Genomic DNA, 56,417 nt, shown 5'->3' on the forward strand with positions numbered 1-56,417 from the left:
CCGGCTCGGCCTCGGCGAGGATTTGGTATTGCGCCAGGCAGTGCGCGTTACTGATGTTCCAGACATCGGCGCGGGTGGCGGGGCTGTTCACGGCTTCAAGGTGCGGCATGGCGAGTCTCCAGAGGTACTGGAGAAATTTTTACATTCGGCGCGGGGTATTTCTTGGCTATGATCGGCCCTTGACGGGATTTATTGAAATCTACAATTCGTTAAAACTGATCTTTGAGGATTTTTTATGCACAGCGAGCTGGATGGCTACGATCGCAAGATCCTCGCCTTGCTGCAGCAAGACGCCTCGCTGTCTAGCGCGCAGATCGCCGAGCAGGTGGGCCTGTCGCAATCGCCGTGCTGGCGGCGGATCCAGCGGATGAAGGAGGAGGGCATCATTCGCGGGCAGGTGACCTTGCTGGATCGCAAGAAGATCGGCCTGAACACGCAAATCTTCGCCGAGATCAAACTCAACGCCCACGGCCGGTCGAACTTCACCGAATTCACCGAGGCGATTCGCGGCTTTCCGGAAGTGCTGGAGTGTTATGTGCTGATGGGTGCCGTGGACTTCATGTTGCGCATCGTTGCGGCGGACATCGAGGCGTACGAGCGGTTCTTCTTCGAGAAGCTGTCGCTGGTGCCGGGGATACAGGAAGTGAATTCGATCGTGGCGCTGTCGGAGATCAAGTCCACCACCAGCCTCCCGGTCTGATAGCAATTGTGGCGAGGGAGCTTGCTCCCGCTGGAGGCCGGAGGACTCCCTGTTCCTGCGGACGCAGGTTTCGGGGCCGCTTCGCAGCCCAGCGGGAGCAAGCTCCCTCGCCACAACGGGCTACATGCGCAGGAGGATCTTCCAGGCGCGGTTCTGGTACACCGCAATCGCCTGATGCTTACGCGCATCGAGCAGTTCGTCGGTGATGGTCGGCTCGTTGGCCAGTTGCGCCAGTTTGTTCAGTTCACCGTAGAGGCGATCCATTTCCGGAATGTCCAGCACGTTGCGCGCGTGGTGCAGCCAGACCTGAATGCGCTCGATGCGCGGCAGTTGCTCGGCGAGATCTTCCGGCTGCTGCTGGTAGCGCTGCAACTGCAGAGCGGTGGCTTCTTCGCCCAGCAGACGCGGCAACCAGCTGTGCAGTTGCGCGTCCCCCTGACGGTTGCCGCGAGTGTTGCGGTCGGCGGTCCAGGTACGGGCCAGCAGCCAGCGCGAGGCGTTCAGCGAGAACTGACCCCAGCGTGGGTCTTCCAGCTCTTCGAGGAACTGCTCAGGCGCGGCTTTGCGCACGTCTTCGTCTTCGATGCCGACCTGCACCAGCGGGCGCCAGTCTTCCAGCAAGGCATCAAGGGCGACGCGCAGGTCGTGGGTCGACTGACGCGGTGCCGCTTGACCGAGGCTGCTGAGCAGGGCGCGCATTTCCGCGAGGTTCTCGACCCAGTCCTGCAGCAGGCGCCAGTGGCCGTTGAAGCGATATTGTTCGGCCAGACGCTGGCTGCTGCCGAGCAGGTGCCAGCTCAGCGCGGCGAAGCCGTCGTCGAGACGGGTTTCGGTGGTCAGCTGCGGCGCTGGCAGGCTCAGCGAGTAGCTGTTGGCGTCGTGCAGGCGATAACCGCGTTCGGCCTTGCTGATATCGCACGGCATCAGTGCCAGGGTCTCGGCCAGTTCAGCAGCCAGTTCCAACAGCGCGGCGGGCTCGCCTTCGCGCAGCTCCAGTTCCAGTTCGCAGATCTCTTCCTTCTGCTTGCCGACCACCACGTGACCGAGATCCAGTGCGGCCTCGATGACCACTTTGGTCTTGCCACGACCCCAGGCGATTTCAGCGCGCTCGCGGACGAAATCAGTGGTAAAGATCGGCTTGAGGGTTTTCTTGTCCAGCTCGGCCAGCGCCTCGGGCCAGCATTCGCCGTCGAGTTTCTTCACGTCGAGCTTGGCTTTCGGGAGCTTCCAGTCGTACTCGTTACGCTCGGACAGACCGGCGACGCTCTGGCCACGGGTCTTGAGGGTCTGAATCACTTCGTCACCGTCCTTGCGCAGGCGCAGGGCGACTTTGGCCTGGGCCAGATCGCGCTCGGGGGTGTCGAAATACTGGTTCATCAACTCACGGCGTTCCCAGCCACTTTTGTTGCGTTTCTTCAGCAGCGGGTGCTCGCGCAGGGCAGCGAGGGTTTCGCGGCTGACGCGGAGTTTGATTTCGGTTTCTTTTTGCATGGCCGGAACATCCAGAATCGGGAGCGCAGCCGGGGGAATGTGTGGCTGCCAAGGCCGTGCAGTGTACAGGAGTCAAACTTCCTACGCCCTGCGGCGGTTTATTCCGCGCGCCGGATGGTTCTATAGTGGGCCTCAATCCGGGACCTGGAGTCAGTGATGCCATTGCCGTCCATGCAAGACCAGTTCGCCGCGCTGATTGCCGCGCCATCGGTCAGTTGTACCCAACCGAGCCTCGATCAATCCAACCGCGCCGTCATCGATCTGCTGGCGGGTTGGCTGGGTGACCTGGGTTTCAGCTGCGATATCCAGCAGGTCAGCCCCGGCAAATTCAATCTGCTCGCCAGTTTTGGCAGTGGTCCCGGCGGCCTGGTGCTGGCCGGGCACAGCGACACGGTGCCCTACGACGACGCGTTGTGGCAGACCGACCCGCTGAAGCTCACCGAAGTCGATGGCCGCTGGGTAGGGCTGGGCAGTTGTGACATGAAGGGCTTCTTCGCGCTGATCATCGAAGCCGTGCAGCCGCTGCTCGAGCAACCGTTCAAACAACCGCTGCTGATTCTCGCCACCTGCGACGAAGAAAGCTCGATGTCCGGCGCCCGCGCGCTGGCCGAGGCCGGGCAACCGCTGGGCCGCGCGGCGGTGATCGGCGAGCCGACCGGGCTCAAGCCGATCCGCATGCACAAAGGCATCATGATGGAGCGCATCGACATCCTCGGGCAGAGCGGTCACTCCTCGGATCCGCGCCTGGGCCACAGTGCCCTTGAAGCGATGCACGATGCCATCGGCGAACTGCGCGGCCTGCGCCTGTTGTGGCAGCGCGAATTCAGCAATCCACAATTCAGCGTGCCGCAACCGACGATGAACTTCGGCTGCATTCATGGCGGCGACAACCCCAATCGCATCTGCGGCCAGTGTTCGCTGGAATTCGACCTGCGGCCGCTGCCGGGCATGGACCCGAACGTGCTGCGCGCGGAAATCCTGCGCAAGCTCAACCCGGTGGCCGAGCGGCACAAGGTGAAAATCGATTACAAACCGCTGTTCCCGGAAGTGCCGCCGTTCGAGCAGGCCGAGGATGCCGAACTGGTGCGCATCGCCGAAAAGCTCACCGGTCATCGTGCCGAAGCAGTAGCGTTCGGCACCGAAGCGCCTTATCTTCAGCGCCTCGGCTGCGAAACCATTGTGCTTGGCCCCGGCGACATCGCCTGCGCGCATCAACCGGGCGAGTACCTTGAAATGTCACGTTTGCAGCCTACCGTGCATCTGATTCGGCAGTTGATTGAACATTACTGCCTGAGCCCGGACAAACTTGTGTGAGTGAATGCTGTACCTGTAGGAGTGAGCCTGCTCGCGATAGCGGTGAGTCAGTCACCGAAGATATTGACTGAAATTCCCCTATCGCGAGCAGGCTCACTCCTACAGGGGAGTTGTGTTTTGTCTGACCGAACCCGGTAAATTGCCTGCACCCCAACCCGTATTCATGAGGAGAGCGCGCGTGTCGCCAAGCCTGTTCCGACGATAACCATCAGCCCGCTGTGCGTTTTTCGTTTCGCCCCTTTTTTCGGCTGCTCTTTATTACAGGCCCAGGTTCATGCCCGAATACGTCAATTGGCTCCGCCACGCGTCTCCCTACATCAATGCCCACCGCGATTGCACCTTCGTCGTCATGCTTCCCGGCGACGGCGTCGAGCATCCGAATTTCGGCAATATCGTCCACGACCTGGTCTTGCTGCACAGCCTCGGCGTGCGTCTGGTGCTGGTGCACGGTTCGCGCCCGCAGATCGAAACCCGCCTCGCCGCCCGTGGCCTGACCCCGCATTACCATCACGGCATGCGCATCACCGATGCCGCGACTCTGGAATGTGTGATCGATGCGGTCGGCCATTTGCGTATCGCCATCGAAGCGCGGCTGTCGATGGACATGGCCTCTTCGCCGATGCAGGGCTCACGCTTGCGCGTGGCCAGCGGCAACCTCGTCACGGCGCGGCCGATCGGCGTGCTGGAAGGCGTCGACTATCACCACACCGGCGAAGTGCGTCGGGTTGACCGCAAGGGCATCAACCGCCTGCTCGACGAGCGTTCGATCGTGCTGCTGTCGCCGTTGGGCTACTCGCCGACCGGTGAAATCTTCAACCTTGCTTGCGAAGACGTCGCCACCCGCGCCGCGATTGATCTGGGCGCGGACAAGCTGCTGTTGTTCGGCGCCGAGCTCGGCCTGATCGACGAGGACGGCAAACTGGTGCGCGAACTGCGCCCGCAACAGGTGCCGGCGCATCTGCAGCGCCTGGGCATGAGCAACTATCAAGCGGAGTTGCTCGATGCCGCCGCCGAGGCCTGCCGTGGCGGCGTGGCGCGCAGCCATATCGTCAGTTACGCCGAAGACGGCGCGCTGCTGACCGAACTGTTCACCCGTGACGGTGGCGGTACGCTGGTCGCGCAAGAGCAATTCGAGCTGGCGCGCGAGGCGGCGATTGAAGACGTCGGTGGCCTGCTCGACCTGATCAGTCCGCTGGAAGAGCAGGGCATTCTGGTGCGCCGTTCGCGTGAAGTGCTGGAACGCGAGATCGAGCAGTTCAGCGTGGTCGAGCGTGAAGGGATGATCATTGCTTGTGCGGCGCTGTATCAGATTGCCGATTCCGATGCGGGCGAGCTGGCGTGTCTGGCGGTGAATCCGGAATACCGCCATGGCGGCCGCGGCGACGAATTGCTTGAGCGCATCGAAACCCGGGCGCGGGCGCAGGGTTTGAAAACCCTGTTCGTGCTCACCACCCGCACCGCGCACTGGTTCCGTGAGCGCGGGTTCGAGCCGAGCAGCGTCGAACGCCTGCCAGCGGCGCGGGCGTCGCTGTACAACTATCAGCGCAATTCGAAGATTTTCGAAAAAACTCTGTAAAACCGTGTCGCTCCATTCGCGAGCAGGTCGAATCGTCGCACCGTCGCTCCCACAGGAAAGCGCATTCCAGTGTGGGAGCGAGCTTGCTCGCGAAGCTTTTTACTGGGTGATGAATTTCGCGCTGACGTAAGGCGAGTAATCCGGCAGCACCGTCTCGACCTTGCCCTGTTCTTTCAGGAATTTCGCCGTTTCAGCAATGGCCTTCGCGGTGCCGCCGTCCAGCAGCGCCGTGGTTTGCTGCGCCTTGGCATCCGGAAATGCCGAACCGGCCAGCAGTTCCGGCACATCCGCCGCGTTGGCACCAGTCAGTTTGGCGATTTTCTGCACAGGCACCGAGTCGGCTGTCCAGCTGTCCTTGTGCGCGGCGTAATCAGCGAAGGAGTCCAGGGTGACCTTGGCGAATTTCGCCACGACCTCGGGATGCTTCTCGGCAAAATCCTTGCGCGCGACCCACACCTCGAAGGTCGGCGCACCCCACTGGCCGACTTGTGCGGCGTCGGTCAGGGTCTTGCCGGTCTTGCGAATCTCGCCCAGCGCCGGAGACCAGACAAACGCCCCGTCAATGTCGCCACGCTTCCACGCGGCGGCGATTTCCGCCGGTTGCAGATTGACCACTTTGACTTGCGAAGTATTCAGGCCCCAGTGCTTCAGCGCCCCGAGGAGACTGTAGTGCGAGGTCGATACGAACGGCGTGGCGATGGTCTTGCCGACCAGATCCTGCGGCTTGTCGATGCCGCTGCCGTTGCGCACCACCAAAGCTTCGGCGGCGTTGATCTGCGCCGAAACGATGAACGCCACAATCGGCAGATTACGTGAGGCCGCCGCAGCCAAAGGGCTCGAGCCGAGGTTGCCGATCTGCACGTCGCCGGAGGCGATGGCTGTCACTACTTCCGGGCCGCTGTTAAAGCGGCGCCAGTCGATCTTCTCGCCAATGGTTTTCTCATAGACGCCGTCGGCCTGCGGCACCTTGCTCGGGTCGATGCCGGTTTGGTAGCCGACAGTCAGACCGGCGGCCTGTGCGGAAAAACAAAACAGTGCCGACACACAAACTGTAACAAATTGACTTGATAGTGCGCGTTTCGCCATGATGCGTCGCCTTTTCGATGGGATTTGCCGTGTTGGGAGTACGGCAAAGCTAATCGATCTAAAAAAAGGTCAACAAATACCATTTAGGAATGAGCTTAGGCGCCGATACGCTGTTTCCCAGCGCGGATGGCCATTAATGGGCCATATACCTGAATGGTATGAAAAAGAATGAATAAATTCTTTTTGGGATTATCAGGAAGTCTTTACGCTGCAGGGACCAAATCACTTGCGATTAGACGATGGTCGTAGACATACAAGGTTACGATTGACTTGGCAGTCACGGTCTGGCGCTAATCGCGAATCTTAGGATTCAGGGCAAATCGACCCCGAACCAGGAACACAAGAATTAGAACGAGAGGAGCGATACATGAACAAGTCCACCTTGGCCCTGGCTGTGGCCGTTGGGGTTATGGCGCAGCAGGCAGGCGCCGCCGGTTTCATCGAAGACAGCAAGGCTACTCTGGGTCTGCGCAACTTCTACATCAACACTGACAACCGTGACGGCGCTGGCGCCAACAAGAACGAAGAATGGGGCCAGGGCTTCGATCTGCGTTTCATCTCCGGTTACACCCAAGGCACCGTAGGTTTCGGTCTCGACGCCATCGGCCTGCTGGGCATCCGTCTTGATTCGGGCGGCGGCACCAACGGCAACAGCGGCACCGCTTACGGCGGCACCGTGTTCCCGAGCGAGTCCAACGGCAAGGCCGTGGACAACTTCTCCAGCCTGGGCCTGACTGCCAAAGCCAAGATCTCCCAGACTGAACTGAAGCTCGGTACCCTGCAGCCAAAACTGCCGGTGATCGTGACCAACGATGGTCGTCTGCTGCCACAAACCTGGCAGGGTGGCCAGATCACTTCCGGCGAGATCAAGGACCTGACCCTGGTCGGCGGTCAGATCGAAGCGGTAAAAGGTCGTAACTCCAGCAACAACGAAAACCTCTCGATCGGTGGTGCCAACTCCCGTGGCACGGCTTTCCGTGACAGCAACAAGTTCATCTACGCCGGCGGTGACTACAAGATCACCAAAGACCTGACTGCCCAGTACTACTACGGCAACCTGGAAGATTTCTACAAGCAGCACTTCCTCGGTCTGGTGCACAACTGGTCGATCGGCCCGGGCGTGTTGAAATCCGATCTGCGTTACTTCAACAGTTCCGATGACGGCAAGAACGGTACTGACTCGGCTTACTACAGCTCGGGTAACTACACCGGTTTCCGTAACGGCCGTGGTGAAGTCGACAACAACCTGTACAGCGGCCTGTTCCTGTACACCGTTGCCGGTCACACCTTCGGTGGCGGTTACCAGGTTTCCAACGGCAGCAGCGACTTCCCTTGGCTGAACCAGGGTGACGGTTCGTCGAACTACACCATCACCGACATGCAGATCCAGAAGTTCGGCCGCGCCGGTGAGAAAACCTGGCAGGCTCGCTACTCCTATGACTTCGCCAAGGTCGGCGTACCTGGCCTGACGGCGGGTGTGGTCTACCTCAAAGGCGACAGCATCGACACCGTTGGTACCAACGGCCGTGAAAACGCTTCGAACCGCTCCGAGTGGGAACGCGACTTCACCATCGGTTACGTAGTACCGGAAGGCCCGTTCAAGAACGTCGGCCTGATGTGGAAAAACGCTGTATGGCGCACCGACCTGCCGAACACCCGTTCGCAGGACGAAAACCGCCTGATCGTCAGCTACTCGATCCCGCTGCTGTAATCACACGGCTCGATTCGCAGACAAAAAAAGCCCCGTCCGGCATCGCGCCGGACGGGGCTTTTGCGTTTCGAGTCAGGCTCACCCCCGTAAGCCCTTCTCGATTCCCTCTTTGCTGCAACTCAAGGCCTTCTCGAACCTTGCGTGCGATGTTCGTCGCGATGCGGGCCAGTGTCCAATGAACAGATGTTTAATATTCATTAATGATCTAGATATCTAGTTATTTATTCTTTTTCACACTGATCGATCCCGAGCTACAGTTGTTGTCTCCCATCCCTCATCAGGAGCAGCACCATGAGCCTCAGACTCGGCGACATCGCCCCCGATTTCGAACAGGATTCCAGCGCCGGCAAGATTCGTTTCCACGAATGGCTGGGCGATAGCTGGGGCGTGCTGTTTTCCCATCCGGCGGATTTCACCCCGGTGTGCACCACCGAGCTGGGTTTCACCGCCAAGCTCAAGGATGAATTCAGCCAGCGCGGCGTAAAAGCCATCGCGCTGTCGGTCGACCCGGTGGACTCGCACCACAAGTGGATCGAAGACATCAACGAAACCCAGAACACTATCGTCAATTTCCCGATCCTCGCCGATGCCGATCGCAAGGTCTCCGATCTCTACGATCTGATCCACCCGAATGCCAACGACACCCTGACCGTGCGTTCACTGTTCGTGATCGACCCGAACAAGAAGATCCGCCTGACCATCACCTATCCGGCAAGCACCGGGCGCAACTTCCACGAGATCCTGCGGGTGATCGACTCGCTGCAGCTCACCGACAACTACAAGGTGGCCACCCCGGCCAACTGGCAGGACGGTGAAGAAGTGGTGATTGTGCCGTCGCTCAAGGACGAAGACGAGATCAAGCAGCGCTTCCCGAAAGGCTATCGCGCGGTGAAGCCTTACCTGCGCCTGACGCCGCAACCGAACAAATGAGATTTGCTGTGTAGCCGCCACCGCCTTCGCGAGCAGGCTCGCTCCCACATTTGCAATGCGATCCTCTGTGGGAGCGAGCCTGCTCGCGAAGGCGCCAGCTTAGGTAACTAAGAATCCGGAACCACAAAGCAGGGGATTTCCGGCCGTTTCGACGGCCTTTTTTTTCGCCTGGATTCTGCTTGGCGCTATATCTCTTAAATGCATAACCAAATGAATAAATATGATTTATGGATATATAAATCAGCTGGTAAGGTCACTGCCATTGAAGCGAGATCGCAGCCTGCGAATCGCCTGTAACGCTTAAAGGAATCTGCAATGCTGGTCGTCTCACTCGGTGGCAGCCCCAGCCTGCGCTCCCGTTCCGGAGTGCTGCTGGAGCGTTCGCAACGCTGGTTGCAACAGCAAGGGGTGGAAGTGGTGAGTTATCAGGTACGGGACTTCCCGGCCGAGGATCTGCTCCATGCCCGCTTCGACAGCCCGAAGGTCCTCGACCTGCTGCAACAGATTGAAAACGCCGATGGCCTGCTGATCGCCACCCCGGTGTACAAGGCCTCGTTTTCCGGAGCGCTGAAGACCCTGCTGGATCTGCTCCCCGAGCGTGCCCTGAACCACAAGATCGTCTTGCCGATGGCCACCGGCGGCAGCATCGCCCACATGCTGGTGGTCGATTACGCCCTCAAGCCTGTGCTGTCGGCACTCAAAGCCCAGGAAATGCTCCAGGGCATTTTCGCCGAGGACAGCCAGATCGCTTACGGCGAAGGCAGTGCCGCCGCGCAACTGGCGCCGGCCCTGGAGCAACGCTTGCACGAGGCGCTGGACCAGTTCATTGGCGCCATGGCGCGTCGGCCGAAACCGCTGGAGCCGGGCCTGTTGAACGAACGTTTGTTGAGTGCTCGCTGGAGCATTTAAGCCTCACCGGAATTTGAAGTACTGGCCTTACTCGCCCGCCAACGGGCAAGCAGGTGCAGCCAAAACCCAACAGCAAAAAGGAGAGCGCTATGCGCACTGTATTTTTGCGTCGTGGTCTGGTCGCTCTGTTTGCTGCGGCTGTGTCCTTCGGCGCCATCACTCAAGCTCAAGCCGAGACATTGCGGATCGGTTATCAGAAGTACGGCACGCTGGTGCTGCTCAAAGCCAAAGGCACCCTGGAAAAACGTCTGGCGGCGCAAGGCGTCGACGTGCAATGGACCGAATTCCCCGGCGGCCCACAACTGCTGGAAGGCCTCAACGTCGGCTCGATCGACTTTGGCGTGACCGGCGAAACCCCACCGGTTTTCGCTCAGGCTGCCGGCGCTGATCTGCTCTACGTCGCCTACGAACCGCCAGCGCCGAACAGCGAAGCGATCCTCGTGCCGAAGGACTCGCCGATCAAATCGGTGGCCGATCTCAAGGGCAAGAAAGTCGCCCTGAACAAAGGCTCCAACGTCCACTACCTGCTGGTGCGTGCGCTGCAAGACGCCGGCCTCAAGTACAGCGACATTCAGACGGTGTTCCTGCCACCGGCCGATGCCCGCGCTGCGTTCGAGCGTGGCAGTGTCGACGCCTGGGTCATCTGGGACCCGTACCAGGCCGCTGCCGAGAAACAACTGCAAGCGCACACCCTGCGCGACGGCAAAGGCATCGTCGACAACCACCAGTTCTATCTGGCGACCAAACCCTACGCGCAGAAAAATCCCGAGGTGATCAAGACCCTCGTCGAAGAAGTGCGCGCGGTTGGTGAATGGTCCAAAGCCAATCCCGAAGACGTGACCCAGCAGGTCGCGCCGCTGCTCGGCCTGCCGGCGGACATCACCCTGACCTCGGTGAAACGCCAGGGCTACGGGGCGCTGTTCCTGACCCCGGAAGTGGTCGCCGCGCAACAGAAAATCGCCGACACGTTCTTCCAGCTCAAGCTGATTCCCAAGCCGTTGAGCATCAAGGATGTGATCTGGACCCCGCCGGCCGCTGTGGCCCAAAGCTCACAAGCCGAGTAATTCGAATCTACAAGGAGACCACTCCATGAGCCTCAATATCTTCTGGTTCCTGCCTACCCACGGCGACGGCCATTACCTTGGCACCGCCGAAGGCGCCCGCGCGGTTGATCACGGTTACCTGCAACAGGTCGCGCAAGCGGCGGATCGTCTGGGTTTCGGCGGGGTGCTGATTCCCACCGGGCGTTCCTGCGAAGACTCATGGCTGGTCGCGGCCTCGCTGATTCCGGTGACTCAGCGTCTGAAATTCCTCGTCGCCCTGCGCCCCGGGATCATTTCCCCGACGGTCGCGGCGCGCCAGGCCGCCACGCTTGATCGTCTGTCCGGCGGGCGTGCGCTGTTCAATCTGGTCACCGGTGGTGACCCGGAAGAACTGGCCGGTGACGGGCTGTTCCTCAACCATGAAGAACGCTATCAGGCCTCGGTGGAATTCACCCGCATCTGGCGCCGCGTGCTGGAAGGCGAAACCGTCGATTATGACGGCGAGCACATCAGCGTGAAGGGCGCCAAGCTGCTCTATCCGCCGATCCAGCAACCGCGTCCGCCGCTGTATTTCGGCGGTTCCTCGGAAGCGGCGCAGGATCTGGCCGCCGAGCAAGTGGAGATGGTTCTGACCTGGGGCGAGCCGCCAGCAGCGGTGGCCGAGAAGATTGCCCAGGTTCGCGCCAAGGCCGCCAAGCTCGGGCGCACCGTGCGCTTCGGCATTCGTCTGCATGTGATCGTCCGTGAAACCAACGCCGAAGCCTGGCAAGCGGCGGATCGCCTGATCTCGCATCTGGACGACGACACCATCCAGCGTGCTCAGGCCTCGCTGGCGCGCTTCGATTCGGTCGGCCAGCAACGCATGGCCGCGCTGCACGGTGGCAGCCGCGACAACCTCGAAGTCAGCCCGAACCTCTGGGCCGGCGTCGGTCTGGTGCGCGGCGGTGCCGGAACCGCGCTGGTCGGTGACGGCCCGACCGTGGCGGCGCGGGTCAAGGAATACGCGGATCTGGGCATCGACACCTTCATCTTCTCCGGTTATCCACACCTCGAAGAATCGTATCGGGTGGCCGAGCTGCTGTTCCCACACCTCGACGTCGAGCGCCCGGAACTGCCGAAAAGCGCCGGTTATGTCAGCCCGTTCGGTGAGATGGTCGCCAACGACATCCTGCCCAAAGCCGCGTCGCAGAGCTGAGGCGCGGCCATGAAGAAATTTATCCACAGCCTCGCGCCTTGGGCGTTGCCGGTGTTGCTGCTGGCGGTGTGGCAGTTGTCGGTGTCGGCGGGCTGGTTGTCGACGCGGATTCTGCCGGCACCGGTGGCGGTGATCGAGGCCGGCGTCAGTCTGGTACGCAGCGGCGAGATCTGGACACACCTGGCGATCAGCGGCTGGCGCGCGGCGCTCGGTTTCACCATTGGCGGCAGCATCGGCCTGGTATTGGGCTTCATCACCGGCCTGTCGAAGTGGGGCGAACGCCTGCTCGACAGTTCGGTGCAGATGATCCGCAACGTGCCGCATCTGGCGCTGATTCCGCTGGTGATCTTGTGGTTCGGCATCGATGAGTCGGCGAAGATTTTTCTGGTGGCGCTGGGCACGTTGTTCCCGATCTACCTCAACACGTATCACGGCATCCGTAACGTCGACCCGGCGCTGGTGGAGATGGCGCGCAGTTATGGTCTGAGCGGTTTCAGCCTGTTCTGGCAGGTGATTCTGCCGGGGGCGCTGCCGTCGATTCTGGTTGGCGTGCGCTTCGCTTTGGGCTTTATGTGGCTGACGCTGATCGTCGCCGAAACCATCTCGGCCAGCTCCGGCATTGGCTACCTGGCGATGAATGCCCGTGAGTTTTTGCAGACCGACGTGGTGGTGCTGGCGATCCTGCTTTACGCGGTGCTCGGCAAACTTGCCGACCTTGCCGCTCGTGGACTTGAACGCGTGTGGCTGCGCTGGCACCCGGCCTATCAGGTTGCCAAGGGAGGTGCGGCATGACTGCTCAACAACCTCCACGCCTGTTGCGCGGGATTCCACTGGCGGTGCGCAACCTGCAAAAAACCTTCGGCGCGCGCCAGGTGCTGCGCGACATCGATCTGCACATTCCGGCGGGGCAATTCGTCGCCGTGGTCGGGCGTAGCGGTTGTGGCAAGAGCACGTTTTTGCGCTTGCTCGCCGGCCTCGACCAGCCGACTGGCGGCGAGCTGCTCGCCGGCTCCGCGCCGCTCAGCCAGGCACGCGACGACACGCGATTGATGTTCCAGGAAGCGCGACTGCTGCCGTGGAAAAGGATCATCGACAACGTCGGACTCGGGCTTAAAGGCAACTGGCGTCCGAAGGCTCTTGAAGCATTGGACGCGGTTGGCCTGGCAGATCGCGCCAATGAATGGCCGGCGGCGTTGTCGGGTGGGCAGAAGCAGCGGGTTGCACTGGCCCGCGCACTGATCCATCAGCCGCGTCTGCTGCTGCTCGACGAACCGCTCGGTGCACTGGATGCGCTGACCCGCATTGAGATGCAGCAATTGATCGAGCGTCTCTGGCAGCAACACGGTTTCACCGTGCTGCTAGTGACCCACGACGTCAGCGAAGCGGTGGCGATTGCCGACCGGGTGATTCTGATCGAGGACGGCGAAGTCGGCCTCGACCTGCACGTCGAGCTGCCGCGCCCTCGGGTGCGTGGCTCGCATCGCCTCGCCGCGCTGGAAACCGAAGTGCTCAACCGTGTTCTGTCCCTGCCCGGTGAACCGCCGGCGCCGGAACCCGTTTCACCCCTGCCTACGCAACTGCGTTGGGCGCAATGAAGCAGCTGCGAGCTTCAAGCTACAAGCTACAAGTAGAAGCGCTGAGCTTTTGCTTGCCGCTTGAAGCTTGCCGCTTGCCGCTCATTTCGATCCTAGGAGAAATGCTATGACTATCAAAGCCATCAACGTGCGCAACCAGTTCAAAGGCTCGATCAAGGAAATCGTCCTCGGCGACGTGCTGTCGGAAATCGACGTGCAGACCGCTTCGGGCATCGTCACTTCGGTGATCACCACCCGTTCGGTCAAGGAGCTGGAACTGGTGGTCGGCAGCGAGGTGATCGCCTTTGTGAAATCCACCGAGGTGTCGATCGCCAAGTTGTAAGCCGGTGAACAAAAAACAACCCCGGAGGGTGTGAGCCCTTCGGGGTTTTTTGTGCCTGGCTTGAAATCCGCGGCGCGACTTTCGCGAGCAGGCTCGCTCCCACAGGGGAGCGCATTTCAAATGTGGGAGCGAGCCTGCTCGCGAAGGGGTCGGTGCATGCGCTAGGGATTTCTCTTCGGCAGGTACGTCGGTAGATACAGGCCGATATAGGCATCAAACACGCGCATCCCTTCCTCGGCCATGCGCGGGGTGATCTGCCCGTGCTGCTGCACCGAGCGAGCATACACCCGGTCGCCCAGTTCCATGGCCAGGGCAAACACATCGACATCGTCCGGCAGTCTCGGCAACTCGAAATGCTGGTCGAACAATTTGTGCATCAGGTCGCCCAGTTCCAGATCGTGCTGGCGGTCAGCCTGGGTCACTTCGGTCAGGCCATGTTGCGCCAGAATCAATTGCCGTGCGGCGGCATCCTGATCGTAGATCTCGAGCATGCGCTGTTCGACCAGTCGCGACAGATCTCGCCAGTCGCGCAAAGCATCATGATCGATCGGCGCTTGCAGGCAGGCGCGGAAGGCCGCGTGGACATCGGCGGTCAGCGCTTCGAGCAGCGCCGGGACGCTGGCGAAAAAGTGATACACGGAAGAGGGCGGAATCTGCGCGCGCTCGGCGACGCTGTAGATCGACAGGCTGGCCACGCCCTCGGCGGCGAGCAGCGTGCGCGCGGCGTCGAGTATCGAATCGATCCGCGCCTGACTGCGGGCACGGGGTTTGCGAACGGTGGCGGGACGCGTCATGGAAGTCTCCTGCGGGGCAGCGGGCATTGTACGCGGAGCGCCCATCCCGAATGCAATACGATCCCTGTGGCAAGCTCCCTCGCCACAAAGGGAAAGCAATCAGGCATAAAAAAGCGCTGCCGGCTGAAATAGCCGGCAGCGCTTTTTATTACCGCAAACCGTTTAAACGGTATGCAGATACCAGTTGTACTCAAGGTCGGAGATGGAGTGTTCAAACTCCTCCAGCTCGCTTTCCTTGCAGGCGACGAAGATATCGATGTACTTCGGATCGATGTACTTGGCCATCACCTCACTGTCGTCCAGCTCGCGCAGGGCATCGCGCAAGTTGTTCGGCAGGCTCTGTTCGTTCTGCTCGTAGCTGTTGCCTTCGACAGGTGCGCCCGGCTCGATCTGGTTGACCAGACCGTGGTGCACGCCGGCCAGTACCGAAGCCATCAGCAGGTACGGGTTGGCGTCGGCGCCGGCCACGCGGTGTTCGATACGCACGGCATCGGCCGAGCCGGTCGGTACGCGAATCGCCACAGTGCGGTTGTCCAGGCCCCAGCACGGCGAGTTCGGTACGTAGAACTGCGCGCCGAAGCGACGATACGAGTTGACGTTCGGGCAGAGGAAAGCCATCTGCGCCGGCAGGGTCTCGAGCACACCGCCGATCGCGTGACGCAGCGCGGCGTTCTGCTCGGGATCCTCGCTGGCAAAAATGTTTTTGCCGGCTTTGTCCAGAATCGAAATGTGTACGTGCAGACCGTTGCCCGCCTGGCCCGGATACGGCTTGGCCATGAAAGTGGTGTCCATTTCATGGTCGTAGGCGATGTTCTTGATCAGACGCTTGAGCAGCACTGCGTAGTCGCAGGCCTTGATCGGGTCGGCGACGTGGTGCAGGTTCACTTCGAACTGCGCCGGGGCACTTTCCTTGACGATCGCATCGGCCGGGATGCCTTGCTCTTTGGCGCCTTCGAGAATGTCCTGGAGGCAGTCGACGTATTCGTCGAGGTCGTCGATCAGGTAGACCTGAGTCGAGTGCGGACGTTTGCCGGAGATCGGCGAGCGTGGCGGCTGTGGACGGCCGTTCACGTTTTCCTGATCGATCAGGTAGAACTCGAGTTCGAAGGCGGCGCAGATGGTCAGGCCGAGCTCGTCGAACTTGGTCACCACCTGACGCAACACTTCACGGGGATCGGCGAAGAACGGGTCGCCTTCGAGTTCGTGCATGGTCATCAACAGTTGCGCGGTAGGGCGCTTCTGCCATGGCTCGTTGCACAGGGTATCGGGGATCGGATAGCAGATGCGATCGGCGTCGCCGATGTCCAGGCCCAGACCGGTGCTTTCCACCGTGGAGCCGTTGATATCCAGAGCAAATAGAGAGGCCGGCAGGTTGATGCCTTTCTCGTAAACCTTGTGGAGGCTGGTGCGTTCGATGCGCTTGCCGCGCACCACACCATTCATATCCGCAATCAGAAGGTCAACGTACAGAACCTCAGGATGTTCCTTAAGGAACGCGTTCGCTTCGTTAAGCTGAACGGCACGCGGGGGTACCGACATGATGCAACACCTTTGTTGTTAAAAATATCAATCATTGATCTTTTCTGGTTTCAGTCAACCCGAACGGCCTGCCGAAGTCAAGCGAGGCCTTTTTTGCCCCGAAAAAGCGCTTGAAGGGCATTTATGGGGCACTTTGGGGCGTTTTTTCAAACCTTGAACGTTGCTCAGCTGCGGGCTTGAGCAGGCCGTGTTGTATTTTTTACGGGGGTGTTGTGTAAAAAAATGAACAAGGCTAAGCTCCGGTCAAACCCATAACAGCAATAATACCGGGGTGCTTCATGTCTCGCCTGCCGTTAATCGGCATCACCGACTGCTCGCAACAGTCCGGTCTGCATGCTCATCACATCAGTGGCGATCAATCCGTCCGTAGCGCAGCCAGCAAGGCGCGCAGCCTGTCGACGAGACTCTCGTCAACAGTCGGCAAAACGGCAGCGTCCGATATTCTGGACGTCGGACACAGCATCCGCTTTATGGCGTCCCCCTCCACTATAGAACTCTTTCCCTCTCAAAGCCCACGCCGCGCTCAGCGTCGTGCTGTCGATTCTGCACGTTTGCAAAGTGCACGGGAAATGCAACACCAGCGCAAAGGGCAGGTAAGCTCCTCTTTCATTGTCTATGCGCGGTGCCAGGCGTAAGCCGGCACTGCGCGAGCAAGCCCCCTTAACGCGACGCCCCAAGCGTCAAAATTGCCTGACATCGCGTCAGGAGACTCAGCCCAGAGGCATTTATGAGTAACAACCTCGACCAGCTCACCGATTGGTTGAAAGACCGCAAGATCACAGAAGTCGAATGCATGATCGCTGACTTGACCGGGATCACCCGGGGCAAGATTTCGCCGACCAACAAGTTCATCGCCGAAAAAGGCATGCGGCTGCCGGAGAGCGTACTGTTGCAGACCGTGACCGGCGACTACGTCGAAGACGACATCTATTACGAACTGCTCGACCCGGCCGACATCGACATGATCTGCCGCCCCGACCAGAACGCGGTGTACCTGGTGCCGTGGGCCATCGAGCCGACCGCGCAGGTGATCCACGACACCTACGACAAGCAAGGCAACCCGATCGAGCTGTCGCCGCGCAACGTGCTCAAGAAAGTCCTGAAGCTGTATGCCGACAAGGGCTGGCAGCCGATCGTGGCGCCGGAAATGGAGTTCTACCTGACCAAGCGCAGCGACGACCCCGACTATCCGTTGCAGCCGCCGATCGGCCGCTCGGGCCGTCCGGAAATCGGTCGGCAGTCGTTCTCCATTGAGGCGGCCAACGAATTCGACCCGCTGTTCGAAGACGTCTACGACTGGTGCGAACTGCAGGAGCTGGACCTCGATACGCTGATCCACGAGGACGGCACGGCGCAGATGGAAATCAACTTCCGTCACGGCGACGCCCTGTCGCTGGCCGACCAGATTCTGGTGTTCAAGCGCACCATGCGTGAAGCCGCGCTCAAGCACGACGTGGCCGCGACATTCATGGCCAAGCCAATGACCGGCGAGCCGGGCAGCGCCATGCACCTGCACCAGAGCATCATCGACATTCAGACTGGCAAGAACGTTTTCTCCAACGAAGACGGGACCATGAGCCAACTGTTCCTGCATCACATTGGTGGCCTGCAGAAACTGATCCCCGAGCTGTTGCCGTTGTTCGCGCCGAACGTCAACTCGTTCCGCCGCTTCCTCCCGGACACCTCGGCACCGGTGAACGTCGAGTGGGGCGAGGAGAACCGCACCGTCGGCCTGCGCGTACCGGATGCCGGCCCGCAGAACCGCCGCGTGGAAAACCGTCTGCCGGGCGCCGATGCCAACCCGTATCTGGCGATCGCCGCGAGCCTGCTCTGCGGCTACATCGGCATGGTCGAGGGCCTCAACCCGAGCGCGCCGGTGGTCGGTCGTGGTTACGAGCGCCGCAACCTGCGCCTGCCGCTGACCATCGAAGATGCGCTGGAGCGCATGGAGAACAGCAAGACCGTCGAAAAATACCTCGGCAAGACCTTCATCACCGGCTACGTCGCGGTCAAGCGGGCCGAGCATGAAAACTTCAAGCGCGTGATCAGTTCCTGGGAGCGTGAGTACCTGCTCTTCGCCGTCTGATACGCCAGGCGCGGCGGCCAGCCGTCGCGCCTTCACCGATAACAAGGAGAATTGGCATGACCAGCAACAACCCGCAAACCCGTGAGTGGCAAACGCTGAGCAGCGATCACCACCTGGCCCCGTTCAGTGATTTCAAGCAACTGAAAGAGAAGGGCCCGCGGATCATCACCAACGCCAAGGGCGTTTACCTGTGGGACAGCGAAGGCAACAAGATCCTCGACGGCATGGCCGGCCTGTGGTGCGTGGCGATCGGTTACGGCCGCGATGAACTGGCCGATGCCGCCGCCAAACAGATGCGCGAACTGCCGTACTACAACCTGTTCTTCCAGACCGCCCACCCGCCAGCGCTGGAACTCGCCAAGTCGATCGCCGACGTCGCGCCTGAAGGCATGAACCATGTGTTCTTCACCGGTTCCGGCTCCGAAGGCAACGACACCATGCTGCGTATGGTTCGCCACTACTGGGCGATCAAGGGCCAGCCGAACAAGAAAGTCATCATCAGCCGCAAAAACGGTTATCACGGTTCCACCGTGGCCGGCGCGAGCCTCGGCGGCATGACCTATATGCACGAGCAGGGCGACCTGCCGATTCCGGGCATCTTCCACATCGCGCAGCCGTACTGGTTCGCTGAAGGCGGCGACATGTCGCCGGAAGAGTTCGGCATCTGGGCGGCCAATCAGCTGGAAGAGAAGATTCTCGAAGTCGGCGTCGACAACGTCGGTGCCTTCATTGCCGAGCCGATCCAGGGTGCCGGTGGCGTGATCATTCCGCCCGATACCTACTGGCCGCGCATCAAGGAAATCCTTGCCAAGTACGACATCCTTTTCGTCGCCGATGAAGTGATCTGCGGTTTCGGCCGTACCGGTGAGTGGTTCGGTAGCGATTTCTACGACCTTGCGCCTGACATGATGACCATCGCCAAGGGCCTGACTTCCGGCTACATCCCGATGGGTGGGCTGATCGTGCGTGATTCGGTGGTGGCCGTGCTCAATGAAGGCGGCGATTTCAACCACGGTTTCACTTACTCCGGGCACCCGGTGGCAGCAGCGGTGGGCCTGGAAAACATCCGCATCCTGCGCGAAGAAAAAATTATCGAGAACGCCCACAACGAAACGGCACCGTATTTGCAGAAACGTCTGCGCGAGCTGAACGATCACCCATTGGTGGGTGAAGTTCGCGGCGTCGGTCTGCTGGGGGCGATCGAGCTCGTGCAGGACAAGGCCACGCGCAAGCGTTATGAAGGCAAGGGCGTCGGCATGATCTGCCGGCAGTTCTGCTTCGACAACGGCCTGATCATGCGCGCAGTCGGCGACACCATGATCATCGCGCCGCCGCTGGTGATCAGCAAAGCCGAGATCGATGAGCTGGTTACAAAAGCACGCAAGTGTCTGGACCTGACCCTCAATGCGCTGCAGGCCTAGGTGCTAGGCTTTGAGCGGGGGAGCTGCGGTGCACTCGCTCAAAGCTGTCAGAAAGGCTGGTCTTTTGTTGAAAGACCGCCTCGGATCTTGCCAGACTAGCCGCGGTTCCGGTTGTCCGGGTTCGGCCGCTGAACAAAGTGGTTCAAAAAAGAAAAATTTGGAGCATGACGCATGAAGGCATTAGGTAAAAAGCTAGCTGGCAAGACTCTGCTCGCGCTGTCCATGGCGGGCATGATGGCGGGTGCGGTGCACGCGGACGACAAGGTACTGCACGTCTACAACTGGTCCGACTACATCGCGCCGGACACCGTGGCCAACTTCGAGAAAGCCACCGGGATCAAAGTCGTCTACGACGTCTTCGACAGTAACGAAACCCTGGAAGCCAAGCTGCTGGCCGGCAAATCCGGTTACGACATCGTGGTGCCTTCCAACAACTTCCTCGCCAAGCAGATCAAGGCCGGCGTCTACCAGGAGCTGGACAAGTCCAGACTGCCGAACTGGAAAAACCTCGACGAAGACCTGCTCAAGGCTGTTGGCGACGCCAGCGACCAGGGCAACAAGCACGCCTTTCCGTATATGTGGGGCTCGATCGGCATTGGCTACAACCCGGCCAAGGTCAAGGCTGCGCTGGGCATCGACAAGATCGATTCGTGGGATGTGGTATTCAAACCGGAAAACATCGAGAAACTCAAAAGCTGCGGCGTGAGCTTCCTGGATGCACCGACCGAAATGATTCCGGCGGCATTGCACTACCTGGGCAAACCGACCAACAGCAAGGACAAGGCTGACCTCAAAGCCGCCGAAGACCTGTTCCTGAAGATCCGTCCTTCGGTTGCCTACTTCCACTCGTCCAAGTACATCTCGGACCTGGCCAACGGCAACATCTGCGTCGCCGTCGGTTACTCGGGTGACCTGGAGCAATCCAAGACCCGCGCTCAGGAAGCCGGTGACAAGGTCAAACTGGCCTACACCATTCCGAAAGAAGGCGCTGGTACTTTCTACGACATGGTCGCCATTCCCAAGGATGCCGAAAACGTCGAAGCCGCCTACAAGTTCATGAACTACCTGCTGGAGCCGCAAGTGATGGCCGGCATCACCAACGCCGTGCGTTTCCCGAACGGCAACAAGGCCGCGACGCCTCTGGTGGACAAGGACATCACCAGCGACCCGAGCATCTATCCGTCGGCTGAAGTGAAGAAGCAGCTCTATGCGATCAGCGATCTGGACGCCGCGACACTGCGTCTGATCACTCGCAGCTGGACCAAGATCAAATCGGGCAAATAAGCCGGTTTGTCGCCACAACCACTGGCCGTCGTCGCCGCGACGGCGGCCAGCGGATAATTAAATGACAGAAAGTTTTGCTGGATCGGTTTTTCGAAGGTAAGTTGCGCGCCGGTTTTGTTGTCGGGCAGCCATGGCTGTCATGCAGCGCGGGGGCAACTTGGGCCCAATCAATCTAGAGGACCTCCACTTGCCTGTATTTTCTTCTTTGCGCAAAGCCCTGCTGGCCGCTGCCGGCCTGACCATCGCTGTCGGAGCCCACGCCGCCGGTACGGTGCATATTTATAACTGGTCCGATTACATCGGCGAATCGACCCTGGCCGACTTCGAGAAAGAGACCGGAATCAAACCGGTCTACGACGTTTTCGATTCCAACGAAACCCTGGAAGGGAAGCTGCTCGCCGGGCGCACCGGTTACGACGTGGTCGTGCCGTCGAACCACTTCCTTGGCAAGCAGATCAAGGCGGGCGCGTTCCAGAAGCTCGACAAGACCCAGTTGCCGAATTATTCCAACCTCGACCCGGCGCTGCTCAAGCGTCTGGAGCAGAACGATCCGGGCAACCTCTACGCCGTACCGTATCTGTGGGGCACCAACGGCATTGGCTACAACGTCGACAAGGTCAAAGCCGTGCTCGGCATCGACAGGATCGATTCCTGGGCCGTGCTGTTCGAACCGGAAAACATCAAGAAACTGCACAGCTGTGGCGTCGCGTTCCTCGATTCGGCAGATGAAATGATGCCGACCATGCTCAATTACCTGGGCCTGAACGCCAACAGCACCAACACCAAGGACTACGAAAAAGCCACCGCCAAGCTGCTCGCGGTGCGTCCTTATGTGACCTATTTCCACTCCTCGAAGTACATCGGCGACCTGGCCAACGGCGACATCTGCGTGGCGATCGGTTTCTCCGGCGACATCTTCCAGGCGAAGAACCGTGCCGAGGAAGCCAAGAAGGGCGTCAACATCGCCTACTCGATTCCGAAAGAGGGCGGCGCGCTGTGGTTCGACATGCTGGCGATCCCCAAGGATTCGTCCAACGTCAAGGAAGCCCACGCCTTCATCAATTATTTGCTGAAACCTGAGGTGATTGCCCAGGTCAGTGATTACGTCGGTTACGCCAACCCCAATCCGGGTTCGGACAAGCTGATGGAACAATCCATTCGCACCGATGAAGCGGTTTACCCACCGCAAGCAGTCCTCGACAAGACCTACGTGTCGACCGAGTTGCCAGCCAATATTCAGCGTTTGATGACCCGCAGCTGGACCAAGGTCAAGTCGGGCAAATAACGCACAAACTATCCAGGGTTCGTCTTGCGTGGCGAACTGCTGCTTCTGTTGGGAGTTTCGTAAATGGCAGTTGCCTCCGGCGCCTACAAGAAAGCCCTCGAGGGCGACCAGACACCGAAACAGGTGCTGGTCAAAATCGACCGGGTCACGAAGAAGTTCGACGAGACGATTGCCGTGGACGACGTGTCCCTGGAAATCAAGAAGGGTGAGATCTTCGCCCTGCTCGGCGGTTCGGGATCGGGCAAATCCACCTTGCTGAGGATGCTGGCAGGCTTCGAACGGCCCACGGAAGGGCGGATTTTCCTCGACGGCGTCGACATCACCGACATGCCGCCGTACGACCGTCCGATCAACATGATGTTCCAGTCCTACGCCCTGTTCCCGCACATGACCGTGGCGCAGAACATCGCCTTCGGCCTGCAGCAGGACAAGATCCCCAAGGCCGAGATCGACGCACGTGTGGCCGAGATGCTCAAGCTGGTGCAGATGAGCCAGTACGCCAAGCGCAAGCCGCATCAACTGTCCGGCGGTCAGCGTCAGCGCGTGGCCCTGGCCCGTTCGCTGGCCAAGCGGCCGAAGCTGCTGCTGCTCGACGAGCCGATGGGCGCGCTGGACAAGAAACTGCGCTCGCAGATGCAGCTGGAACTGGTGGAAATCATCGAGCGCGTCGGCGTGACCTGCGTGATGGTGACCCACGACCAGGAAGAGGCCATGACCATGGCCGAGCGCATCGCGATCATGCACCTGGGCTGGATCGCGCAGATCGGCAGCCCGATCGACATCTACGAAACCCCGACCAGCCGTCTGGTCTGTGAATTCATCGGCAACGTCAACATCTTCGAAGGCGAAGTCATCGACGACGCCGAAGGCCACGCGACCATCACCTGCAAGGACCTCGACCGGCAGATCTACGTCGGCCACGGCATCAGCACCTCGGTGCAGGACAAGTCGGTCACCTACGCGATTCGTCCGGAGAAGCTGCTGGTCACCGCCGATCAACCGACCTGCGAGTACAACTGGTCGAGCGGCAAGGTCCACGACATCGCCTATCTGGGCGGGCACTCGGTGTTCTACGTCGAATTGCCAAGCGGCAAACTGGTGCAGTCGTTTGTCGCCAACGCCGAACGTCGCGGCGCGCGTCCGACCTGGGGCGATCAGGTCTACGTGTGGTGGGAAGACGACAGTGGCGTGGTACTTCGCTCATGAACATGCGCAAATTCAAACGCCGCATCAACCGAATCATCCCCAATGGCCGGCAGCTGGTCATCGGGGTGCCGTTCATCTGGCTGTTCCTGTTCTTCATGCTGCCGTTCTTCATCGTTCTGAAGATCAGCTTCGCCGAAGCCGACGTGGCGATCCCGCCGTACACCGAGATCTACACCTACGCCGAGCAGAAGCTGCAACTGCTGCTGAACCTGGGCAACTACGCGATGCTCGGCGACGACGAGCTGTACATCGCCGCCTACCTCGGCTCGCTGAAAATGGCCTTCATCAGCACCGTGCTCTGCCTGCTGATCGGTTATCCGATGGCCTACGCCATCGCCAGCGCGCGCAAAGAGCTGCAAACGGTGCTGGTGCTGCTGATCATGATGCCGACCTGGACCGCGATCCTGATCCGCGTCTACGCGTGGATGGGTATCCTGAGCAACAACGGCCTGCTCAACGGTTTCCTGATGAGCATGGGCCTGATCGACGAGCCGCTGCAGATCCTCAACACCAACCTCGCCGTGTATATCGGTGTGGTCTATTCGTATCTGCCGTTCATGATCCTGCCGCTGTACGCCAACTTGGTCAAACATGACCAGAGTCTGCTGGAAGCCGCGTCTGACCTGGGTTCGAGCACCTTCAACAGCTTCTGGAAGATCACCATTCCGCTGTCCAAGAACGGCATCATCGCTGGCTGCATGCTGGTGTTCATTCCAGTGGTCGGCGAATTCGTCATTCCAGAACTGCTCGGCGGTCCGGAAACCCTGATGATCGGCAAGGTGCTGTGGCAAGAATTCTTCAATAACCGCGACTGGCCGGTGGCGTCCGCGCTGGCGGTGGTGATGCTGGCGATCCTGATTGTGCCGATCATCCTGTTCAACCGCAGTCAGGCCAAGGAAATGGAGGGTAAAGAATGAAGCGCTTCCGTTTCTCCAGCCTGATGCTGGTACTGGGTCTGATCTTCATCTATCTGCCGATGCTGATCCTGGTGATCTACTCGTTCAACGCCTCGAAACTGGTAACGGTGTGGGGCGGCTGGTCGATCAAGTGGTACGTCGGCCTGCTGGACAACTCGCAATTGATGGGCTCGGTGCTGCGCTCGCTGGAAATCGCCTGCTACACGGCGGTTGCTGCGGTGGCGCTGGGTACACTGGCGGCGTTCGTGCTGACCCGCATCACTCACTTCAAGGGTCGCACGCTGTTCGGCGGCCTGGTGACTGCGCCACTGGTCATGCCGGAAGTGATCACCGGTCTGTCGCTGTTGCTGCTGTTCGTGGCGATGGCGCAGATGATCGGCTGGCCGCAGGAACGCGGCATCGTCACCATCTGGATTGCGCACACCACGTTCTGCGCGGCGTATGTGGCAGTGGTGGTGTCGGCGCGTCTGCGTGAGCTGGACCTGTCGATCGAAGAGGCGGCGATGGACCTGGGGGCGCGGCCGTGGAAGGTATTCTTCCTGATCACCATCCCGATGATCGCGCCATCGCTGGCGGCGGGCGGGATGATGTCGTTCGCGCTGTCGCTGGATGACCTGGTGCTGGCGAGCTTCGTTTCCGGCCCGGGTTCGACGACCCTGCCGATGGAAGTGTTCTCGGCGGTGCGGCTCGGTGTGAAGCCGGAGATCAACGCGGTGGCCAGCCTGATTCTGCTGGCGGTGTCGCTGGTGACCTTCCTCGTCTGGTTCTTCAGCCGCCGCGCCGAAGAAGCACGCAAGAAAGCCATCCAGCAAGCCATCGAAGAAAGCGCCGCCGATTCGTGGAAGCAACCGGACGCGCGTCGCGCCCCTGCGCCACAGGCTGTGTGAGCCGAAGGGTTGGTCTCATTTCCGAGGCCAACCCAAATCCAGACTGTAGGAGTGAGCCTGCTCGCGATAGCGGAGTGTCAGCCAGGCATTATTCGGCTGACACTCCGCTATCGCGAGCAGGCTCGCTCCCACAGTTCGTTTTAGGCAGTCCAGGGAGATTGGCGGATGACTTCGACGAAATTCATCGGCTTGAATCCCGGCTCCTGATCCACCAGCACATCGGTCTTCACATTGCCGAACGTGGTCTGCGGACGATGGCGCAAGCCATCGGCGAACGCGCAGATGATGCACTCCTTGAAACCCTCCCCGCGTGGATGCGCATGCACCACGGCTTCGCGCTGCACGCTGCTGAAGGCCGCGTAGTCCATGCCCAGCACGTCCATCTCCACCCCGGCCGTCACCAGTGCCACGGTCGGGCGCAGATGCTTGGGCACGCCCGGCGTGGTGTGCAATGCAATCGACAGCCACACCTGCTCGATGTCGTCGTCGCTCAGCCCGTACGGCTTGAGAAACGCTGCCGCGGCATTCGCGCCGTCCACCTCGAAACGTTCGTCATCGCTGCGATGGCCTGCGACCAGACCAAGGTCATGGAACATCGCGCCGACGTACAGCAACTCCGGGTTGTAGGCGAGTTGCTGGCGCTCGCCGCTCAAGGCACCGAACAGAAACACTCGACGCGAGTGGTGATAGAGCAGGTCGGATTCGATGTCGCGGATGTATTCGGTGGTGGCCCGGGCGAGGGCGCTGTCAGGGATCTTGATGCCGGCGATGGTGCTGGTCATAACGGTTTCCTCGTCGAAAACGCCGTCGTGGCGCTGCTGGAGAAAGTCTGTTCCCGGCGCGCCAGGCGAGCAATCGAGTCATGGCTGCGATCCTTGCCATTGCACCTGCAAATCGTGCCAAGCTCGCTTGTCGGGTGTGGATTGGCCAGGTTGGCTCGATCAACAGGCCAGGCACGCTCCCACAGGTTGGTGTGTTTGTCACAGGTATTGAGGACGTTTGAGCCATGAACAAATCCGTCGCCATCGTGGTATTCCCTGGCGTGCAGTCACTGGATGTCAGCGGCCCCATGGACGTGTTCGCCGAAGCCAACCGCTTCCTCGCGCCGCAGGATCACTATCGCTTGCAAGTGATCGGCCTCGAGCACGGGCCGATGGCCTGTTCCAACGGCATGAGCCTGAACGCCCACTGCCACTTCAGCGAAGCAACCGATAGCCCCGACCTGTTGCTGGTCGCTGGCGGCCCGCAATTGCCGTTCATGGATTTCGGCCCGACGTTCGACGCCTGGCTGCGTGACGCCTGTGGTCGCGCCCGGCGTTGCGGCTCGATCTGCAACGGCGCGTTCATGCTCGCCCGCGCCGGTTTGCTCGAGGGGCGCACCGTCACCACGCACTGGAACGATGCCGAGGCGCTTGCGCAGTTGTGCCCCACCACGCGGGTCGAGGCGGATCGCCTGTATGTCGAGGACGGCACGCTCTACACCTCGGCCGGGGTCACGGCGGGCATTGATCTGTCGCTGTACCTGTTGGCGCGCGATCACGGTGCCGAGGTGGCGCTGAGTGTGGCGAAACGGCTGGTGGTGTTCACCCAGCGCTCGGGCGGGCAATCGCAGTTCAGCCCGTTCCTCACGCCGCATGCCGAACCGACATCAGCGGTGGCGCTGGTGCAGCTGTATGTGTTGGCCAATCTCACCGGCGACCTGACGATTGCCGATCTGGCCAATGCAGCGAACATGAGTGCGCGCAATTTCTCGCGGGTGTTCGCGCGAGAAGCCAAAGTGACCCCGGCGGAATTCGTCGAACGGGCGCGGGTGGACGCAGCGCGGGTCATGCTGGAAAGCACCACGGCGCCGTTGAAAACCGTGGCGTATCAGTGCGGGTTTCGGGATGCGCAGCATATGCGCAGTGTGTTCAACCGGCGCTTGGGCGTGACGCCGCAACAGTTTCGGCTGAATTTTGCGCTGGATGTCTGATCCGGGCTTGAGCTCGAAAGCCCTCACCCCAGCCCTCTCCCAGAGGGAGAGGGGGCCGACCGCGGTGTCTGGCGTGTTACATCGACCTGAAAGACCTTATCGATTATGGATTCGGTGCCAATCTTGCACGTCGGCGTTTCTCCCCAATATCCCCCAATCGGTCCCCTCGCCCTCTGGGAGAGGGCTAGGGTGAGGGGCTCTTCAGGGCTTGCGCGCAGGCAACAGCTTCAACGTACTCCGCGTATTCGCCAGCACCTCTTCCTCGCTGAAATGCGCCTGCACATAAATCCCCTCCACATACGCCTCGGCCTGATCGTCATAGTGACTGTCCAACGGCACGCCGCTCTGGCCGACCGGATTGATCGTCAAGGCATGCACCGCATCGGCAAAATCCACCAGACGCCGGGTCGACGGTCCATAGGTCACCGGCCATGGCGCCGGGCCGATTTTCGCCGAGAGGTTGTTCGGCACTTCGTGGCTGCCTGGCGCCGCGAACGGGCCGACATTGAACAGCCGATCCAGTGGCTTCTGCTGGCCCAGCGGATGGCCGTGGGTCAGGGTGTGCGCCGCGCCCCACTGCCAACCCGCCACATCGTCGCCGAGGGTCAGTTGCAGATGCTGCATGCTCGCCGCCCATGCCGTGCGCACTATGTCGGCGCGGGTTTCTCTGACCGGCGTGCTGCGATTGTCCCACCAAGGTGAATCAGCTCTCGCCGCCAGTCGCGGCAAGGCGGAATCGATAACCCGCGTCGACAGCATCGTTTCGAAAAAGTCATCGCCCAACTCATCGCGCATCGCCCCGTCGGCAAGGTCGTAGAGGAACTGGTTGAACACCGTCGCGCTGACCGAATCCAGCGGATAGTCGCCGGGCCATTGCGCCAATTGCTCGACCAGTTTGCGTTGCGCCGGATCGCTCACCACTTCACGCAACACCGGCAACAGCGGCGCCAACAGACGCGGGCCGTAGCCGGTCGTCGTGCCCAGCTGCAGTTTCTGGTTGGCCTCGTTGCTCCACTTCACCCGGTTGTCGCTGAGCTGACGATCAAGCTGCTGGCCGCGATCGGCGAGGTTGTAGTAACCGGGAATCTCCATGCCGGTCGGCGATACCGGCTGGAAGTTGGCCGAGACGATATAGCCGCGCGCCGGGTTCTCCTCCTGCGGGTTGGCGCTGAACGGGTAGTAGCCGTCCTTGTCCGCCTCAGGCGTGCTGCCGTCGAGAATGAAGCCCGGTTTTACCCCGGCCGGACGTTTCGGCAGCAAGGCCGAGGCCCACCAGGCGATATCGCCCTTGGCGTTGGCGTAAACCAGATTCAGACCCGGCGCCTGCACCTTGGCCGCCGCCGCGCGGGCCTTGGCCAACGTGTCAGCGCGGTTGAGCTGGTAAAAGCCGTCGAGGATCGGGTTGGGTGTTTCGAGGAATGCCCACCACATCGCAATCGGGGTCTTGCCGGCGGCGCTGCCGAGGGCATCGTTGACGATCGGCCCATGCGGCGACTGGCGCAAGGTGATCGTCACCGGCGCCTGACCCTTCACATTGATCTGTTGCTTGCTGACGAGCAGGTCGGTCCATTGGCCGCGATACCAGACCTGATCGGGATTGTCAGGGTTGACCTTCTCGGCGATCAGATCGAGGTCATCGTTCTGGAACATGGTCAGGCTCCAGCCGAAATCGAGGTTGTGCCCCAGAAACGCGAACGGCACCAGCGCCTGATGATGGCCGTACAACTCGAAGCCCGGCGCCGACAGCTGCGCTTCGTACCAGACCGACGGCACCGAAAAACGGATGTGCGGATCGCCGGCCAGCAACGGCTTGCCACTCTGGCTGCGGCTGCCGGCGATGACCCAAGCGTTGCTGCCCTCGAACTGCGGCAGACCGTTGTCGATCAGTGCCTGTTCGCTGAGGCGGGCGAGGGCGGTGAGGTCCTGCCAGTCGCCGGCGGCGAGGGCTGGCGGATGCCTGGTGTGATCCGTGGCAAGTACGCCTTTGGCCTGCCATTCAAGATCGAACACATTGAGGTAATCGGCGCCGAGCTGATCGCGCACGTAGGTCAGCAGCGGCTCGGTGCGAAACGCGGCGGCAAAGCTGTAGGCCATGTAACCGGCGACGCTGATGCTGTCTTCGGCGGTGAACGGCCGCTTGGGGATGCCCAGCACGTCAAACTCGATCGGCGCAGCGTGGCTGTCCTGATACTGGTTGATGCCATCCAGATAGGCTTGCAGGCCCTTCCACGCCGGCGACTGCTTATCCAGGCTGGCGACGTAACTGGTGGCGCGCTCGCGGATGCGCAGGCTGCGAAACAGCTTGTCGGTGTCGAGCAGTTTCGGCCCGAGCACTTCGGCCAGCTCACCGCGGGCGAGGCGACGCAGGGCTTCCATCTGGAACAGGCGATCCTGCGCGTGCACATAACCGAGGGCGCGATAGAGGTCGGTTTCGTTCTCGGCGCGGATATGCGGCACACCGCGCTCGTCATAGCGCACGGTCACCGAGCCTTGCAGGTTATGCAGCTGGACCTGGCCCTGGCGCGTCGGCTGCTTGCTGTAGATATACCCGCCAGCGGCGCAGAGCAGGACAACGACCAGCAGGGCAACGACGATCAACGCACGCTTCATGGTGACTCCTTGTGCAGGCGGGAGGGCCGCCCGTCGGGCTGCAAACATTTAGCACAGAGCATCTGTGCGGTGCAGCGCTGTCCTTGAAAAGTCCGGAATGCCTTACCGCGCATCCGCCGGCCACGGACAATAACAACCCACCGCCAAGGTGTGCGTAGCGTTCACCGGGCGGTCTTCCGTCAGGGCATGCAGGATCGGTTCGATAAAGCTGTTGCTGGAGTTGCAGGTCAGGCCTTCGCTGTACGGGCCGAAGTAGGCCAGTTTGCCGCTGCGATCCCAGATCGCCACGGCGGGGCTGGCGGGAATCTGTTCGGAGCCGGGCAGGACGATGATGGTTTTCAGGCCGGCGAGGGTGGCGGGCAACTGACCGTGGCTGCCGGGTTTTTGCACGGCGAAGAACTCCACGCCCCGCGCGCCGAACTGTTCGACCATCTCGCTCAGGTGCTGTTGATTGCCGACGTTGCACGGACAGGCCGGGTCCCAGAAGTGCACGAGACGGATATTGCCCGGCCCGGCGAGGTCGTCCGGCAGGCGCAGCGGATCGCCGGAAAACACCGCCGTGTGTTCACCGAACGCACGCAGATAGCGGCCCTGAAACCAGTCATACGCCGCCCACAGCACCCCGGCGCAGATCAGCGCGAGCAGGCTGGCGAACAGTGCGGTGCGGTAGGGCGAACGCATGGTTTCGGAATCTGAAAAGGTTGGCTAGCTTGCCATGCTTGCTCCGACAGATGAATATCGCAGGCCGATAAAGTCCGTTAACCGCTTTGGAATGTGCGCATGCCCGATACTTTCGACCCCGATCATTTACGCGCGAGCCTCAAGCCGTTGGCCGAGTGGCAGCCGTTATCGGATGAGGCGAAGGCTTATCAGCGCTTCTACAAGACCGACTTCGCCGAGCGCGATGTCTGGCGCGGCATGGGTCGTTTCGAGGTCGATGGCTACGAACTGGTCAGCCATTGCTGGTGGCCGGAGAAGGTCAAGGCGACGCTGTTTCTGCTGCACGGTTACTACGATCACATCGGCCTGTACCGGCATGTGATCGAGTGGGCGCTGGATCAGGATTTCGCGGTGATTGCCTGCGACTTGCCGGGGCATGGGCTGTCGAGCGGGCCGCGGGCGAGCATCCGCGATTTCGCTGAATATCAGCACATGCTGCAAGCGTTGTTCGCTGAAGCGACTTCGATCGCGCTGCCGCAGCCGTGGCATTTGTGCGGGCAGAGCACCGGGGGCGCGATTGTCGTCGATCACCTGCTCAACCATGGCGAGAACAGCCCGGCGCAGGGGCAGGTGATTCTGCTGGCGCCGCTGGTGCGACCACGGGCCTGGGGCTGGTCGCAGTTGAGTTATTACCTGCTGCGGCCATTTGTTCGCGGCGTCGCGCGGCGCTTCAGCGAAAATTCCAACGATCCGGACTTTCTGCCGTTTCTGCAGGCCGATCCGTTACAGCCAAGACGTCTGCCAACGAAATGGGTGGGCGCGTTGTCGCGCTGGATCATCCGTGTCGAGCACGCGAAAAAAAGTCCGCGACGGCCGCTGATCATTCAGGGACAGGCGGACATGACCGTCGACTGGCAGCACAATCTGCAGGTGTTGAAGTGGAAGTTCGACCGCCCGCAGATTCTGCTGCTGGCCGAGGCGCGGCATCACCTGGCCAATGAGACGGTAGAGATGCGTGAGGAGTATTTCGAGTTCTTGAGCAAGCGGATCAGGGGCCGGAATCTGTAGCCGCTGGGCGGGCCTCTTCGCGAGCAGGCTCGCTCCCACGGGGAAGTCGGGGGGGCACAAATTTTGTGTCCGCTGAGGACTCAATGTGGGAGCGAGCCTGCTCGCGATGCGATCATTCAGGCAACGACGATCACTGGCCGACCGCCAACCCCGCCCGAATCGCCGCCAGCGCCGCCTGATAGTAAGCCTTGCCCTCGGTCGACTCGGCAAACGTCGCAAACTCTTCCAGCTCTTCATCCGACAAATCGCGATAAACGTAGAGCAGGGTGTTGTTCAGATCGGCGCCGATCTGATCCATCAGCCGCTGGCGCTGACCATTCAACATGCCCTGCGCCTGACCGCCACCGAGCAATCCCGGGATCATCGAACTCAAACTGTCCGCCGCGACGCCGGCAATCGCCAGACTGACCTCGGCGCCAGCCTCCCGGGCCGGCAAGGCTTGCGCCAGGTGGCCGATGATCAGCAAACGACTGTCGCTGGCCTGCATTTTTGGCAGGCCCTGGGCATTTTTCGCCAGTTGATCGCGGCGGGTCGCGAGCAGTTCGGCGGCGACGATTTTCTTGCCCAGCGGTGACTGGAAAAAGGTCAGCGCCGGTTTCGGATCAGCGAGTTTCTGTCGCAGTTGCGCTTCGGCGCGTTGATCCATGGCCTGCGCGGCGAACCGCTGGTTGCTGTTGTTGACCAGTGCTTGAAACACCGCAGGCGGCAGGCTGTTCTGATAGCGCTGCTGGGCGGCGCTCAGGGCATCGTTGAAATGCGCGCGTTGTTCTGGCCAGCCGGCGACCTTGTACAACTGATCGTGGCCGTCCGCCCAGGCGGGCAATACGCAGAACATCAACAGTGAAAAAAGCAAACGGCGCATAGGGACTCCTGTCAGCAGCGGACTATTGTCCGTGCGGTGCCGGTACTTGTCGAGAATTCGTAGCAAGCCGCTGCGTGGCTCTGTCGGATTTATTGCCGTCGGCATACTATGCGCGCCATGCCGATATCCTCTGAACACCCACTGCTGTTACGCATTGTCGATGACCTGGCCGAACACGGCTGGTCGCAGCAGAACATCTTCCTGCCCGCCGATCTGACCCGGGCGCTGGCGGCCGAGTGCCGTAAACGTGAGGCCGAAGGTGAACTGGCGCCGGCGGCGGTCGGGCGCGGGCCGTTTTCAGAGATTCGCGAGGGTATTCGTGGCGATCACATTCAGTGGATCGACCCCGGCCAGGCCGACGCTACCGACCGCTATCTGAGCCTGATGGACAGTCTGCGCGAGGCGCTCAATCGCGGTCTGTTTCTGGGCCTCGAAGATTTCGAATGCCATTTCGCCCTGTACCCGCCCGGCGCGTTTTATCGCAAGCACGTCGACCGCTTTCGCGATGACGACCGACGCATGGTGTCGGCGGTCATCTACCTCAACGACGCCTGGCTGCCGGAGGACGGCGGCCAGTTGCGCATGTACTTGAACGATGAGCGTGTGCACGATGTGCAACCTACCGGCGGCTGCCTGGTGGTGTTTCTCTCCGGCGAAGTGCCCCACGAGGTGCTGCCGGCCCATCGCGAGCGGCTGTCGTTGACCGGGTGGTTTCGTCGCCGTGGCAACGAGCCGTTCTGAGCATGGAAAAGATTCTGGTCAGCCGCTGCCTGTTGGGCCATCGCGTGCGTTATGACGGTGGCGCGAGTGGTCCGTTTGATCTGCTTGAGCAGTGGATTGCCGAGGGCCGCGTAGTGCCGTTGTGTCCTGAGGTGGCCGGTGGTTTGCCGACGCCGAGGGCGGCGGCGGAGATTCCCGGCGGGCAGGGCGGTGAGGTGCTGGATGGCAATGCTGCTGTCATCACTACCGAAGGCGAGGATGTCAGTGCGCAGTTTCTCGAAGGTGCGCGGCAAGCGCTGGAACTGGTGCAACGGCACGGCATCAGGGTGGCGGTGCTCAAGGCCAACAGCCCTTCGTGCGGGAATCTGCTGACGTATGACGGGACGTTCAGTGGGGTCAAGGTCAGTGGCGAAGGGGTGACGGCGGCGTTGCTCAGGCGTCATGGTGTTCGGGTGTTCAATGAGCTAGAGCTGGATGAGGCGGCGGTGGCTTTGGCAGCTTTGGACTGATCCGCAATAGTTGCCCTCACCCCAGCCCTCTCCCGGGGGGAGAGGGGGCCGACCGAGGTGTCTGGCGCTGTCCATCGACCTGAAAGACCTTGGCGATTATGGGTTCGGCAAAGCCATGATCAGTCGATTTCGGATTCGGTATAGCAATCCCAAGTCGGCGTACCTCTAAAGCATTCCCGGATCAGTTCTCTCTCCCTCCGGGAGAGGGTTAGGGTGAGGGGGCTCTTACGGTTTCAACCACTTCTGCGACAACGCCGCCAACCGCCCATCCGCCTTGATCCGTTCCAGCGCGCTCTTGAGGCTGGCCTGAAACGCCGGATTGCCCTTTTGAAACGGAATCGCCAGTTCCACCGGCGCCGCCGCTTTCGGCTTCTCTTCGGTCAACGCCTGCACCAGCACCATCGGCCGTGGCGTCTCGTCCTTCTTCGCGAGCAGTTGCCCATCGACCTCGCCGTACGGCTCGCTGAAGTCGAAACGATCCTTGAGTTCGGGTGTCAGTGCTATGTGGTTGAGCGCGACGTCGTACTTGCCGCTTTCTACGCCCTGGAGCAGATCGCCCTCGTCGGTGACGATGAAATCGGCGCGTACATCCAGCTCCTTGGCAAGAAGTTGCCCAAGCTCGACCTCGAACCCCGTGAGTGTGTCGCCTTCCTTGTAATTGAAGGGCGGTGTATTAGCCTCAATGGCTATGCGCAACTCGCCACGGTCGTTGACGTCATCAATCAGTTCGGCGTGAGCCAGCGGGCTTAAAAGGGGTAGCAGGCAGATCAGGCCAGGCAGCAAGCGCATGGTCACTCCTTTGAAATCATTATCGCGACGCTCTGATTCAGGCTCGCTTTGCTATGGTTGTCGAGTGCCTTCGACAACGAATGGTCATGAAGTTGTCATGACCGTGCGGATTTTACGGAAAAACTGGAGAAGAAAATGAAAAGCTTTATGTCACGTGCAGCGTTGGCCGGTGTGCTGATGGGTGTTTCGGTGCTGGCCAGTGCGGCAACGCCGGCTCCCAAGGATGCTGAAGTGTTCATCGTTTCTCCCGAGGACGGCGCTACGGTCTCCCAGGAATTCAAAGTCAAGTTCGGCGTCAAGAACATTGCGCTGGCCCCGGCGGGTGATACCACCAAGAACACCGGCCACCATCATCTGCTGATCGACGTCGACGACCTGCCGGCCGAAGGCGCGCCGATCCCGACCGACGCGCACCACATGCATTTCGGCAAGGCGCAGACCGAAGCCACGATCAAACTGGCCCCCGGCAAGCACACCTTGCAATTGATCCTCGGCGACAGCGGCCACATGCCGTTCGACCCATCGATCGTTTCGGAAAAAATCACGGTTAACGTGAAATAAAAAAAGGGAGCCCTTCGGGGCTCCCTTTTTTATTCAGCTACAAGTGGCTGGCTGCAAGCGGCAAGTTAAAACAAGAGCGCTGTTCACTTGCCGCTAGTAGCTTGAAGCTTGCCGCTGCTTTTCTAGAACAGGACGCGACTACGGATAGTACCGTTGACGTGTTGCAGCTTCTCTTGCGCCAGCTCCGAGTACTCGGCGTCGACGTCGATCACCACGTAGCCGACCTTCTCGTTGGTCTGCAGGAACTGACCGGAGATGTTGATGCCGTTTTCGGCGAAGACCTTGTTGATCTCGCTCATCACACCCGGGATGTTCTCGTGGATGTGCAGCAGGCGGTGCTTGCCAGGGTGAGCCGGCAGGGCCACTTCCGGGAAGTTGACCGACGACACCGAAGTACCGTTGTCGCTGTACTTGACCAGTTTTTCCGCCACTTCCAGACCGATGTTGGCTTGCGCCTCGGCGGTCGAGCCACCGATGTGCGGGGTCAGGATCACGTTGTCGAGGCCACGCAGCGGGCTTTCGAACTCTTCGTCGTTGGAGCGTGGCTCCACCGGGAACACGTCGATGGCTGCGCCGATAAGGTGCTTGTCCTTGATCGCGTCCGCCAGGGCGTCGAGCTCGACCACGGTGCCGCGTGCAGCGTTGATCAGGATGCCGCCCTTCTTGATGGCGCGGATTTCCTTCTCGCCGATCATCCACTGGGTCGCCGCGGTTTCCGGGACGTGCAGGGTGACGATGTCGGACATGCCCAGCAGCTCATGCAGATTGCCGACCTGGGTAGCGTTGCCCAGTGGCAACTTGGTCACGGTGTCATAGAAGAACACCTGCATGCCCAGGCCTTCCGCCAGAACCGACAACTGCGTACCGATCGAGCCGTAGCCGACGATGCCGAGCTTCTTGCCACGGATCTCGAACGAGTTGGCCGCGGATTTGATCCAGCCGCCACGGTGGCAGGAAGCGTTTTTCTCAGGGATGCCGCGCAGCAGCAGGATCGCTTCGGCCAGTACCAGTTCCGCTACGGAACGAGTGTTGGAGTACGGCGCGTTGAACACGGCGATACCGCGCTCGCGGGCCGCACTGAGGTCAACCTGGTTGGTGCCGATGCAGAAACAGCCGACCGCGACCAGTTTCTTCGCGTGATCGAAGATCTCTTCGGTCAGTTGCGTGCGCGAGCGAATGCCGATGAAGTGAGCGTCAGCGATCTTTTCCTTGAGCTGGGCTTCCGGCAAGGAGCCAGTCAGGTATTCGATGCTGGTGTAGCCCGCCGCCTTGAGGACGTCGACAGCCGATTGGTGGACGCCTTCGAGAAGAAGGAACTTGATCTTGCTCTTATCGAGAGAAGTCTTGCTCATCTGCGTAAACCTGTATCCCGGAGAAAAATGGCAGGGAGGGGCGCAGCCTGGAGCTGACCCAAACGGCAGGAAAGCCGTCACCGCGGATCTGGCCTTGGGCACTGTCCTGCGGGGTCGGTATGCTAGCATAGCCACCCCGCTAAACACTCATTCCTGCGACGTGAAGCGTTCTCAGGATGACCATGAATTGTTCGAGAGTTCTGTCGATGACCAATCCTGCGCTGATTGATGAACTGAAGACCCTGGTTGAGCCCGGCAAAGTCCTCACCGACGCCGACTCCCTGAATGCTTACGGCAAGGATTGGACCAAGCACTTCGCCCCGGCGCCGAGCGCTATCGTGTTTCCCAAGACCATCGAGCAAGTGCAGGCCGTGGTGCGTTGGGCCAACACCCACAAGGTCGCGCTGGTGCCGTCCGGCGGGCGCACCGGGTTGTCCGCCGCTGCGGTGGCGGCCAATGGCGAAGTGGTGGTGTCGTTCGATTACATGAACCAGATTCTCGACGTCAACCTCACCGACCGCACCGCTGTATGCCAGCCGGGCGTGGTCACTGAGCATCTGCAGAACATCGCTGAAGAAAACGGCCTGTACTACCCGGTCGACTTCGCCTCGGCGGGTTCCAGCCAGATTGGCGGCAACATCGGCACCAATGCCGGCGGGATCAAAGTGATTCGCTACGGCATGACGCGCAATTGGGTGGCCGGCATGAAGGTCGTCACCGGCAAGGGCGACGTGCTCGAGCTGAACAAGGACCTGATCAAGAACGCCACCGGTTATGACCTGCGTCAGCTGTTCATTGGCGCCGAAGGCACCCTCGGCTTCGTCGTCGAAGCGACCATGCGCCTTGATCGCGCACCGAAAAACCTCACCGCCATGGTCCTCGGCACCGCCGATTTCGATTCGATCATGCCGGTGCTGCACGCCTTCCAGGGCAAGCTCGACCTGACCGCGTTCGAATTCTTCTCCGACAAGGCCCTGGCCAAGGTCATGGACCGCGGCGACGTGCCGGCGCCGTTCGACACCGAGTGCCCGTTCTACGCCCTGCTGGAATTCGAAGCGACCACTGAAGAAGTGGCCAACAGCGCGCTGGAAACCTTCGAACACTGTGTCGAACAAGGCTGGGTACTCGACGGCGTGATGAGCCAGAGCGAAACCCAACTGCATAATCTGTGGAAGCTGCGCGAGTACATCTCCGAAACCATCTCCCACTGGACGCCGTACAAGAACGACATCTCGGTGACCGTTTCCAGGGTGCCGGCGTTCCTGCGCGAAATCGACGCGATCGTCGGTGAGCACTATCCGGATTTCGAAATCGTCTGGTTCGGCCACATCGGCGACGGCAATCTGCACCTGAACATCCTCAAGCCGGAAAACCTGAGCAAGGACGAGTTCTTTGCCAAGTGCGCCACCGTCAACAAGTGGGTGTTCGAAACCGTCGAGAAGTACAACGGCTCGATCTCGGCCGAACATGGCGTGGGCATGACCAAGCGTGATTACCTGACCTACAGCCGCTCACCGGCCGAGATCGAGTACATGAAAGCGGTCAAGGCAGTGTTCGACCCGAACGGCATCATGAACCCGGGGAAGATTTTCCCGGTGTGATCGGTAATCTCTGTTGAATCAATGAAGGCAGGAGTCGGTAAATGAGCTATCAGCACCAGTACGTCGACGGCACGCGCATCCACTTCCCGATCGGGAAAGTCGTGTGCATTGGCCGCAATTACGCCGAACACGCCAAGGAACTGGACAACCCGGTGCCGACCGGGCCGCTGCTGTTCATCAAGCCGGGCAGTTGCGTGGTGCCGCTGGAAGGCGGTTTCAGCATTCCGACCGAGCGCGGTTCGGTGCACTACGAAGCGGAAATCGCTGTGTTGATCGGCAAGCCGCTGTCGACCAAACCAAGCCGCGAAGAAGTCCTCGATGCGATCTCCGGTTTCGCCCCGGCGCTGGACCTGACCCTGCGCGACAAGCAGGCCGAGCTGAAAGCCAAGGGCCTGCCGTGGGAAATCGCCAAGTCGTTCGACGGCGCGGCGGTGATCGCGCCGTTCGTGGTCGGTAGCACTTTCGCTGACCTGACCGACATCGGCATCCGCCTGACCATCAACGGCGAAGTGCGCCAGGACGGCAACAGCAGCGCGATGCTCAATCCGATCGTGCCGATGATCCAGCACATGGCCGGCTGCTTCTCGCTGCAGGCCGGCGACGTGATCCTTACCGGTACGCCGGTGGGTGTCGGCCCGCTGAACGTCGGGGACGAGATCGTCCTTGAACTGCCGGGGGCGAGCAGCTTCAGCAGTAGCGTGCGCTAACTTGTAGGGATGTCCACTGCACCTGTGGCGAGGGAGCTTGCTCCCGCTGGACTGCGCAGCAGGCCCCTGCTTTTTGCAGTAAAAAAAGCGGGGCCGCTTCGCGCCCCAGCGGGAGCAAGCTCCCTCGCCACAATTGCCCCTTGCCATCTTGGTTATGTGTTGTGGCCCGCAAACGCACACGCCAATCCCACCATTTCCCGTTTTTTTCACATCCTCTCTGGATAATTTCCGCGATTGCGGCGTCTCAGCCGGCCTCTTTGTGCTATTACCCTTGGCCTGAATTTACGGAACGCGTCCCTTGATGGCATCTCGAACTCAGCAGAAACCCACCCTCCGTTCCCGCTTCGCTCTGCGCTGGTATGTCTGGCTGTTGCTGGCCATCGTGGCGGCTTATGGGCTGGCGTTTGCCATGCACTGGGATGATCGTGGTGTGCTGTGGGTGCTGGAGCGCTTCGAGAGCAAGGCCGAGCAGAAGGAGAGCGTGTGGCTGCCGGACTATCAGGTGGTGATCGATGCCAAACCGTTGCCGGGCATGGAGAAGGACGAAGCTTCCGACCTGGCTTACAACCCGCAGACCAAAACCCTGTTTTCGGTGATGGGCAAAAATCCGTTCCTCGCTGAGCTGACACTGCAGGGCGAGGTGCTGCGCAAGATGCCGCTGGTGGGCTGGAGCAATCCCGAAGGTCTGACGGTCATGGAAAACGGCCTGATGGCGATTGTCGATGAGCGCCAGCACACGTTGTCGATCGTCAAGGTCGACGCCGGTACCCGCGAGCTGAACATGGCCGACTTCCCTAAATACGACCTCGGGCCGTCGAAAGACCAGAACAAGGCCTTTGAAGCCATCACCTGGGATCCGCGCAATCATCAGCTTGTGCTGGGTGAAGAACGCCCGCCAGCGCTGTTCACCTGGAAGAGCGATGGCAGTCAGACGCTGATCGGCGACAAGCAGAAGCTGGCCAGTGACGAGCTCGACATTCGCAATCTCTCGGCGCTGGCGGTCGATCCGCGCACTGGCCATCTACTGGTGTTGTCGGCCGATTCGCACCTGTTGCTGGAACTGGACGAGCGTGGCGAGCAAGTCAGCTTCATGACCTTGCTCGGCAATTTCAACGGTCTGAAAGACACCATTCCCCGCGCCGAAGGCCTGACCATGGACGAAGACGGCACGCTGTACATGGTCAGCGAGCCGAACCTGTTTTATCGCTTTGAGAAGCACAGGTAATTTTCCCTACGACAAACGCGGAATCGTGTGGTTGTCCTGGCAGGCAACTGGCCATTAAGCTTCAATTCAGACGGGCGTGATATTTCATCGGCCTGTCTTGAACCCGAGCCTGCCTGAATGCGTCGACTTGCCCGTCCCAAACCGTTGATTCTTGTCCTGTTGATGATTTCTCTGATCGCGTTGCTCGCGATCGGCCAGTACCTGCGCCTGTTCGAGCGCGCCTGGTTCAACCTGCACACCCTGTGGCAGCCGTTGAGCAGCGAGGCCATTGGCCTGGATCAATATCGGGTGACCATCGAAGCGCGGCCGATCGACGGGCTCGACGATGACGTTTCGGCGCTGACCTACGATCCGGTGCGCAAAAGCCTGTTCACCGTGACCAACAAGAATTCCGAACTGATCGAACTGTCGCTGGAAGGCAAGATCCTGCGGCGCATTGCTTTGGTCGGGTTCGGCGATCCTGAAGCGGTCGAGTACATCAGTGCCGACACCTACGTCATCACCGACGAGCGCCAGCAACGCCTGATCAAGATCCACCTCGACGCCGACACCACGTTCCTCGACGCCGAAGATGCCGAGCAGATGACCTTGGGCGTGCACATGGCCAGCAACAAGGGTTTCGAGGGGCTGGCTTACGACTCGGTGGGCAAACGCCTGTTCGTGGCGAAAGAACGCGACCCCATGCTGATCTATGAGGTCCACGGTTTTCCGCATTTCAAACCGGACAAGACCTACGCCGTGCACGTGATCAACAACCCCAAGCGCGATGCCGGGATGTTCGTGCGTGACCTGTCGAGTCTGCAGTACGACGAACGCAGCGGGCACTTGCTGGCGCTGTCGGACGAGTCGCGCTTGATTATCGAACTGGATGTCGACGGCCGCCCGTTGAGCACCATGTCGATCAGCGGCGGACGCCAGGGTTTGCAGAAAACCGTGCCGCAGGCCGAGGGGATTGCGATGGACGATGACGGCACGTTGTATCTGGTGAGTGAGCCGAATCTTTTCTACGTCTTCAAAAAGCCAACTTCAGACTAACCATCACCACAAAACCCTGTAGGAGTGAGCCTGCTCGCGATAGCGGTCTGTCAGTCAACATTAATATCAACTGACAGACCGCTATCGCGAGCAGGCTCACTCCTACAGGGGGATTTCAGCGCCTGAAGAATATTTACTCAGCCTTCAGGGTCTTCACACCTTCACTCGTGCCCAGCAACAACAGATCCGCCGGGCGTGCGGCGAACAGGCCGTTGGTGACCACGCCGACGATGGCGTTGATCTGCGCTTCCAGCTCCACCGGGTTGGTGATCTGCAGGTTGAACACGTCGAGGATGATATTGCCGTTGTCGGTCAGCACGCCTTCGCGGTACACCGGGTCGCCGCCGAGTTTGACCAGTTGGCGGGCAACGTGGCTGCGGGCCATCGGGATCACTTCCACCGGCAGCGGGAATTCACCGAGCACCGGCACCAGTTTGCTGGCGTCGGCGATGCAGATGAAGGTCTTGGCCACGGCGGCAACGATCTTCTCGCGGGTCAGGGCCGCGCCGCCGCCCTTGATCAGGTTCAGGTGCGCATCGCTTTCATCGGCGCCGTCGACGTAGAACTCCAGATCGCTGACAGTGTTCAGCTCATACACCGGAATCCCGTGGCCCTTGAGGCGCGCGGCGGTGGCTTCGGAGCTGGCGACCGCACCATCGAACGCGCCCTTGTGCTGGGCCAGGGCATCGATGAAGCAGTTGGCGGTGGAGCCGGTGCCGACGCCGACGATGCTCTTGTCGTCGAGTTTCGGCAGGATGAAGTCGACGGCGGCCTGGGCCACGGCCTGTTTGAGTTGATCCTGGGTCATGCGGGCTCCGAAGCGGGCAAGGGGTGGGCAGAAAGGCCGGCATTATAGCCGCAAGCGTGGCTAAAACCTCTGGATTCGTGTGGTCGTGCGCCCGAAAGCCGGGTTAGACTCCTTGGCCCTGCCCAACCCGCTCAGTGATGCTTTCCGATGCTCGAACAGTACGTCAAAAAGATCCTCACCTCGCGCGTTTATGACGTTGCCGTAGAAACCCCGCTGCAGAACGCTCGCCAGCTCTCCGAGCGGCTGGGCAACGACATCTGGCTCAAGCGCGAAGACTTGCAGCCGGTGTTCTCGTTCAAGATTCGCGGCGCCTACAACAAACTGACGCAACTGAGCGATGAAGAACGCGCCCGTGGCGTGGTCACCGCCTCGGCGGGCAACCATGCGCAGGGTCTGGCCCTGGCGGCGAAAGTGCTGGGCGTCAAAGCCACCATCGTCATGCCCAAGACCACCCCGGAAATCAAAGTCGAAGGCGTGCGTTCGCGCGGCGGCAAAGTGGTGCTGCACGGCGATTCGTTCCCGGAAGCACTGGCCTATTCGCTGAAACTGGTCGATGAAAAAGGCTACGTCTACATCCATCCGTACGACGATCCGCACACCATTGCCGGGCAGGGCACCGTGGCCATGGAAATTCTCCGTCAGCACCCGCAGCCGCTGGACGCGATTTTCGTCCCGGTCGGCGGCGGCGGGCTGATCGCCGGTATCGCGGCGTACGTGAAATACCTGCGGCCCGACATCAAGGTGATTGGCGTAGAGCCGGACGACTCCAATTGTCTGCAGGCCGCGATGGCAGCGGGCGAGCGCGTCGTCCTGCCGACCGTGGGGATCTTCGCCGACGGTGTGGCGGTGGCACAGATCGGCCAGCATACCTTTGAGATCTGCAAGGATTACGTCGATGAAGTGATCACTGTCAGCACCGACGAGATCTGCGCGGCAATCAAGGATATCTACGACGATACCCGTTCGATCACCGAACCTGCCGGCGCGCTGGGCGTGGCCGGGATCAAGAAATACGTCGAGCAGCGCGGCGTCAGCGGTCAGACATTCGTCGCCATCGACTCTGGCGCCAACGTCAACTTCGACCGCTTGCGCCACGTTGCCGAGCGCGCCGAGCTGGGCGAAGGTCGCGAGGCGATCATCGCCGTGACCATTCCCGAGCAGGCCGGCAGCTTCAAGGCGTTCTGTGAAGCCATCGGCAAGCGCCAGATCACCGAGTTCAATTACCGCTACAACACCGGCAGCGAAGCGCACATCTTCGTCGGCGTGCAGACCCACCCGGACAACGACCCGCGCAGCGCCTTGCTGGCGAGCCTGACCGAGCAGGGTTTCCCGGTTATCGACCTGACCGACAATGAACTGGCCAAGCTGCACATCCGCCACATGGTCGGTGGCCGCGCCGCGCAGGTGGTCGATGAAGTGGTGCTGCGCTTCGAATTCCCGGAACGGCCGGGCGCGCTGTTCAACTTCCTCAACAAGCTCGGCGGGCGCTGGAACATCTCGATGTTCCACTACCGCAACCACGGCGCGGCGGACGGCCGTGTGGTCGCCGGCCTGCAAGTGCCCCATGACGAGCGTCATCTGGTGCCCGCGGCGCTGGCGGAAATCGGCTACCCGTACTGGGACGAAAGCGACAATCCGGCCTATCAGCTGTTTCTCGGCTGAACGGCTACGCTGATGGGCATGGACCTACGGAAGAGAACGACATGGAAACCCTGACCACCCTGAAAGTCCTTCACGTCGCAGCGACCGTGGTCATCCTCGCGAGTGGGCTGGGGCTGGCCTTCCTGACCTGGCGCAATCGCAGCGAAGGCCCGGCCAGCACGATGCGCCGTCCGGGGCTGTTCATCTGGTGCCTGATGCTGATCGGCATGCTCAGCATGCCGTTCACCGGCTGGTGGCTGGTGCACCTGATTGGCTGGCCCTTGGGACAATTGTGGATTCTGGGATCGAGCGTGATCTATGCCGTGGCCACGTTCAGTGCGGTCTGGCTGCTGGTTCGGCTGGATCGGCTCTGGACAACCGGGCGGGGTAACCGCACATTCAATCTGGCGCTGGCGATTGTCAGCGGCGTCGGGTTTGTCGCCATAGCGGCGTTGATGGGGGCCAAGCCGGTTTAAGGTTTGCGACCGAGTTGCGGCCATTCGCGAGCAGGCTCACTCCTACAGGGAACGCATTCCAAATGTAGGAGCGAGCCTGCTCGCGATAGCAATATCAACCGCGCAACGAAATCACCGGCCAGCCGCGTTTTTCGGCTTCAGCACGCAAATTCGGATCCGGATCCACCGCCACCGGATTCGCCACCTGCTCCAGCAATGGCAGATCATTCATCGAGTCGCTATAGAAATAGCTGCCCTCCAGCGAATAACCAGTCTCCTCCAGCCACCGATTCAGGCGCGTGACCTTGCCTTCACGGAAGCATGGGATATCGGTGCTGCGCCCGCTGTAGCGGCCATCAACCATCTCGCATTCGGTGGCGATCAGGGTTTCCACGCCCAGACGCACGGCGATCGGCGCCGTGACGAAACGGTTGGTGGCGGTGATGATCACCAGTTTGTCGCCGGCATCGCGGTGCTTTTTCAGCAGATCCAGAGCCTTGGGCAGGACGATCGGCTCGATGCAGTCGCGCATGTAATCGCTGTGCCAGGCGTCGAGCACAGTCATTTCCGTGCGGCCAAGAATCTCCAGGCAGAAGTTCAGGTACGCGGCGTTGTCCAGCTTGCCGGCCAGGTAATCCTGATAGAACTCGTCGTTGCGCGCCTTGTAGGCGATCGGGTCGAGGAAGCCGCGCTCGCACAGATAATCGCCCCAGGCGTGATCGCTGTCGCCGCCCAGAAGGGTATTGTCCAAATCGAATAGAGCCAGGCGCATTGCAGTTACCCGCTGAAAAGTCAGTAAAAAGGCGACAAGAATACGGTCTTTTCACAAGAGTGCACATAAGGTAGGAACCTTCGTTGCCGCCTGATCAAGCTTTGTGGAACAATGCGGCGACATGCGTTTGCGAGGTTGTTGCCGTGATCGACCCCGATGGTTTCCGCCCCAATGTCGGGATCATTCTGACGAATGACGCCGGCCAGGTGCTATGGGCTCGCCGTATCAATCAGGACGCCTGGCAGTTTCCGCAAGGGGGGATCAACCCCGAGGAGACGCCGGAAGACGCCTTGTACCGCGAGCTGAACGAAGAAGTTGGCCTGGAACGTGAAGATGTTGAAATACTGGCCTGTACCCGAGGCTGGTTGCGCTATCGTTTGCCGCAACGCCTGGTGCGTACCCACAGCCAACCGCTGTGCATCGGCCAGAAACAGAAATGGTTCCTCCTGCGCCTGATCTCCAACGAGCAGCGGGTGCGGATGGATCTGACCGGTAAACCGGAGTTCGATGGCTGGCGCTGGGTCAGCTATTGGTATCCGTTGGGCCAGGTGGTGACATTCAAGCGCGAGGTGTATCGACGCGCTCTCAAAGAGCTTGCCCCGCGCCTTTTAGCGCGCGACTGACGACGGAGTTCGACCCCGAGCCATGCTCAATACGCTGCGCAAGATCGTCCAGGAAGTTAACTCCGCCAAGGATCTCAAGGCGGCGTTGGGGATTATTGTGTTGCGCGTCAAAGAGGCCATGGGCAGCCAGGTCTGCTCGGTCTACCTGCTTGACCCGGAAACCAATCGCTTCGTCCTGATGGCCACCGAGGGCTTGAACAAGCGCTCGATCGGCAAGGTCAGCATGGCCCCCAACGAGGGTCTGGTCGGTCTGGTCGGCACGCGTGAAGAACCCCTGAACCTCGAAAACGCCTCGGTTCACCCGCGCTATCGCTACTTCGCCGAGACCGGTGAAGAGCGTTATGCCTCGTTCCTCGGCGCACCGATCATTCACCACCGCCGCGTCGTCGGCGTGTTGGTCATCCAGCAGAAAGAGCGCCGCCAATTCGACGAAGGTGAAGAAGCCTTCCTCGTGACCATGAGCGCGCAGCTCGCCGGCGTTATCGCCCATGCCGAGGCCACCGGTTCGATCCGTGGCCTGGGCCGTCAGGGCAAGGGCATTCAGGAAGCCAAGTTCGTCGGCGTGCCGGGCTCACCGGGTGCTGCTGTCGGTACCGCAGTGGTCATGCTGCCGCCGGCCGACCTGGACGTGGTGCCGGACAAGACCATCACCGACATCAACGCTGAGCTGGCGCTGTTCAAGACCGCCATCGAAGGCGTGCGCGCCGACATGCGCGCGTTGTCCGCCAAACTGGCGACCCAGCTGCGCCCGGAAGAGCGCGCGCTGTTCGACGTCTACCTGATGATGCTCGACGATGCCTCGCTGGGCAGCGAAATCACCACCGTGATCAAGACCGGCCAATGGGCCCAGGGCGCGCTGCGTCAGGTGGTCACGGAACACGTCAACCGCTTCGAATTGATGGACGACGCTTACCTGCGTGAGCGTGCGTCGGACGTCAAAGACCTCGGTCGCCGTCTGCTCGCCTATCTGCAGGAAGAGCGCCAGCAGAACCTGGTCTACCCGGAAAAAACCATCCTGGTCAGCGAAGAACTGACGCCGGCGATGCTCGGCGAGGTGCCGGAAGGCACGCTGGTCGGCCTGGTGTCGGTACTCGGTTCGGGTAACTCACACGTTGCGATTCTGGCCCGGGCCATGGGCATTCCGACCGTCATGGGTCTGGTCGACCTGCCGTACGCCAAGGTCGACGGCATCGAAATGATCGTCGACGGCACCCGAGGCGAGGTCTACACCAACCCCAGCGAAGTGCTGCGCAAGCAGTTCGCCGAAGTCGTCGAAGAAGAGAAACAACTGGCGCTGGGCCTCGACACCCTGCGCGACCTGCCGTGCGTGACCCTCGATGGTCACCGCATGCCGCTGTGGGTCAACACCGGCCTGCTCGCCGATGTGGCGCGGGCGCAGAAGCGCGGCGCCGAGGGAGTCGGTCTGTACCGCACCGAAGTGCCGTTCATGATCAACCAGCGCTTCCCGAGCGAGAAGGAACAGCTGGCGATCTACCGCGAACAGCTCGCCGCGTTCCACCCGCAACCGGTGACCATGCGCAGCCTCGACATCGGCGGTGACAAGTCGCTGTCGTACTTCCCGATCAAGGAAGACAACCCGTTCCTCGGCTGGCGCGGTATTCGCGTCACCCTTGACCACCCGGAAATCTTCCTGGTGCAGACCCGCGCGATGCTCAAGGCCAGCGAAGGCCTGAACAACCTGCGGATTCTGCTGCCGATGATCTCCGGCACCCATGAACTCGAAGAAGCCCTGCACCTGATCCACCGTGCCTGGGGCGAGGTGCGCGACGAAGGCACCGACGTGCCGATGCCGCCGATCGGCGTGATGATCGAAATCCCGGCAGCGGTGTACCAGACCAAGGAACTGGCGCGGATGGTCGACTTCCTCTCGGTCGGCTCCAACGATTTGACCCAGTATCTGCTGGCGGTCGATCGCAACAACCCGCGCGTCGCCGACCTCTACGACTACCTGCACCCGGCAGTGCTGCAAGCGCTGCAAACCGTGGTCACCGATGCGCACGCCGAGGGCAAACCGGTGAGCATCTGCGGCGAGATGGCCGGTGATCCGGCGGCAGCAGTGCTGTTGATGGCGATGGGCTTCGACAGCCTGTCGATGAACGCCACCAACCTGCCGAAGGTGAAGTGGATGTTGCGCCAGGTGAACCTGAGCAAGGCACAGGAGATGCTGGCGGAGCTGATGAAGATCGATAACCCGCAAGTTATCCATAGCTCGCTGCAGTTGGCGCTGAAGAATCTTGGGTTGGCCAAGATGAATTCGCCGGTTGTGAACAAATCTCTCTAAGATCAAAAGCCCCTCACCCTAGCCCTCTCCCGGAGGGAGAGGGGACTGATCGGGGGATGCTGCAGAACTCCGTCGACCTGAAAGAGCTTTGCTGAATCCATAATCGACTCGACCTGTAAGTGCTTTGCTGAATCCATAATCGACTCGATCTTTCAGGTCGATGTATACCGCAAAGACACCTCGGTCGGCCCCCTCTCCCTCCGGGAGAGGGCTGGGGTGAGGGGCTGCTGTTAGACACAAACCTCAACTTCCCCTAGATGACCGCCATACGGCCCAAAACTGCGCTCCACCATTCGCCGCGTCCCGTCCGCCTGCACAACCAACGCCGTACTCGCCCGCGTGCCGTAACTCTGGCTGGCAATAAACACGCTCGACAACAATGACTCCGTCGCCATGCCCACCCCGGTATCCGGCAACTCGGCCTCTGGTGCGGGCTGCGCATCGCTCAACAAGGCCAGCAATCGTTCAGGCTGCGGATCGTCCAGCACTGCGCTCAACGTCGCCCTGGCCTTGAGCAGTTTTGGCCACGGCGTGTCCAGCCCGGCATTGGATAACCCATAAACCCCGGGCTGGAGCATCACCGGCTCCGACGCCCGTGCATTGAAATGCCAAAGCTCATGGGTATTGCCCAGCAGCAGGTTGAACCCGGCGTACTCCGCCGCACGGTCCACTACATCGCTCAAATAATCATCAATCGAAAGATCACCCGTGAGAAAGCGTGCCACCAGCTCGCCCCGGGATTTGGTCGCGGGCGGCTGCTGCGGGTCGCGAATATTGGTCAGTGCAGCGAAGCGTCCGTTGGCGCCGATCCCCAGCCAGGTGCCGCCGGCCTCAAGATCGCGCCCGGCATGCACCTGCGGCGCCTCCGGCCACGGCGCCAATGGCAGGCTGGGGCGGGCGTAGAACTCGTCGCGGTTGGCCGCGACGATCAGCGGCTGGGCATGGCCCGGGCGCCAGGCGAAAACAATCAGGCACATAAGGTGGTCCTTGTGTGTTTTTTGCCCACTCTACGCATCCGGCGTCCGTGCATCCATCGCCAGTGGAGCAGAAGGCTGCGCATCCGTTACCATGCCGGTCCTGTTTTGCCGACGCGTGCTGGAGACGGTCATGGAATTTCTGCTCTACCTGGCGCTCGGCGCCTGCGCGGGCGTGCTCGCCGGGCTGTTTGGCGTCGGCGGCGGGATCATCATCGTCCCGGTGCTGGTGTTCAGCTTTACCCTGCAAGGCTTCGATCAGTCGATTCTCACGCATCTGGCGGTGGGTACGTCGCTGGCGACGATCATCTTCACCTCGATCAACGCCGTGCGTGAACATCACCGCCGTGGCGCGGTACGTTGGGCGATTTTCCGCTGGATGACCGTGGGCATTCTGCTCGGTGCCGGTTTCGGTGCGCTGACCGCGGAAGCGATCTCGGGGCCGAACCTGCAAAAGATCATCGGCGTGTTTGCTCTGGTGATCGCCGTGCAATTGGCGCTGGACGTCAAACCCAAGGCCAGCCGAACGGTGCCGGGCAAGCTCGGTCTGACTGCGGCCGGTACGGTGATTGGCTGGGCCTCGGCGATTTTTGGTATTGGCGGCGGCTCGCTGACGGTGCCGTTTCTGACCTGGCGCAGCGTGCCGATGCAGCAGGCCGTGGCGACCTCGTCGGCCTGTGGCCTGCCGATCGCTTTGGCGAGCGCGTCAAGTTTCATGATTCTGGGGTGGCACGATCCGTTGCTGCCGGCCCATAGTCTCGGTTTTGTATATTTGCCGGCATTGTTGGGCATCGCCCTGACCAGCATGGTATTCGCCCGGCTCGGCGCGCGTCTGGCGCACAGGTTGTCGCCGCGCTTGCTGAAAAGGCTGTTCGCCGCTTTGCTGTTCTGCGTGGGTTTGAGCTTTCTGCTCTGACCGCGTGGCAATCCTGGCTTAATCCTGAGGTGGCAGCGTCACCCGGGAATTTCGCTTTCAACTCTAACAAGGAGTCGCAATGCTGCCTTACCCGCAGATCGACCCGGTGGCCCTGGCCATCGGTCCGCTGAAAATCCACTGGTACGGTCTGATGTACCTGATCGGCATCGGCGGCGCGTGGCTGTTGGCGTCGCGCCGGCTCGACCGCTTCGACCCGACCTGGACCAAGGAGAAGCTCTCCGATCTGGTGTTCTGGTTATCGATGGGCGTGATCGTCGGCGGCCGTCTGGGTTACGTGCTGTTCTACGACCTGAGCGCATACCTGGCCAATCCGACGCTGATTTTCGAAGTGTGGAAGGGCGGCATGTCGTTCCACGGCGGATTCATCGGCGTGATGCTCGCGGCCCTGTGGTTCGGCAAGCGCAATGGCAAGTCGTTCTTCCAGTTGATGGACTTCGTCGCGCCGATGGTGCCGATCGGTCTGGGCGCCGGGCGCATCGGCAACTTCATCAACGCCGAGCTGTGGGGCAAGGCAACCGACGTGCCATGGGCCATGGTGTTCCCGCCGTTCAGCGATCCGGCGCAGTTGCCGCGCCATCCATCGCAGCTGTATCAGTTCGCCCTCGAAGGCGTGGCGCTGTTCCTGATCCTGTGGATTTTCTCGCGCAAACCGCGCCCGACCATGGCGGTCTCGGGCATGTTCGCGCTGTTCTATGGCATCTTCCGTTTCATCGTCGAGTTCGTCCGCGTACCGGATGCACAGTTGGGCTATCTGGCGTGGAACTGGCTGACCATGGGCCAGGTGCTCTGCGTGCCGATGATTGTCGGCGGGCTGTTGCTGATCTGGCTGGCCTATCGTCGCGCCCCGGCAGCGCCGCTCGCGCCGACGGCTTAAACTACGAACCCCGGCGCGCGACGCCGGGGCTCAAAGGACACAGGTAACTCATGAAGCAATATCTCGAACTGGTCTCGCACGTCATCCAGAACGGCAGCAAACAGGCCAACCGCACCGGCATCAACACCATCAGTTTTCCGGGGGCGATGCTGCGTTTCGATCTGCAGGAAGGTTTTCCGGCGATCACCACGCGCAAAATGGCCTTCAAATCGGCCATCGGCGAGATGTGCGGTTTTCTGCGTGGCGTGAACAACGCCGCTGAATTCCGCGCGCTGGGCTGCAAGGTCTGGGACCAGAACGCCAACGAAAACGCGCAGTGGCTGGCCAACCCGTTCCGTCAGGGCGACGACGACCTCGGCGAAATCTACGGGGTGCAATGGCGCAAATGGCCGGCGTACAAGCAGATCCCGCTGAGCAACACCGCCGCCATCGAGCAAACCTTGAGCAACGGCTACAAGCAGATCGCTCAGGGCGAAGAAGACGGCCAGGCTTACGTCGTGCTGTACAAGGCGATCGATCAGGTGCGCCAGTGCGTCGACACGATCATCAAGGATCCGGGCAGCCGGCGCATCCTGTTCCACGGCTGGAACGTCGCTCAGCTGGATGAAATGGCCCTGCCGCCGTGCCACCTGCTGTATCAGTTCCACCCGAATGTCGAGACCAGGGAAATTTCTCTGACCCTCTACATCCGCTCCAACGATCTGGGTCTGGGCACGCCGTTCAACCTCACCGAAGGCGCGGCGCTGCTGAGCCTGATCGGTCGCCTGACCGGCTACACGCCGCGCTGGTTCACCTATTTCATTGGTGATGCGCACGTCTACGAGAACCACCTGGACATGCTCAACGAACAGCTCAAGCGCGAGCCGTTTGCCATGCCCAAGCTGAAGATCTCCGATCGTGTGCCGGAGTTTGCCAAGACTGGTGTCTATCAGCCGGAATGGCTGGAGCTGGTCGAGCCGAGCGACTTCTCGCTGGAAGGTTACGAGCACCATCCGCCAATGACCGCGCCGATGGCGGTCTAAACCACAACGCAGGACCCCTCTGTAGGAGCTGCCGAAGGCTGCGATCTTTTGATCTTGCTGTTTATAAGATCAAAAGATCGCAGCCTGCGGCAGCTCCCACATTTGCTTTTGTGGTGTGCTCAATGGCCGTGGCTACGGCCTACGTGGGAATGCTCAACCTCCGTTGCAACAACCCCGCCACTCACTTCCAGCCGCTGCAAGATCCCGCATTGATCCGCCTCCGGGCCTTCGCCACAGCGTTGGCGCAGGTCGAGCAGTTGTGCCTGCAAGGCCAGCAATCCGTCAATCCGCGCCTTCACATGCTGGATGTGTTCGTCGATCAGCGCATTGACGCTTTCGCACTGATCCTGCGGGCTGTCGCGCAGCGCGAGCAGGCTGCGGATTTCTTCGAGAGTCATGTCGAGGGTGCGGCAGTTGCGGATGAACGTCAGGCGCTCGGCGTGGGCCTGGGTGTAGACACGGTAATTGCCGTCGCTGCGCGCCGGTTCCGGGAGGAGGTTTTCGCGCTCGTAGTAGCGGATGGTTTCCACGGCGCAGTCGGTGAGTTTCGCCAGTTCGCCGATCTTCATGACGGCCATCTCCAAATGGGTGCTTGACCCTATAGTGGCTACAGGGTCTTTACTTGGCAACAGGCACCTTCATGGACGCGACCAATGAGCGATTCCCTGCACACCCACAAGCCCGGCGACGGCCACGATCACAGTCATAAATTGCAGCCCGTGCACAAACATGACCACGGTGGCGATTCCTGCTGCGGGTCGAAAGCCGCAGCGCCTGCGTTGGTGCAACTGAGCGAAAAGACCAGCGCCGATGCGCGCCTGAGCAGTTTCCGCATCGAGGCGATGGATTGCCCGACCGAGCAGACGCTGATCCAGAACAAGCTGGGCAAACTGGCCGGCGTGCAGCAGCTGCAATTCAACCTGATCAACCGCGTACTTGGCGTGACCCACAATCTGCCGGGCACCGAGCCCATTACCGAAGCGATCAAATCCCTCGGCATGCACGCCGAGCCGCTGGAGGCGGGCGTCGACGCACAGGCCCCGGCACCCGTGAAAAAACACTGGTGGCCGCTGGCGCTGTCCGGCCTCACCGCACTGGGCGCCGAAGTCATTCACTTCACCAGCGCCGCACCCGATTGGGTGGTGGCGATCGTTGCGCTGGTGTCGATTCTCAGTGGCGGCCTCGGCACCTACAAAAAGGGCTGGATCGCCCTGAAGAACCTCAACCTCAACATCAATGCGCTGATGAGCATCGCCGTAACCGGTGCCATCCTCATCGGCCAGTGGCCGGAAGCGGCGATGGTGATGTTCCTCTTCACCGTCGCCGAGCTGATTGAAGCACGCTCGCTGGATCGCGCGCGCAACGCGATCAGCGGCTTGATGCAGATGACCCCTGAGCAAGCCACGGTATTGCAGGCCGACGGCAATTGGCTCGAACAAGAGGTAAAAAGCGTCGAACTCGGCGCCCGCGTGCGGGTAAAACCGGGCGAACGCATCGCGTTGGACGGCGCGGTGGTCAGCGGCAGCTCGACCATAGATCAGGCGCCGATCACCGGGGAAAGCCTGCCCGTGGAGAAAACCGTCGGTGACAAAGTCTTCGCTGGCACCATCAATCAGGCCGGTTCGTTGGAATATACGGTCACCGCTGCGGCTAACAACTCGACACTCGCGCGGATCATCCACGCCGTCGAACAGGCGCAAGGTGCACGGGCGCCGACCCAGCGTTTCGTTGATCAATTCTCGAAAATCTACACCCCGGCGGTGTTCGTCTTCGCTTTGGCCGTGGCGGTGATTCCGCCGCTGTTCATGGGTGCGGCGTGGTTCGACTGGATCTACCGCGCGCTGGTGCTGCTGGTGGTGGCCTGCCCGTGTGCACTGGTGATTTCCACCCCGGTGACCATCGTCAGCGGCCTCGCAGCGGCGGCGCGCAAAGGCATTCTGGTCAAGGGCGGCGTGTATCTGGAGGGCGGCTTCAAGCTCGATTATCTGGCGCTGGATAAAACCGGCACGATCACCCATGGCAAACCGGTGCAGACCGATTACTTGTGCCTGGAGGCAACCGCCGAGCAAACTGCACCCGCCATCGCCGCAGCGTTGGCCGGGCGCTCCGATCACCCGGTATCGCTGGCCATTGCCAACGCTGCTGTGGATAAAGATTCCGCGGCGCCCGCTGTGGATAACTTCGAAGCGCTGGGTGGGCGTGGCGTTAAAGGCGATATCGATGGCCAGACCTATCACCTGGGCAACCATCGTCTGGTCGAGGAACTCGGTCTGTGCTCGCCGCAATTGGAGGAAAAACTCTTCGCGCTGGAGAAACAGGGCAAATCCGTGGTGCTGCTGCTCGACAGTTCTGGCCCGCTGGCGTTGTTTGCCGTGGCCGACACGGTCAAGGAAAGCAGCCGCGAAGCGATTCGTCAGTTGCATGAACTCGGGGTGAAAACCCTGATGCTCACTGGCGACAACGTCCACACCGCCCAGGCGATTGCTGCACAAGTCGGCATCGATGAAGCCAGAGGCGACTTGCTGCCGACGGACAAACTGCAGGCCATCGAAGACCTGTACAAGCAGGGCCATCGCGTCGGCATGGTCGGCGACGGCATCAATGACGCGCCGGCACTGGCCCGCGCCGAGATCGGTTTCGCCATGGCTGCCGCAGGCACCGACACGGCGATCGAAACTGCCGATGTCGCCCTGATGGACGACGATCTGCGCAAGATCCCCGCGTTCATCAACCTGTCGCGCAATACCGCGAGCATCCTGAAACAGAACATTGCCTTGGCGCTGGTGATCAAGGCGATCTTTCTTGCGGTAACCTTCGCCGGGCTTGCCACCATGTGGATGGCGGTGTTCGCCGATATGGGCGTGAGCCTGCTGGTGGTATTCAACGGGTTGCGCCTGTTGCGTAAATAACGATGAGGAATGGTTGTGCTTAGTGCTGAGCTGAAAGCGTTCTACATGGTCGCCCGCCTAGGCAGCATCACGCTGGCGGCGAAAAAACTCGGCCTCAGCCAACCGACCGTGACCACGCAGATCCGTAACCTGGAAAGTCAGTATTCGGTGGAGCTGTTTTATCGCGGCGGTCGACGCCTGAGTGTCAGCGATGAAGGCGCGCGCTTGCTGCCGATGGTAAAGACGCTGTTGCAGCAAGAAGCGGACATCGAGTTCTTTTTGCGTAACAGCGGCCAAGTGCAGGGCACGTTGCGCATTGCCGCTACCGCGCCGTATTACATCCTCGATCTGGTGAAAACCTTCCGCGAGCGTTTGCCACAGGTGGAAGTGTCGGTGGAAATCGGCAATTCGCAGCAAGTGCTGGAAGCGCTGGAGGATTACCGCGTGGATGTCGCGGCGTCGTCACAGTTGCTCGAGGATGCGCGATTGATTCGCCGGGTGCTCGGCACCGATCCGTTGGTGCTGGCGGTGCATCGCAATCATCCGTTGGCGGCGCAAGCGCATGTGACGTTGAGTGCACTGGCCGGACATACGCTGTTGATGCGGGAGTCGGGTTCAACCACGCGGCGCTTGACCGAAGAGTTGCTCGCCAGCGCCGGGGTCAGCTTCGGGCCGCTGCTGGAGATCGGCAGTCGCGAGTCGATTCGTGAAGCCGTGCTGCGCAATATCGGCATCAGCATCATTGCGCGTCAGGAAGTGCCGCATGATCCGCAGTTGCGCGTGCTGACCATCGAGAATGCACCGCAGATTCCGGAATATCTGTATTGCCTCAAGGAAAGGAAGGGCGCGCGGTTGCCGGCGGCTTTTTTGGGACTCGCACAGGAAATGTCCCCGGCCTGAAGATCAAAAGATCGCAGCCTTCGGCAGCTCCTACAGGTGGACGCATTCCAATGTAGGAGCTGCCGAAGGCTGCGATCTTTTGACTTCCAACCAAAATCCCCGAATACCACTATCAGCCATTTTGGCCTCGCTGCCACATGACGGATGCATTACAACTCTAGGATTGGCCCCATCTGCTTGATGAGGTCTGTCCATGAATCCTGCCATCGCAACTGCCCTGACCAACCCCGGTGCGCCGATGAAAGTGCGCGGCGTGCACAAGCGTTTCGGCGCGTTCACTGCGCTGGATAACGTTTCCCTCGACGTCGCCGCCGGTGAACTGGTGTGTCTGCTCGGCCCGTCGGGCTGTGGCAAGACCACGCTGCTGCGCTGCATCGCCGGGCTGGAGAAGCAGGACAGCGGCGAGCTGTATCTGGGTGGGCGCGACGTCTCGCACCTCGCCCCGCAAGCTCGCGACTACGGCATTCTGTTCCAGTCCTACGCACTGTTCCCCAATCTGACCGTCGAGGCGAACATTGCCTACGGCCTCGCCGGCAGCGGGCGCGATGTAGTGCGCCGTCGCGTCGGTCAGATGCTGGAACTGGTCGGCCTCACCGGCAGTGAGAAAAAGTACCCCGGCCAATTGTCCGGCGGTCAGCAACAGCGAGTAGCGCTGGCTCGTGCCCTGGCGCCGGCGCCGTCGCTGCTGTTGCTCGATGAACCGATGTCGGCCCTCGACGCTCGGGTTCGCGAGCATCTGTGCACCGAGCTGCGCCAGTTGCAACGCAACCTCGGCATTACCACCCTGATGGTTACGCACAATCAGGACGAGGCGATGTTGATGGCCGACCGCATCGCGGTGATGAACAACGGCCGCGTCGAGCAGTACGCCACCCCGCAGGAAATCTACGACCGCCCGGCCACGCCGTTCGTGGCCGAGTTTGTCGGCCAGGGCAACTGGTTGCCGTTCCAGCGCAGCAGCGACAGCCACGCCCGGGTTGGCGGAATGAATGTGCGTCTGGCCGACGGCAGCGTCAGCGGAGCCTCGGGTCGGCTGTTCTGCCGCCCGGAGGCGATCAATGTCAATCCGCTGGTGCATGAAGAAAACCTGTTCCCGGCCAAGGTTCGCGAGATCACTTTCCTCGGCAACCGCTGCCGTATGAGCTTCGAACTCGACCAATTGCCGGGCCACGCACTGCTCGCCGAACTCGCGCCGGAAGCCATGCCGCGCCTCGGCGCCCAGCAAATCATGGTCGCCTTGCCGCCGCGCAGCCTGCAGG

General features: G+C 61.0%; 52 protein-coding genes (2 of these 52 only partly in view). 37 read left to right on the forward strand and 15 right to left on the reverse strand.

The window, feature by feature from the left end; all coding sequences use genetic code 11:
- Window positions 1–109 carry the start of an ACT-like domain-containing protein gene (locus QRN33_RS08465; protein ID WP_285408006.1) on the reverse strand. The gene continues 230 nt to the left of window position 1, outside the view, so the window shows 109 of its 339 coding nt (coding positions 1–109); the start codon lies at window positions 107–109; its stop codon lies beyond the left edge, outside the window.
- Window positions 110–235: 126 nt separating this feature from the next.
- Between QRN33_RS08465 and QRN33_RS08470 the strand changes: the two genes are divergently transcribed.
- A complete protein-coding gene (locus QRN33_RS08470) occupies window positions 236–700 on the forward strand; it encodes an Lrp/AsnC family transcriptional regulator (protein ID WP_042607067.1) in 465 nt (154 codons plus the stop codon).
- Between the two features lie 120 nt (window positions 701–820).
- Here the strand turns inward: QRN33_RS08470 and QRN33_RS08475 are convergent, their stop codons facing one another.
- Window positions 821–2,191, reverse strand: a complete 1,371-nt coding sequence (locus QRN33_RS08475) for a CYTH domain-containing protein (RefSeq protein ID WP_285408008.1) — start codon at window positions 2,189–2,191, stop codon at window positions 821–823.
- A 156-nt stretch (window positions 2,192–2,347) separates the two neighbouring features.
- On the opposite strand from QRN33_RS08475, the gene argE reads away from it, so the two are divergent.
- Both argE and argA read left to right on the forward strand, forming a co-directional pair.
- Window positions 2,348–3,505, forward strand: coding sequence for an acetylornithine deacetylase (gene argE / locus QRN33_RS08480; protein ID WP_042607066.1), 1,158 nt, complete (start codon window positions 2,348–2,350; stop codon window positions 3,503–3,505).
- 274 nt (window positions 3,506–3,779) lie between these two features.
- A complete protein-coding gene (gene argA, locus QRN33_RS08485; protein ID WP_285408010.1) occupies window positions 3,780–5,081 on the forward strand; it encodes an amino-acid N-acetyltransferase in 1,302 nt (433 codons plus the stop codon).
- A 99-nt stretch (window positions 5,082–5,180) separates the two neighbouring features.
- Here the strand turns inward: argA and tauA are convergent, their stop codons facing one another.
- Entirely contained in the window at window positions 5,181–6,170 is a 990-nt protein-coding gene (gene tauA / locus QRN33_RS08490) for a taurine ABC transporter substrate-binding protein (protein WP_123417769.1), read from the reverse strand.
- A gap of 364 nt (window positions 6,171–6,534) precedes the next feature.
- Between tauA and QRN33_RS08495 the strand changes: the two genes are divergently transcribed.
- The 8 genes from QRN33_RS08495 to QRN33_RS08530 all read left to right on the forward strand — a co-directional run bounded on the left by QRN33_RS08495 (window position 6,535) and on the right by QRN33_RS08530 (window position 13,872).
- Entirely contained in the window at window positions 6,535–7,878 is a 1,344-nt protein-coding gene (locus QRN33_RS08495) for an OprD family porin (RefSeq protein WP_064364696.1), read from the forward strand.
- Window positions 7,879–8,169: 291 nt separating this feature from the next.
- On the forward strand, window positions 8,170–8,808 hold the full coding sequence (locus QRN33_RS08500) for a peroxiredoxin (RefSeq protein WP_024014725.1): 639 nt from the start codon (window positions 8,170–8,172) through the stop codon (window positions 8,806–8,808).
- 315 nt (window positions 8,809–9,123) lie between these two features.
- Complete coding sequence (ssuE, locus tag QRN33_RS08505) at window positions 9,124–9,717, forward strand: NADPH-dependent FMN reductase (RefSeq protein ID WP_042607062.1); 594 nt, start codon at window positions 9,124–9,126, stop codon at window positions 9,715–9,717.
- Between the two features lie 89 nt (window positions 9,718–9,806).
- The gene (locus QRN33_RS08510) at window positions 9,807–10,781 is read left to right on the forward strand and encodes a sulfonate ABC transporter substrate-binding protein (RefSeq protein ID WP_285408014.1); all 975 of its coding nucleotides are present in this window, start codon (window positions 9,807–9,809) and stop codon (window positions 10,779–10,781) included.
- Window positions 10,782–10,806: 25 nt separating this feature from the next.
- Window positions 10,807–11,955: an FMNH2-dependent alkanesulfonate monooxygenase gene (gene ssuD / locus QRN33_RS08515; RefSeq protein WP_016772653.1), complete on the forward strand. Its 1,149-nt coding sequence runs from the start codon at window positions 10,807–10,809 to the stop codon at window positions 11,953–11,955.
- 9 nt (window positions 11,956–11,964) lie between these two features.
- Window positions 11,965–12,747 (forward strand): aliphatic sulfonate ABC transporter permease SsuC, encoded by a 783-nt coding sequence (ssuC, locus tag QRN33_RS08520; RefSeq protein WP_011336451.1) that lies wholly within the window; start codon window positions 11,965–11,967, stop codon window positions 12,745–12,747.
- Window positions 12,744–13,550 carry an aliphatic sulfonates ABC transporter ATP-binding protein gene (gene ssuB, locus QRN33_RS08525; RefSeq protein WP_042607060.1) on the forward strand — a complete coding sequence of 269 codons (807 nt, stop codon included), beginning with the start codon at window positions 12,744–12,746 and terminating at the stop codon, window positions 13,548–13,550. The genes ssuC and ssuB overlap by 4 nt, the downstream gene beginning before the upstream one ends.
- A 106-nt stretch (window positions 13,551–13,656) precedes the next feature.
- Window positions 13,657–13,872 (forward strand): TOBE domain-containing protein, encoded by a 216-nt coding sequence (locus QRN33_RS08530; protein ID WP_003229256.1) that lies wholly within the window; start codon window positions 13,657–13,659, stop codon window positions 13,870–13,872.
- A 161-nt stretch (window positions 13,873–14,033) separates the two neighbouring features.
- Here QRN33_RS08530 and QRN33_RS08535 read toward each other — a convergent pair whose 3' ends face one another.
- A complete protein-coding gene (locus QRN33_RS08535) occupies window positions 14,034–14,666 on the reverse strand; it encodes a TetR/AcrR family transcriptional regulator (protein WP_116659289.1) in 633 nt (210 codons plus the stop codon).
- Window positions 14,667–14,828: 162 nt separating this feature from the next.
- Window positions 14,829–16,205: a glutamine synthetase family protein gene (locus QRN33_RS08540; RefSeq protein ID WP_039757469.1), complete on the reverse strand. Its 1,377-nt coding sequence runs from the start codon at window positions 16,203–16,205 to the stop codon at window positions 14,829–14,831.
- Between the two features lie 727 nt (window positions 16,206–16,932).
- Between QRN33_RS08540 and QRN33_RS08550 the strand changes: the two genes are divergently transcribed.
- The 7 genes from QRN33_RS08550 (at window position 16,933) to QRN33_RS08580 (ending at window position 25,291) form a co-directional block, all read left to right on the forward strand.
- The gene (locus QRN33_RS08550; RefSeq protein WP_042607058.1) at window positions 16,933–18,291 is read left to right on the forward strand and encodes a glutamine synthetase family protein; all 1,359 of its coding nucleotides are present in this window, start codon (window positions 16,933–16,935) and stop codon (window positions 18,289–18,291) included.
- Window positions 18,292–18,347: 56 nt separating this feature from the next.
- A complete protein-coding gene (locus QRN33_RS08555; protein ID WP_285408026.1) occupies window positions 18,348–19,712 on the forward strand; it encodes an aspartate aminotransferase family protein in 1,365 nt (454 codons plus the stop codon).
- Window positions 19,713–19,883: 171 nt separating this feature from the next.
- On the forward strand, window positions 19,884–20,996 hold the full coding sequence (locus QRN33_RS08560) for a polyamine ABC transporter substrate-binding protein (protein ID WP_042607056.1): 1,113 nt from the start codon (window positions 19,884–19,886) through the stop codon (window positions 20,994–20,996).
- Between the two features lie 187 nt (window positions 20,997–21,183).
- The gene (locus QRN33_RS08565; RefSeq protein ID WP_064364767.1) at window positions 21,184–22,281 is read left to right on the forward strand and encodes a polyamine ABC transporter substrate-binding protein; all 1,098 of its coding nucleotides are present in this window, start codon (window positions 21,184–21,186) and stop codon (window positions 22,279–22,281) included.
- A gap of 63 nt (window positions 22,282–22,344) precedes the next feature.
- Entirely contained in the window at window positions 22,345–23,487 is a 1,143-nt protein-coding gene (locus tag QRN33_RS08570; protein WP_064364702.1) for an ABC transporter ATP-binding protein, read from the forward strand.
- Between the two features lie 35 nt (window positions 23,488–23,522).
- The gene (locus QRN33_RS08575; protein WP_173867416.1) at window positions 23,523–24,404 is read left to right on the forward strand and encodes an ABC transporter permease subunit; all 882 of its coding nucleotides are present in this window, start codon (window positions 23,523–23,525) and stop codon (window positions 24,402–24,404) included.
- Window positions 24,401–25,291 (forward strand): ABC transporter permease subunit, encoded by an 891-nt coding sequence (locus QRN33_RS08580; RefSeq protein WP_042606507.1) that lies wholly within the window; start codon window positions 24,401–24,403, stop codon window positions 25,289–25,291. Before QRN33_RS08575 ends, QRN33_RS08580 begins: the two co-directional genes overlap by 4 nt.
- Window positions 25,292–25,431: 140 nt before the next feature.
- Here QRN33_RS08580 and QRN33_RS08585 read toward each other — a convergent pair whose 3' ends face one another.
- On the reverse strand, window positions 25,432–26,073 hold the full coding sequence (locus QRN33_RS08585; RefSeq protein WP_042606508.1) for an HD domain-containing protein: 642 nt from the start codon (window positions 26,071–26,073) through the stop codon (window positions 25,432–25,434).
- Window positions 26,074–26,297: 224 nt separating this feature from the next.
- Between QRN33_RS08585 and QRN33_RS08590 the strand changes: the two genes are divergently transcribed.
- The gene (locus QRN33_RS08590; RefSeq protein WP_064364706.1) at window positions 26,298–27,263 is read left to right on the forward strand and encodes a GlxA family transcriptional regulator; all 966 of its coding nucleotides are present in this window, start codon (window positions 26,298–26,300) and stop codon (window positions 27,261–27,263) included.
- Window positions 27,264–27,464: 201 nt separating this feature from the next.
- On the opposite strand, the gene QRN33_RS08595 is transcribed toward QRN33_RS08590, so the two are convergent.
- Window positions 27,465–29,873 (reverse strand): penicillin acylase family protein, encoded by a 2,409-nt coding sequence (locus QRN33_RS08595; protein ID WP_285408033.1) that lies wholly within the window; start codon window positions 29,871–29,873, stop codon window positions 27,465–27,467.
- Window positions 29,874–29,975: 102 nt separating this feature from the next.
- Window positions 29,976–30,554, reverse strand: coding sequence for a DUF6436 domain-containing protein (locus QRN33_RS08600; RefSeq protein ID WP_285408035.1), 579 nt, complete (start codon window positions 30,552–30,554; stop codon window positions 29,976–29,978).
- Window positions 30,555–30,653: 99 nt separating this feature from the next.
- On the opposite strand from QRN33_RS08600, the gene bipL reads away from it, so the two are divergent.
- Window positions 30,654–31,601, forward strand: coding sequence for a phospholipase BipL (bipL, locus tag QRN33_RS08605; RefSeq protein ID WP_042606512.1), 948 nt, complete (start codon window positions 30,654–30,656; stop codon window positions 31,599–31,601).
- Between the two features lie 130 nt (window positions 31,602–31,731).
- Here bipL and QRN33_RS08610 read toward each other — a convergent pair whose 3' ends face one another.
- The gene (locus tag QRN33_RS08610; protein ID WP_024014712.1) at window positions 31,732–32,463 is read right to left on the reverse strand and encodes a DUF2059 domain-containing protein; all 732 of its coding nucleotides are present in this window, start codon (window positions 32,461–32,463) and stop codon (window positions 31,732–31,734) included.
- Between the two features lie 108 nt (window positions 32,464–32,571).
- On the opposite strand from QRN33_RS08610, the gene QRN33_RS08615 reads away from it, so the two are divergent.
- A complete protein-coding gene (locus QRN33_RS08615) occupies window positions 32,572–33,204 on the forward strand; it encodes a 2OG-Fe(II) oxygenase (RefSeq protein ID WP_064364708.1) in 633 nt (210 codons plus the stop codon).
- A gap of 2 nt (window positions 33,205–33,206) precedes the next feature.
- Complete coding sequence (locus QRN33_RS08620) at window positions 33,207–33,692, forward strand: 2-thiouracil desulfurase family protein (protein WP_123417774.1); 486 nt, start codon at window positions 33,207–33,209, stop codon at window positions 33,690–33,692.
- A gap of 225 nt (window positions 33,693–33,917) precedes the next feature.
- Here QRN33_RS08620 and QRN33_RS08625 read toward each other — a convergent pair whose 3' ends face one another.
- Window positions 33,918–34,481: a transporter substrate-binding domain-containing protein gene (locus QRN33_RS08625; RefSeq protein ID WP_064364710.1), complete on the reverse strand. Its 564-nt coding sequence runs from the start codon at window positions 34,479–34,481 to the stop codon at window positions 33,918–33,920.
- 135 nt (window positions 34,482–34,616) lie between these two features.
- Here QRN33_RS08625 and QRN33_RS08630 point away from each other — a divergent pair, with 135 nt between their 5' ends.
- Window positions 34,617–35,042 (forward strand): DUF4399 domain-containing protein, encoded by a 426-nt coding sequence (locus QRN33_RS08630; RefSeq protein WP_039757489.1) that lies wholly within the window; start codon window positions 34,617–34,619, stop codon window positions 35,040–35,042.
- A gap of 122 nt (window positions 35,043–35,164) precedes the next feature.
- Here the strand turns inward: QRN33_RS08630 and serA are convergent, their stop codons facing one another.
- Complete coding sequence (serA, locus tag QRN33_RS08635) at window positions 35,165–36,394, reverse strand: phosphoglycerate dehydrogenase (protein WP_025112046.1); 1,230 nt, start codon at window positions 36,392–36,394, stop codon at window positions 35,165–35,167.
- A gap of 206 nt (window positions 36,395–36,600) precedes the next feature.
- On the opposite strand from serA, the gene QRN33_RS08640 reads away from it, so the two are divergent.
- The 4 genes from QRN33_RS08640 (at window position 36,601) to QRN33_RS08655 (ending at window position 40,962) form a co-directional block, all read left to right on the forward strand.
- Complete coding sequence (locus QRN33_RS08640; RefSeq protein ID WP_285408145.1) at window positions 36,601–37,995, forward strand: D-2-hydroxyglutarate dehydrogenase; 1,395 nt, start codon at window positions 36,601–36,603, stop codon at window positions 37,993–37,995.
- Window positions 37,996–38,036: 41 nt separating this feature from the next.
- Entirely contained in the window at window positions 38,037–38,702 is a 666-nt protein-coding gene (locus tag QRN33_RS08645; protein ID WP_285408041.1) for a fumarylacetoacetate hydrolase family protein, read from the forward strand.
- A 301-nt stretch (window positions 38,703–39,003) separates the two neighbouring features.
- Window positions 39,004–39,927 carry an SdiA-regulated domain-containing protein gene (locus QRN33_RS08650; RefSeq protein WP_285408043.1) on the forward strand — a complete coding sequence of 308 codons (924 nt, stop codon included), beginning with the start codon at window positions 39,004–39,006 and terminating at the stop codon, window positions 39,925–39,927.
- Window positions 39,928–40,044: 117 nt separating this feature from the next.
- Window positions 40,045–40,962, forward strand: coding sequence for an SdiA-regulated domain-containing protein (locus QRN33_RS08655; protein ID WP_285408045.1), 918 nt, complete (start codon window positions 40,045–40,047; stop codon window positions 40,960–40,962).
- A 133-nt stretch (window positions 40,963–41,095) separates the two neighbouring features.
- On the opposite strand, the gene rpiA is transcribed toward QRN33_RS08655, so the two are convergent.
- A complete protein-coding gene (rpiA, locus tag QRN33_RS08660; protein ID WP_007913886.1) occupies window positions 41,096–41,770 on the reverse strand; it encodes a ribose-5-phosphate isomerase RpiA in 675 nt (224 codons plus the stop codon).
- A 147-nt stretch (window positions 41,771–41,917) separates the two neighbouring features.
- Here rpiA and ilvA point away from each other — a divergent pair, with 147 nt between their 5' ends.
- Together ilvA and QRN33_RS08670 are read left to right on the forward strand one after the other, a co-directional pair.
- Entirely contained in the window at window positions 41,918–43,432 is a 1,515-nt protein-coding gene (gene ilvA / locus QRN33_RS08665) for a threonine ammonia-lyase, biosynthetic (protein WP_042606519.1), read from the forward strand.
- Between the two features lie 41 nt (window positions 43,433–43,473).
- Entirely contained in the window at window positions 43,474–43,887 is a 414-nt protein-coding gene (locus QRN33_RS08670; RefSeq protein ID WP_281925677.1) for a DUF2269 family protein, read from the forward strand.
- 94 nt (window positions 43,888–43,981) lie between these two features.
- Here the strand turns inward: QRN33_RS08670 and QRN33_RS08675 are convergent, their stop codons facing one another.
- Window positions 43,982–44,638: a histidinol-phosphatase gene (locus QRN33_RS08675; RefSeq protein ID WP_285408049.1), complete on the reverse strand. Its 657-nt coding sequence runs from the start codon at window positions 44,636–44,638 to the stop codon at window positions 43,982–43,984.
- Between the two features lie 143 nt (window positions 44,639–44,781).
- On the opposite strand from QRN33_RS08675, the gene QRN33_RS08680 reads away from it, so the two are divergent.
- Entirely contained in the window at window positions 44,782–45,261 is a 480-nt protein-coding gene (locus QRN33_RS08680) for an RNA pyrophosphohydrolase (protein ID WP_003229203.1), read from the forward strand.
- Between the two features lie 22 nt (window positions 45,262–45,283).
- Complete coding sequence (ptsP, locus tag QRN33_RS08685) at window positions 45,284–47,563, forward strand: phosphoenolpyruvate--protein phosphotransferase (protein ID WP_065615097.1); 2,280 nt, start codon at window positions 45,284–45,286, stop codon at window positions 47,561–47,563.
- Between the two features lie 230 nt (window positions 47,564–47,793).
- Here ptsP and QRN33_RS08690 read toward each other — a convergent pair whose 3' ends face one another.
- Window positions 47,794–48,540 (reverse strand): NRDE family protein, encoded by a 747-nt coding sequence (locus QRN33_RS08690; protein WP_042606523.1) that lies wholly within the window; start codon window positions 48,538–48,540, stop codon window positions 47,794–47,796.
- A gap of 130 nt (window positions 48,541–48,670) precedes the next feature.
- Here QRN33_RS08690 and QRN33_RS08695 point away from each other — a divergent pair, with 130 nt between their 5' ends.
- From QRN33_RS08695 to QRN33_RS08705, 3 genes are all read left to right on the forward strand, one after another.
- Window positions 48,671–49,453, forward strand: a complete 783-nt coding sequence (locus QRN33_RS08695) for a sulfite exporter TauE/SafE family protein (RefSeq protein WP_042606524.1) — start codon at window positions 48,671–48,673, stop codon at window positions 49,451–49,453.
- A 79-nt stretch (window positions 49,454–49,532) separates the two neighbouring features.
- Window positions 49,533–50,348: a prolipoprotein diacylglyceryl transferase gene (gene lgt / locus QRN33_RS08700; protein ID WP_285408053.1), complete on the forward strand. Its 816-nt coding sequence runs from the start codon at window positions 49,533–49,535 to the stop codon at window positions 50,346–50,348.
- Window positions 50,349–50,398: 50 nt separating this feature from the next.
- Window positions 50,399–51,370, forward strand: coding sequence for a thymidylate synthase (locus tag QRN33_RS08705; RefSeq protein WP_285408055.1), 972 nt, complete (start codon window positions 50,399–50,401; stop codon window positions 51,368–51,370).
- 119 nt (window positions 51,371–51,489) lie between these two features.
- On the opposite strand, the gene cadR is transcribed toward QRN33_RS08705, so the two are convergent.
- The gene (gene cadR / locus QRN33_RS08710; protein ID WP_042606526.1) at window positions 51,490–51,939 is read right to left on the reverse strand and encodes a Cd(II)/Pb(II)-responsive transcriptional regulator; all 450 of its coding nucleotides are present in this window, start codon (window positions 51,937–51,939) and stop codon (window positions 51,490–51,492) included.
- Between the two features lie 84 nt (window positions 51,940–52,023).
- Here cadR and QRN33_RS08715 point away from each other — a divergent pair, with 84 nt between their 5' ends.
- The 3 genes from QRN33_RS08715 to QRN33_RS08725 all read left to right on the forward strand — a co-directional run.
- Entirely contained in the window at window positions 52,024–54,279 is a 2,256-nt protein-coding gene (locus QRN33_RS08715; RefSeq protein ID WP_285408058.1) for a heavy metal translocating P-type ATPase, read from the forward strand.
- A gap of 15 nt (window positions 54,280–54,294) precedes the next feature.
- Window positions 54,295–55,158: a LysR family transcriptional regulator gene (locus QRN33_RS08720; RefSeq protein WP_285408147.1), complete on the forward strand. Its 864-nt coding sequence runs from the start codon at window positions 54,295–54,297 to the stop codon at window positions 55,156–55,158.
- Window positions 55,159–55,351: 193 nt separating this feature from the next.
- Window positions 55,352–56,417, forward strand: partial view of a putative 2-aminoethylphosphonate ABC transporter ATP-binding protein gene (locus QRN33_RS08725; RefSeq protein ID WP_285408060.1) — the 5' portion only. The gene runs 11 nt beyond the window's last position; 1,066 of the gene's 1,077 nt are visible here — the first part of the coding sequence; its start codon is at window positions 55,352–55,354; its stop codon lies beyond the right edge, outside the window.

It is taken from the genome of Pseudomonas sp. FR229a (assembly GCF_030209115.1).
Classification (GTDB): Bacteria; Pseudomonadota; Gammaproteobacteria; order Pseudomonadales; family Pseudomonadaceae; genus Aquipseudomonas; species Aquipseudomonas moraviensis_A.

What these genes read in the sequence shown, in the direction of transcription:
- QRN33_RS08470 (WP_042607067.1), top strand. Translation starts at nt 236, where the DNA reads ATGCACAGCGAGCTGGATGGCTACGATCGCAAGATCCTCGCCTTGCTG.
- QRN33_RS08475 (WP_285408008.1), bottom strand. Translation starts at nt 2,191, where the DNA reads ATGCAAAAAGAAACCGAAATCAAACTCCGCGTCAGCCGCGAAACCCTC.
- argE (WP_042607066.1), top strand. Translation starts at nt 2,348, where the DNA reads ATGCCATTGCCGTCCATGCAAGACCAGTTCGCCGCGCTGATTGCCGCG.
- argA (WP_285408010.1), top strand. Translation starts at nt 3,780, where the DNA reads ATGCCCGAATACGTCAATTGGCTCCGCCACGCGTCTCCCTACATCAAT.
- QRN33_RS08495 (WP_064364696.1), top strand. Translation starts at nt 6,535, where the DNA reads ATGAACAAGTCCACCTTGGCCCTGGCTGTGGCCGTTGGGGTTATGGCG.
- QRN33_RS08500 (WP_024014725.1), top strand. Translation starts at nt 8,170, where the DNA reads ATGAGCCTCAGACTCGGCGACATCGCCCCCGATTTCGAACAGGATTCC.
- ssuE (WP_042607062.1), top strand. Translation starts at nt 9,124, where the DNA reads ATGCTGGTCGTCTCACTCGGTGGCAGCCCCAGCCTGCGCTCCCGTTCC.
- QRN33_RS08510 (WP_285408014.1), top strand. Translation starts at nt 9,807, where the DNA reads ATGCGCACTGTATTTTTGCGTCGTGGTCTGGTCGCTCTGTTTGCTGCG.
- ssuD (WP_016772653.1), top strand. Translation starts at nt 10,807, where the DNA reads ATGAGCCTCAATATCTTCTGGTTCCTGCCTACCCACGGCGACGGCCAT.
- ssuC (WP_011336451.1), top strand. Translation starts at nt 11,965, where the DNA reads ATGAAGAAATTTATCCACAGCCTCGCGCCTTGGGCGTTGCCGGTGTTG.
- ssuB (WP_042607060.1), top strand. Translation starts at nt 12,744, where the DNA reads ATGACTGCTCAACAACCTCCACGCCTGTTGCGCGGGATTCCACTGGCG.
- QRN33_RS08530 (WP_003229256.1), top strand. Translation starts at nt 13,657, where the DNA reads ATGACTATCAAAGCCATCAACGTGCGCAACCAGTTCAAAGGCTCGATC.
- QRN33_RS08535 (WP_116659289.1), bottom strand. Translation starts at nt 14,666, where the DNA reads ATGACGCGTCCCGCCACCGTTCGCAAACCCCGTGCCCGCAGTCAGGCG.
- QRN33_RS08540 (WP_039757469.1), bottom strand. Translation starts at nt 16,205, where the DNA reads ATGTCGGTACCCCCGCGTGCCGTTCAGCTTAACGAAGCGAACGCGTTC.
- QRN33_RS08550 (WP_042607058.1), top strand. Translation starts at nt 16,933, where the DNA reads ATGAGTAACAACCTCGACCAGCTCACCGATTGGTTGAAAGACCGCAAG.
- QRN33_RS08555 (WP_285408026.1), top strand. Translation starts at nt 18,348, where the DNA reads ATGACCAGCAACAACCCGCAAACCCGTGAGTGGCAAACGCTGAGCAGC.
- QRN33_RS08560 (WP_042607056.1), top strand. Translation starts at nt 19,884, where the DNA reads ATGAAGGCATTAGGTAAAAAGCTAGCTGGCAAGACTCTGCTCGCGCTG.
- QRN33_RS08570 (WP_064364702.1), top strand. Translation starts at nt 22,345, where the DNA reads ATGGCAGTTGCCTCCGGCGCCTACAAGAAAGCCCTCGAGGGCGACCAG.
- QRN33_RS08580 (WP_042606507.1), top strand. Translation starts at nt 24,401, where the DNA reads ATGAAGCGCTTCCGTTTCTCCAGCCTGATGCTGGTACTGGGTCTGATC.
- QRN33_RS08585 (WP_042606508.1), bottom strand. Translation starts at nt 26,073, where the DNA reads ATGACCAGCACCATCGCCGGCATCAAGATCCCTGACAGCGCCCTCGCC.
- QRN33_RS08590 (WP_064364706.1), top strand. Translation starts at nt 26,298, where the DNA reads ATGAACAAATCCGTCGCCATCGTGGTATTCCCTGGCGTGCAGTCACTG.
- QRN33_RS08595 (WP_285408033.1), bottom strand. Translation starts at nt 29,873, where the DNA reads ATGAAGCGTGCGTTGATCGTCGTTGCCCTGCTGGTCGTTGTCCTGCTC.
- QRN33_RS08600 (WP_285408035.1), bottom strand. Translation starts at nt 30,554, where the DNA reads ATGCGTTCGCCCTACCGCACCGCACTGTTCGCCAGCCTGCTCGCGCTG.
- bipL (WP_042606512.1), top strand. Translation starts at nt 30,654, where the DNA reads ATGCCCGATACTTTCGACCCCGATCATTTACGCGCGAGCCTCAAGCCG.
- QRN33_RS08610 (WP_024014712.1), bottom strand. Translation starts at nt 32,463, where the DNA reads ATGCGCCGTTTGCTTTTTTCACTGTTGATGTTCTGCGTATTGCCCGCC.
- QRN33_RS08615 (WP_064364708.1), top strand. Translation starts at nt 32,572, where the DNA reads ATGCGCGCCATGCCGATATCCTCTGAACACCCACTGCTGTTACGCATT.
- QRN33_RS08620 (WP_123417774.1), top strand. Translation starts at nt 33,207, where the DNA reads ATGGAAAAGATTCTGGTCAGCCGCTGCCTGTTGGGCCATCGCGTGCGT.
- QRN33_RS08625 (WP_064364710.1), bottom strand. Translation starts at nt 34,481, where the DNA reads ATGCGCTTGCTGCCTGGCCTGATCTGCCTGCTACCCCTTTTAAGCCCG.
- QRN33_RS08630 (WP_039757489.1), top strand. Translation starts at nt 34,617, where the DNA reads ATGAAAAGCTTTATGTCACGTGCAGCGTTGGCCGGTGTGCTGATGGGT.
- serA (WP_025112046.1), bottom strand. Translation starts at nt 36,394, where the DNA reads ATGAGCAAGACTTCTCTCGATAAGAGCAAGATCAAGTTCCTTCTTCTC.
- QRN33_RS08640 (WP_285408145.1), top strand. Translation starts at nt 36,601, where the DNA reads ATGACCAATCCTGCGCTGATTGATGAACTGAAGACCCTGGTTGAGCCC.
- QRN33_RS08645 (WP_285408041.1), top strand. Translation starts at nt 38,037, where the DNA reads ATGAGCTATCAGCACCAGTACGTCGACGGCACGCGCATCCACTTCCCG.
- QRN33_RS08650 (WP_285408043.1), top strand. Translation starts at nt 39,004, where the DNA reads ATGGCATCTCGAACTCAGCAGAAACCCACCCTCCGTTCCCGCTTCGCT.
- QRN33_RS08655 (WP_285408045.1), top strand. Translation starts at nt 40,045, where the DNA reads ATGCGTCGACTTGCCCGTCCCAAACCGTTGATTCTTGTCCTGTTGATG.
- rpiA (WP_007913886.1), bottom strand. Translation starts at nt 41,770, where the DNA reads ATGACCCAGGATCAACTCAAACAGGCCGTGGCCCAGGCCGCCGTCGAC.
- ilvA (WP_042606519.1), top strand. Translation starts at nt 41,918, where the DNA reads ATGCTCGAACAGTACGTCAAAAAGATCCTCACCTCGCGCGTTTATGAC.
- QRN33_RS08670 (WP_281925677.1), top strand. Translation starts at nt 43,474, where the DNA reads ATGGAAACCCTGACCACCCTGAAAGTCCTTCACGTCGCAGCGACCGTG.
- QRN33_RS08675 (WP_285408049.1), bottom strand. Translation starts at nt 44,638, where the DNA reads ATGCGCCTGGCTCTATTCGATTTGGACAATACCCTTCTGGGCGGCGAC.
- ptsP (WP_065615097.1), top strand. Translation starts at nt 45,284, where the DNA reads ATGCTCAATACGCTGCGCAAGATCGTCCAGGAAGTTAACTCCGCCAAG.
- QRN33_RS08690 (WP_042606523.1), bottom strand. Translation starts at nt 48,540, where the DNA reads ATGTGCCTGATTGTTTTCGCCTGGCGCCCGGGCCATGCCCAGCCGCTG.
- QRN33_RS08695 (WP_042606524.1), top strand. Translation starts at nt 48,671, where the DNA reads ATGGAATTTCTGCTCTACCTGGCGCTCGGCGCCTGCGCGGGCGTGCTC.
- lgt (WP_285408053.1), top strand. Translation starts at nt 49,533, where the DNA reads ATGCTGCCTTACCCGCAGATCGACCCGGTGGCCCTGGCCATCGGTCCG.
- QRN33_RS08705 (WP_285408055.1), top strand. Translation starts at nt 50,399, where the DNA reads ATGAAGCAATATCTCGAACTGGTCTCGCACGTCATCCAGAACGGCAGC.
- cadR (WP_042606526.1), bottom strand. Translation starts at nt 51,939, where the DNA reads ATGAAGATCGGCGAACTGGCGAAACTCACCGACTGCGCCGTGGAAACC.
- QRN33_RS08715 (WP_285408058.1), top strand. Translation starts at nt 52,024, where the DNA reads ATGAGCGATTCCCTGCACACCCACAAGCCCGGCGACGGCCACGATCAC.